Source organism: Kribbella sp. NPDC003505 (assembly GCF_040610875.1).
Classification (GTDB): domain Bacteria; phylum Actinomycetota; class Actinomycetes; order Propionibacteriales; family Kribbellaceae; genus Kribbella.
Genome location: NZ_JBEXNA010000004.1, coordinates 555,242 through 609,841, shown reverse-complemented (window position 1 = coordinate 609,841; position 54,600 = coordinate 555,242). Strand labels below are relative to the sequence as shown.

Sequence of the window (54,600 nt, the reverse complement as noted above, 5' to 3'; positions counted from 1 at the left end):
CGAGCGCGGTGCCGGTGCGCCGTGTTGTGTTCACCGTCACGTCAGATCCAACGGCGGACGCAGAGCCGAGGTCACGCCCGAATTCGGATTTTCTGGCCGCCCGGCAAACTTTTTCGGACCCGCCGGGCCCCAATTCTTTCGCCCGTCTGTTCGATTACCCGAACGGGCCGCGCACGGATACGCCGCCGTCCAGCACGAGCTGCTGCCCGGTGACGTACGACGCCGCGTCGGACGCCAGGTAGACCACCGCCCGGGCCACCTCCTCGGACCGCCCGAACCGGCCGGCCGGGATCTCCTCGACGACCTCGGCCGCGACGTTCGCGTTGGCGACCGCGGTCGCGATCGCGCCGGCCGCGGCGACGTTCATCCGGACCCCGTCCCGCGCGTACTCCGCGGCGACCGTGCGGGCCAGGCTCAGGATGCCGGCCTTCATCACGCCGTACGCCGCCTGCGCGGGCGCGGCCATGAAGCCGGTGACGGACCCGACGCTGACGATCGCGCCGCCGGTGCCCTGGTCGAGGAACACGCGGAGCGCGGCCCGGACCGCGCGGGCGACGTACCGGAGGTTGACCTCGTAGATCGTGTCCCAGTCCTCGTCGGCCATCTCGTGCAGCTTGACCGCGGGCACGAAGGCGACCTGCCCGCCGACGACCGTGACCAGGACGTCGAGCCCGCCGAGCTTGTCCACCGCACCTGCGACCATCGCCTCGAGGTCGGTCGCCGAGCGGACGTCACCGGAGATCGGGTAGGCCGTGCCGCCGTGCGCCCGGACCGCCTGCGCGGCTTCCTCGGCGCGGGCCGGATCGAGGTCGGCGACCAGCACCGCGGCGCCTTCGTTGCCGAGGGCCTCGGTCGTCGCCCGGCCGATCCCGCCACCGCCGCCACCGATCACCAGGACACGTTTCCCGTTCAGCTGCATGGCCGGAGCGTAGATCAGGAACGTCGTGAGATTCACAGGGTTTCCTCAGGAAAGACACGCCGAAGCTGTCGGAACGGCTCCGTACGCTGGGAGACGTGACCATCGAAGACGCTGGAATCCGACCGCTGTCGAGGGGATCCGAGGAGGAAGAGCCACTGCCGGCGAATGCCCTCGTGGTGCCCGAGCGGGTGATCGGCGGCGTCGTCCCGTCACCTGTGCATCCGGGGCCGGCCGGGATCGCGGCCGTCCAGACCGAGCAGCTGATCAGCGATGTCAGCACCGCGCTCCGGCTGCTCGACGCGTTGGAGCGCGTCCGCGGTCACGCCCACCCGTTGATCATGGGCCTGCAGGAAGCAACCGGCATCAAGATGCCCGCCGCGCTCGTGCTGAGCGCCATCGCGAACGGCTGCACGACGATCGCCGAAGTCGCACAGCAGGTCGGCATCACCGCCGGCGAGGCCGAGCTGGCGATCGCCGACCTCGAAGCGCTCGGCATGGCCCGGACCGCTCCCGCCCTCGGCGTCACCTCGCTGGGTCAGGCGCGGCTCTCGCAGCTCGACGGTCTCACGGTCCGCGTGCTCGACGTGGTCACCGGCATCCTCGGCCCGACCGACGCGGCGCACCTGGCCCGTCTCCTGCACACCGTGGCCGACGGCCTCGAGTCCGCGTCGGTAGCTGCCGCCGTCAATCCCCAGCGGGTCCTGCACAACTAGCGTGGGGTTGTGTCGAGAACGGGCAGTCGGTATCGACGTCCCTGGTGTCGAGTGAGTCAGGAGGCATCAGATGTTGCAGGACAGCAAGGCGTTCAGTGGGTTCTCGGTGGATGACGTGCCGCGGGCCAAGGAGTTCTACAGCCGGACGCTGGGGCTCGGCGTCGACGAGGAGAACGGGATGTTGCGCCTGCGGGTCGCGGGCGGGAACCCGGTCCTCGTGTACCCGAAGCCGAATCACGTACCGGCGGAGTACACGACGCTCAACTTCCCGGTCGACGACGTCGAGGCGACGGTGCGTGAACTGATCGCGCGCGGCGTGACGTTCGAGAAGTACGGCGACGACCAGGACGAGCTCGGGATCTACCGAGGTCAGGGGCCGTTGATCGCCTGGTTCAAGGACCCGGCCGGCAACGTGCTCTCGGTCATTCAGGCGTGAGGCACGGGGTCGTCGTACTGACCTGAGCGGCCTTTGTAGCGCCGGCCGCTCACGTAGGGCCAGGGGTACGCAGTGCAGCCGTGCAGGCCGAGAGTCTGTTGCTGCATGACCGGTGCCGGCTGGCCGGGGCCCGGGCAGAGCTCGTGGCCGCGGCCGAGCCGGTGGCCGGTCTCGTGGTTGATCATGTACTGCCGGTACGTCGTCAGCGAGGCGCCGTACTTCGGGACGCCGTGCACCCACCGCGCGACGTTGAGCACGACCCGGTTCCCGATCCGGCAGCTGGTGTACCGGTCCGGCGCCGCGCCGCAGATCAGGTCTCGCGTCCCGGGCGTCACCAGCATCACGGTGAAGTCGGGATTCGCGCCGGGCCCGACCTGCTGGAACCGCCACAGCCCGTGTGACGCCCAGCCCTGGGCTCCGCCGTACGTCGCCCGCACGAACCGCGCGAGCGCGCCGCGATCGATCCCGGTGATACCGCCCTCGACCGCGATCTGGAACCGCAGCAGCGGGCCGCCGCGGCCGATCACCGCGGGATCCCCGGGCAGGACGGCGTACGACCCCGTCCCCGCGGCCGGGTACGTGATTACCTCCGCGGGGCGTACCGGAGGTCGTTGCGAGACCACAGATCGGGCCGGCTCGCGCTCAGGTTGCGGCGACTGGGCGGACGCCGGCACGACTCCGCGCTCCGGATACCCGTGCCGGGCGAATGGGCCGGCGGGCAGCTGGCACAGCGCCCCGAGCCCGGCCGCGATCGCGACCGCGAACCCAATCGTCCTGACAACACTGCGGCGGCGCATCCGGTGAGCTCCTCCCACCACGCCCCGGGCGGGCGTGTCCTCACTCTCTTCTTGCCACTGTGCCCCGAAACCCTTCTCCGTCCACGGGTGGAGGCCGGATTTCCACCTGCTGTTTCTGATACACCCGTGTTATTTTCGATCGAAGAAGCACACCTGTATCAAATAAGGAGCCTTCGATGAGACGCTGGACCGCAGGCCTCGCAACCCTGGTGACCGCCGTGACTCCCGCACTCACCGCCTGGGGTACGGCGCCCTGGCCGCGGCTGACCGCCGACGTGAACCGCGACGGATTGCTGACCCGCGCGGACGACGCCGGCAAGTCGACCTGGACCGACACCCGCGGTGCGATCTTCCTGCCCAACCTGGACGACGACGAGCGCCGCTGCACGGTCGGTCCGGCGGACCTCGACGCACCCGGCCGGACGGTCGACGACAAGCTCGCCGCCTGCAACGATGCCGCCGACAACCGGATCAACGGTCCGCGCGACGCGGCCGACCTCGCACCGCTGATGATCGATGCCCAACGCAACCTTTCGCACGACGCGACCGGAACCGTCACGGTCACCCCGGCGGACAAGGCCCGCGTGTTCGCGAACGGACGGCCCGCAGGCACAGTGAGCGCGAAGGATCTCCGGAACGGCGTGCGACTGCAGCTGGAAGGTCGCGACGTCGTCCGTGATCCGAAGCGGTGGGACGGCCGGATCACGGTCACGCTGTCCGTGACGGATCGCGGCCGCACCAGCACCGACCAGGTCGAGCTGCGAGTCGCACCGCTGATGCTGCAGAACGATCTCCAGCGCGCACAGACCGTCCTGGCCGGTCGGCCCGGCGACGGCAACGGCTGGTGGGGCGGCACCGCGCCGTACCAGGACGGCGTTCCGGGCGAGTGGGAGAAGTTCGCCTCCACGTTGCGGAAGGCAACCACTGTGCGGTTCGTCGACGGGACGCCACACGGCTGGAAGGACATGTGGTTGCAGGACACGTTCGAGCCCGCGACCGCGAGCATGCCGGCCGTCGGCGGCCCGCAGACGCTGCGGATCCTGATCCGTTCGGGCAACGTCTGGGACTTCGACGGCGTCGCGACCCCGCGCCCGGCCGGCCGGCTGCTCTACCGCGACCTGCGCGGACCGGACATCGGCATCGTCCAGGAGCTCGCCGCCAAGCCCTCCCCCGGTCTCGACGACCTGCTGAACATGGGCGGCAACATCGAGTCGCTCCCGCCGTACGTCGGGTCTCCGCACGGGCGGATCGTGTACGGGTCGGGTGCGCGGCGTCCCGACGCCGAGTTCATCACGATGGTGACGGGTCAGGGCTACCAGCCGCCGGTCGTCGTCGACACGTCCTGGCTGATGGTCGGGCACGCGGACGAGACGACGCACGTGGTCCGCGCGGACAACGCCCGCGGCTGGACGCTCGCGGTCGCGGACCCGCGGCTCGCCGCCCGGCTGCTGCGTGACGTGCAACGCCACGGCGGCGGCGGTCAGCGACTGTTCGCGGACACCAACGCGCGCCGCAAGCCGACGGTCGACGAACTGCTGAGCACCGGGTCGCCGGCCAACGAAGCCGCGGCCCGGCACATCGATGACCAACTGAAGATCCTGCTGACGGCGACCGGTCTGCGTGCGGACGAACTGGTCCGGCTGCCGGTGTTCTTCGACAAGGCGCCCGGCTACGGCCTGTTCAAGGCACTGACCCCGGGTCTGGTGAACGGGCTCTCGATCACCGATCGCCAGTTCGCCGCACCCGACCCGCACGGGCCGCGGCTGCACGGCCGGGACGTCTTCCGGCAGGCGGCGGAGCGTGCGCTCGGCCGCAACGGCGTGCGGGTGCACTGGGTCGAGGACTTCTTCTGGGCGCACCTCGGCGGCGGCGAGGTGCACTGCGCGACCAACGCACTCCGCGTCACACCTAGGCCCTGGTGGTCCGGAAGCGGAGCGTCGGGAAGCGCGACTCGCTGAAGCCGAGTCCGCGGTAGAGGTCGACACCGTCGTCGGTGGCGTGCAGCTCGACCTGGCCGACGCCGGTCTCGTCCTGGAACCACTCCATCAGCGCCGCGACGCAGGCCCGCGCGAGACCGCGACGGCGGAAGTCCGGGTGGGTGCTGACGTTGTAGAGGTGGCCGCGGAGGGTGGTGAGGTCGCGCGGGCCGGGCGGGTGCGCGTGCACGTTTCCCGCGGCGCCCGCGACCACACCGGCGCCCGGGTCGTCGACGACGTACGCCGCGAACGTGTCCGGCGAAGCGAGCTGTTCGGCGAACCAGTCCCGCGCCGTACGCCGCCAGGGTGCGTCCGGTCCGCCGACGTCGTTGCCCATCGCGGCCAGCATCAATCCGCGTAAGTGGACCAGCGACTCCGCATCGTCCGCCCCCGCTCGTCGAACCAGCGCCCGTCGTACTTGAATGTCGCTCACTCGATCGATCATGCCAACTTTTTGCCGCGTCACTGAATCGTAGAGGGCATGGCCCCGAGCAGAGCGTCGCGCGCGCGCCGGACCACCTCGCGTCGGCGCTCCGCGTTCGCGGCGCTGACGATCGCCGTGCTCGGGCTGCTGCTCCCCGGGACGGCTTACCTCGCCGCCCGCCGGACCAAGCTCGGTTCGATGCTGATCGTGCTGAGCCTCGCGCTGTACGGCGGCGCGGCGTACGTCGGGCTGCGGAAGCGCGACGCGGTGATCGGGTGGGCGCTCGACCCGGCGCTGCTGCTCTGGATGATCGTCGGTCTGGTCGCGGTCGCACTCACCTGGATCGTCGTCCTGGTCACGTCGTACAAGATGCTCCGCCCGCTCACCGCCGGACCGGGGTCCCGGCTGCTCGGGGCGCTCGTCGTGGGCGCGGTCTGCTTCGCGCTGACGGTCAGCTCGGCCACCGGCGCCCAGACCCTGATGGCGCAACGGGGCCTGGTGAAGAAGGTGTTCGGCGAGACGAAGAGCCAGACGCGGCCGACCATCGTCGCGAAGAAGGACATCTGGCAGCAGTTGCCGCGGCTGAACATCCTGCTGCTCGGGGCCGACGACGGCCCTGGCCGGGACGACACCCGGACCGACACGGTGATGGTCGCGAGCATCGACACCAAGACCGGCACCACCTCGCTGATCTCGCTGACCCGGAACTTCATGCGGATGCCGTTCCCGGCCGGCTCGAAGCTGCACGAGAAGTTCCCGAGCGGGTTCTGGGACCCGAACGGCGAGAAGGAGCAGTCCGAGTACTACCTGGACGCGATGTACCGCAACGTCCCGAAGCTGTGTCCGGACTGCCTCGGCCCGTCGGACAACAAGGGCGCGGACGTGCTCAAGCTGTCGGTCGGCGAGGCACTCGGGCTGCGGATCCACTACTACGTGCAGGTCAACCTGGCGGGATTCGCGCAACTGGTCGAGGCGCTCGGCGGGATCACGGTGAACATCAACTACCCGGTCCCGGTCGGCGGCAACGACGACAAGAAGATCCCGCCCAGCCGGTACCTGCAGCCCGGGGCGAACCGGAAGCTGAACGGGCCCGACGCGCTGTGGTTCGCGCGCGGTCGGTACGGCGTGGCGACGGCCGACCTCGCCCGCCAGGCGCGGCAGCGCTGCACGGTCAAGGCGATCGTCGAGCGCGCCACCCCGCAGAACGTGCTCACCAACTATCAGGCGATCGCGGCGGCCGGCGAGCAGCTGATCCGCACCGACATCCCGCAGGACCTGCTGGAGCCGCTCGTCGCCCTCGGCCAGCGGGTCAAGACCGCGAAGATCGCCAACATCGACCTGGACAAGAAGAAGAACTTCCCGAACGGCCGGAACCCGAACTACGAGGCGATGCGCGAGATCGTGGCCAACGCGCTGAACCCGGTCCGCCGCCCGTCGACGCCGGCGACACCGGCGACACCGACGACACCGCGCAAACCCAGCACGACCAGTCCGTCGACCGCGACGCAGCCGCGGACCACGCCGAAGCCCGACACCGGGGACCTGGCCGCAGAGTGCGCGTACGATCCGGGACCGCCCGGGTGATCAGGCGTAGCGGACGCCGAGGCCGCCGTCGACGGCCCAGTTGGCGCCAGTGACGAAGGCGGCCGCTCCGGAGGCGAGGAAGCAGACCACCTCGGCGACGTTCTCCGGCGTACCGATCCGGCCGAGCGGGTGCACGCCGAGCGCCTTCTCGCGTTCGCCGGGGATGGTGTCGAAGAACTCCTCGAGCAGGTCGGTGGAGATGTAGCCGGGGCTGACCGCGTTCACCCGGACGTCGTACTGCGCGACGTCGAGGGCGAGCGACCGGGTCATCCCGACCAGGCCGGACTTCGCCGCGGCGTACGGGAACATGCCGGCCGTGGTCAGCTTCGAGTGGATCGAGGCGATGTTGACGATCGAGCCGTGCCGGGCTTCGATCATCGGCGGCAGGACCTCGCGCGACATCAGGAACGCGCCCTTCAGGTCGACGTCGAACACGTCGTCCCATTCGGACACGGACATCGTGGCGGGGTCGGCGTACGAGTTCTTGCCGGCGTTGTTGACCAGCACGGTGACCGGCTTGCCGAGGTCGTCGGTCAGCTTGCCGACCGCCTGCCGCACCGACAGCTCGTCGGTGATGTCGCCGACCGCGGCGGCCACCGTCGCGCCGGTCTCGGCCAACTCCGCGGTGGTCGCGGTCAGTGCGTCGGCCAGGATGTCGACGAGCGCGACCGCGGCACCTTCCTCCGCCGCCTTCACCGCGACGGCACGCCCGATCCCGCGCGCCGCCCCCGTCACCAGCACCACTTCGTTCGCCAACCGACCGGTCACCAACGCCTCCTCGACTAGGGCTCGGGGACGACCCTAGTCGGAGCCGGCGACTACCCCCGCGGAGTGGTCAGGATGCAGAACTCGTTGCCGTCCGGGTCGGCCATCGGGATCGCGTCCGGGCCGTCCTGGCCGCTCGCGAGCCGGGTCGCGCCGAGGGCGACCAGCCGCTCGACCTCGGCGTCGACGTCACCGTCGGCGGGCACGGTGAGGTCGAAGTGCATCCGGTTCTTCGGCGCCTTCGGGCTGACCGGCGGTCCGCCCCAGGCGATCTTCGGTCCGCCGGCCGGCGCCTGGATCGCGGTCTCCTCGTCCTGGTCCCAGACCAGCGGCCAGTCGAGCGCCTTGCTCCAGAAGTACCCGACCGCCTGGGTGCCGTCCGAGGCCAGCTCGCCGAGGAACGCGGTGTTCGCGAGGAAGTTGTTGCCCGCCTCGATCACACAGAACTCGTTGCCTTCGGGATCGGCGAGGACGATATGTCCTTCTTCCGGCTGCTGCCCGATGTCGATGTGCTTGCCACCGAGCTCGACGGCGTGCGCCACCGTCTCCTGCTGTTGCTCAGGGGTCTGGCTGGTCAGGTGGAAGTGGATCTGATTCGGACGATCCTTCTCGAGGTCGCTCTGCAGGAATCGCAGCCGGAACGGTGTCTTGGCGTCGGGGAGCAGTTCGGTCGCGCCTGCTTGCTCCCACCCGAGCAGTCCGGCCCAGAAGCGCGCCAGCACGGCGGGATCCTTCGCATCGACGGACAGCGCATGAAGGTTGATGCTCATCGGATCTCCTCATCGGCCATGGCGTTTCACCGTAGGGCGGGGTGGATCGGCGCCGCAAAGCAATTAGCGGACCGACGCGGCGGCGACCCGTGCGTGGTGATCTGCCTCGGCTCGGGTCATCGGCTGCCGGAGCAGAACCAATTGGTGGTACAGCGGCGCGGTCGCGGTGAGCAGGAGTTGGTGTGCGTCCACCTCCGCGGCGAGCTCGCCGCGCTCGACCGCGCGCCGGACGACCACGGCGGTGCGCGCATAGCGGTCTTCCCAGAAGCGGGTGAGTGCCTCGGCCGCTTCCGCCGTACGGAACGAGGCGGCGATCACCGCCTGGGTGACGGACGGCCGGGCGGTCAGCGCGGCGTGCACCTCGCGGTTGACCTCGATCAGGTCACCTTCCAGCGAGCCTGTGTCGGCCGGCTCCCACGCGTCGTCGGCGCCGGCCCCGAGCAGGTCGACCAGCAGACCGGGCACGCTCTTCCACCGCCGGTACAAGGTCGTGCGGTGGACACCGGAACGCGCCGCGACCGCGTCGATCGTGAGCCCGTCGTACCCGTGCTCGGCCAGCTCGGACTCCACCGCCGCGAGCACCTCCGACCGCACCCGGGCGGTCCGCCCTCCCGGCCTGCTTGCGCGACCCGCATCGATCATGGCATGATCCTAACGCAACATCCGTCGCATTAGGGAGCAGCCAGTGATCTTCTGACCCGTCATCGACCTGAAGGAGAACGCCTGTGTCAGTCAGTGAAATCCCGGTCGACGGCGCCCCGTACGGCGTGGTCGCGGCCGGCGGTGAGGTGTGGACGACTCTTGTCCACACCGGCCGGGTCGTGACCGTCTCGGGCCGGGTCTTCGACCTCGACGCGCCCGGGTCCCGCCCGAGCGTGATCGTCGACGGCCCCGACGACGCCGTCTGGTTCACCCGCAACGGCGACGACCGGATCGGGCGGATCGGGTACGACGGCGCGGTGTCGGCGTTCGAGCTCGCCGGCGCGCCGTACGGACTGTGCGTCGGTCCTGACGACGCGCTGTGGTGCACGTTGATGAGCACCGACACGATCGGGCGGATCACAGTCGACGGCACCGTGTCGACGTACCCGATCGGTACGACGGGCGCGTTCCCCGGCATGATCACGACCTCCGCGGGCGATCTGTGGTTCACGCTCAACCAGGCGAACGCGATCGGCCGGATGACCACGACCGGCGAGGTGACCACCTATCCCCTGCCGACCGCCGCTGCCGGACCGGTCGGGATCAGTGCGGGACCCGACGGCGTCTGGTTCACCGAACTGCTCGCGAGCCAGGCGGGACGGGTCGGCGCGGACGGAAAGCTCGAGGAGTTCCCGCTGCCGGCCGATTCCAAGCCGCATGCCGCCGCCGCGACAGCGGACGGTGGGTGCTGGCTCACGCTGTGGGCCGCGGCCGAGCTGGTCCACCTCGATGCCGAGGGCAACCTCACGGAGCGGGTGGCGTTCGGCGCGGGCGCGGAGCCGCACGGTCTGTACGCCGACGGCTCGGTGTGGGTCGCGCTGGAGAAGGGTTCCCTGGCTCACATCCCGCCGAACGGGTGAGCAGGTTCACTCGGTGGAGGGAGGACGCGAGCGCCGGCCGGGGAGCACAGTGGTGAGGTGAGCACGGACGTGCAGGTACGGGGACCGCGGGTTCGTGACGTGATCGCGGTGGGCCGCCCGGCGTTCTGGGTGGTGTCGATCGTGCCTTATTACACGGGGATCCTGCTCGCGACGCACCGGCTGATCCCGCCGGTGGACGAGTGGCCGCGGCTGATCGTCGGGGCGGTCGTGATGGGCCCGCTGGTCTGGCTGGCGGTGCTCGCGGTCAACGACGCGTACGACCTGCCGAGCGATCGGCTCAACCCGCGCAAGACCAAGTCGCCGTTGCTCGACGGGCGGATCACGCTCCGGGCAGTGAAGCGGCTGGCCTTCGCGGCGGCGGTCGCCGCGGTCGGGCTGAGCCTGCACGTGGGCGTCGTGTTCGCGCTCGGTGTTCTGCTCGCGGTCCTCCTCGGCTACGCGTACTCCGTCCCGCCGGTCCGCCTCAAGACCCGCGCCGGCTTCGACGTCGCCGTGAACGCCCTGGCGCTGGGCGCGTTCGGGCCACTGGCCGGTTGGGCCGCGATCAACCCGGACCTGAGCGACTTCCCGTGGCTGATGGGTCTCCAGGGAACGCTTGCCGCGATCGGCCTGTACCTGCCGACGACGCTCGCCGACCTCGACGCGGACCGCGCCGCCGGATACCAGACCATCGCGGTCCGTTTCGGCGCGCGCACGACGTACCTGCTCGGGTACGGCGCCTGGGTCGCGGCGGCGGCCCTGTCCGTCATCCTCGCCGCGACCGGCACGATCATCCCGCGCAGCATGCTGCTGCTCGAGGTGGTGATGGTCCCGGTGCTGGTCGCGGCGTACGGCAAACTCATTGGCCCGCGCCAGTCCTTCAAGGGCATCATCGTCCTCGCCTCACTGTTCCTCTTTCCCTGCGGAACGTTCGCCCTCACCTACACCGGAGTCCTTTAGATGTATCCGGAGATCGAGCCCTACGACCACGGCCTGCTCGACGTCGGCGACGGCAATCGCGTGTACTGGGAGCTCTGCGGCAACCCTGACGGCAAGCCCGCGCTCGTGATTCACGGCGGTCCCGGATCCGGCGCCGGTGCCGGATGGCGGCGGTACTTCGATCCCGCGAAGTACAAGGCCGTCCTTGTCGACCAGCGCAACTGCGGCCGCAGTACGCCGGACGCGGCCGAGCCGGACGTCGATCTCAGCACCAACACCACCTGGCATCTGATCGCCGACTTCGAACAGCTGCGCCGGGAGCTCGGGATCCAGAAATGGCTGCTGCTCGGCGCATCGCACGGCGCGACCCTCGGCCTCGCGTACGCCGAAAAGCACCCGGAGGCGATCTCCGAGATCGTCCTGTTCAGCGTCACCAACACCTCGCGGCGCGAGGTCGAGTGGATCACCCGGGACATGGGCCGGATCTTCCCGGCGGAATGGGCGCGCTTCCGCGACGGCGTACCGGAGGACCAGCGGGACGGCAACCTTCCGCTCGCCTACAGCCGGCTGCTGCACGACCCCGACCCGGCCGTTCGCGCGAAAGCCGCCCGCGACTGGTGCGACTGGGAGGACACCCATGTCCGCACACATCCCGGCTGGCGACCGGACACGGCGTACGACGATCCCGTCTTCCGGCTGCGGTTCGCACGGCTGGTGACGCACTACTGGGGTCACGCCGCCTGGCTCGAGGAAGGCGTCCTCGTCCGGGAGGCGAGCCGGCTCGCCGGGATCCCGGGAGTGCTGATCCACGGCAAGCTCGACATCAGCGGGCCGCCGGACATCGCCTGGCAGATGGCGCAGGCCTGGCCGGACGCGGAGCTGCACCTGGTCGAGCAGGAGGGCCACGGCGCCGGAGGTTCCCGGACCCAGGACTTGATCCTGGAGGCGCTGGACCGGTTCGCTTTACGGTCCTGACCGCTTTCTCCGCTGCCCCGCTCTGCTCTACCTCGCCGTGCACGTGCACGTGCACGGCGGGCAAAGATTTGATCACTGATCTTTACAGCGATGGAGCGTCCGGGAACCCTTAGGTCGCATGACTCTGACCCGCCCGGAGCTCGAGACCGACTACACCCTCGGCCGGTCCGACATCGCGCACTTCCGCGAGCACGGCTTCGTGAAGCTGAAGAACGTGCTCAGCGCCGACACGATCGCGGAGTACGAGCCGGAGATCACCGGCAAGGTGATCGAGCTGAACACCCAGGACGTACCGCTGGAGGAGCGCGACACCTACGGCAAGGCGTTCCTGCAGGTGACGAACCTGTGGCAGGACAGCGAACGGGTGCTGGAATTCGTGTCCTCGCCGCGACTGGCGCGGATCGCGTCGCAACTACTCGGCGTACAGTCCGTCCGGCTGTACCACGACCAGGCGCTGTACAAGGAGTCCGGCGGCGGCGTCACCCCGTGGCACGCGGACCAGTACTACTGGCCGTTCGCGTCGGATCGGTGCGTGACGATCTGGATCCCGTTGCAGGAAACGCCGATGGAGATGGGGCCGCTGTCGTTCGCGGCCGGCAGTCACACGTTCGAGCACGGCCGGGACCTGCCGATCAGCGACGAGTCCGAGCGGGTGCTGCAGGAGGCACTGGCCGCGCAGAACTTCCCCGAGGTGTCCGAGCCGTACGAGCTCGGCGAGGTCAGCTACCACCTCGGCTGGACCTTCCACCACGCGCCGCCGAACACCACCGACGTCCCGCGCCGGGTGATGACGATCATCTACATGGACGCCGACATGCGGATCGCCGCACCGGCGAACAAGAACCAGGAGATCGATCTCGCGCACTGGATGCCCGGCGCGCAGCCCGGCGATCCCGTCACCTCCCCGCTGAACCCGATCCTGTACTGACCGGCCCCGAGCAGGCACCGCCCCCAAGCTCACACGTGTCTGTACCTATTGGTATGTACGATGCTGCCATGAACTCATCGATCAGCCGTGTCGTCGTGCTCGACCAGCACCTGCCCGAGGAGCTCCCGGTGCAGCGCATCGAGGTCCGCCGGATCACCATCGACCCGCACACCGCCCTCGGCGCGCACGTCCACAACGGCCCTGTGTTCGGCAACATCGTGTCCGGTTCGGCCGTCTACCAGCAGGCCGTGGACAGCGAGCCGCAGGTCCTGGGGCCCGGCGACGTGTTCTACGAGCCGGCCGTCGAGACCATCGCCCGCTTCGACACCGAGGACGAAGGCGTGACGTTCCTCGCCTACTTCCCGCTCACCGCCGGCCAGGACGCGACGCTGGACCTGATCGAGCAGTAGCAGGCGTGCACGCTCGACAGGACGTCTGCCCGATGACGGATCGGCCGACGGCTGTTCGCCGCCTGCATCGGCGGCGAGTGCGCGGACACGTCCTGTCGAGCTTGCTCACAGCGTTCGCTTCTGCGGATAGATCGTCTCGCCGCGGGACAGTTGCTTGACGTACAGCGCGATGCGCTTCGCGCGGGTTTCGGGGCGCTTCGCGTCGTTCACCCGGAACACGACGGCGAACCGGTTCGCGCTGGTCAGGATCTCGAACATCGCCTGCGCCTTCGGCTCCGCGGCCAGCGCCGCCGCGAGGTCCGGCGGCACCTCCTGGGCCCGCGACCCGTCGTACGCCTTCTCCCAGCGGCCGTCGGCCTTCGCGAGCTCGACCTGGGCGCGGCCGGCCGGGCGCATCCGCCCCTCGGTCTCCATCCGCGCGACCAGGTCGACGTTCCGCTTCGACCACAGGCTCCGCGGGCGGCGCGGCGTGTACCGCTGGATGAACGTGTGCTCGTCGCGGCCGCGGCGCTGCCCGTCGATCCACCCGTGGCACAAGGCCTCCTCGAGCGCCTCGTCGTAGCTGAGGCTCGTCGGCGTCGTCACGTTCTTCTTCGCGAGCACCAGCCAGACCCCGTCCGACGCTTCGTGATGTTCACGAAGCCAGTTCAGCCAGGCGGTGGCATCCGCGACGATCAGTTCCGGGGTCATGAGGCAGCCTCCTGGTAGCGCGCGGCCAACTGGGTCGCCGCGTCCTTCAACTCCTGCGGTCCGACGAACTCCAGATCGCACTCGAACATCCCGAACGTCGCGGCCAGCCCGGTCCACGACCAGGCGGTCAGGACGAGCCGGCAACTCGTCGGGGTGACCTCTTCGACGATCGCCCCGCGCCCGGCGTACTGCGCGATCAGCGACGCGGGCGCCTGCAGGATCGCCTCGCCGCGGCACGGGTTCTGGTCCTGCCCGTGAAACTTGGCCGAGATGTAGGTCGCCACGTCCGGCGCCGGCAGTTCCCGCGGCGTGAACCGCGGGCCGGTCGGCGTCCGCGGCGTCATCCGGTCCACCCGGAACGTCCGCCAGTCGTTGCGATCCAGATCCCAGCCGACGAGGTACCACCGCCCGCCCCACGTCACCAGGTGATGCGGCTCGACCTTCCGCGGCGGCACCCACTCGTCGGTGGCGGTGCCAGGCGCCGCGTAGTCGAACCGCAGCACCTCGTGCGCGCGGACCGCCGTACCGATCGCGATCAACTGCTCGGAGTCGACCGTCGTACGCCGGTTGGCGTAGCGATCGACCGTGGTGACCTGCAGGGCGTCGACGCGCTGCCGCAGTCGCGCCGGCATCACCTGACGAACCGTGGCCAGCGCGCGCAGCGCCCCCTCCTCGATCCCGGTGACCGTCGTCGTCGCGGTCTGCAGCGCCACCGCGACCGCGATCGCCTGATCGTCGTCGAACAGCAGCGGTGGCAGATCCGCGCCCGCGTCGAGGCGGTAGCCGCCGTCGGGCCCCTTGGTCGCGCGGACCGGATACCCGAGGTCGCGCAGCCGGTCCACGTCCCGGCGGACGGTCCGCGGACTGACTTCGAGGCGCTCGGCCAGCAGTTGGCCGGGCCAGTCGCGGCGCGCCTGCAGCAAGGAGAGCAGCGCGAGCAAGCGGGCTGAGGTCTCGGACATGACCTCAGATTGCCACGAGTAGCGGCCAGAACCTGTCCTCTTCCACTGGAAATGTGGGGGCCAGAGACCCAGACCGAAGGAGAGATCGTGATCAGCACCCGAGCGCTCACCCGGGACTTCGCGGTGAGCCGGACCGAGACCGTGCACGCCGTCCGCGGGATCAGCCTGGACGTCGAACCCGGCGAACTGGTCGCCGTCCTCGGCCCGAACGGCGCCGGCAAGACCACCACCCTGCGGATGCTCACCACCTTGATCACGCCCACCTCGGGCACCGCGACGGTCGCCGGGTACGACGTGACCGCGGATCCCGGCCAGGTCCGGCGCCGGATCGGGTACGTCGGCCAGGGCAACGGCGCGGGCCACGCGCAACGGGCCGGCGACGAACTGGTCGGGCAGGGCGTGATCTACGGGCTCGACCGCCGCACCGCCAGGCGGCGGGCCGGCGAACTGCTCGAAGCGCTCGAGCTGACCGACCTGGCCCGGCGCAAGGTGTCGGAACTGTCCGGCGGTCAGCGCCGGCGGCTCGATGTCGCGATGGGCCTGGTGCACGCGCCGTCGCTGCTGTTCCTCGACGAGCCGTCGACGGGTCTCGACCCGCAGAACCGGGCGAACCTGTGGGAGCACATCCTGCGGATGCGCGAGCAGTACGCGATGACGATCGTGCTCACCACGCACTACCTGGACGAGGCCGACTCGATGGCCGAGCGCGTGGTCGTCGTGGACCACGGCGAGGTGATCGCCGACGACACGGCCGACGGACTGAAGGGAAAGCTGGCCGGCGACCGGATCGCGCTGACCGTTGCTCCTAGCAACGTCAACGAGTTGCTGCCGATCGCGGAGAAGGTGCCCGGGGCCCGGGAAGTGGTCGCCGTCGGCGACGAGCTGAGCGTCCGGGTCGCGGACGGTCCGGCGGCGCTGCCCGAGCTGGTGGCGGCCGCGCAGCGTGCCGGCGTACCGATCGCGGCGGCGCAGGTGCACCGCCCGACCCTCGACGACGTGTTCCTCAATCTCACCGGCCGCAGCCTGCGTGAGGACTCGAACGGAAAGGCAGCCTGATGACCACCCTCACCCTCCCGGTGACCACCGCGCCGACGGTCCAGCCCTCGCGGAACCTGTTGCGCGACATCCGCATCGTGATGACCCGCGAGCTCAAGCCGGTGCTGCGGGATCCGTTCAGTCTGTTGTTCGGGATGATCCAGCCGCTGGTGTTCCTGGCCTTGTTCGGCCCGCTGCTGTCGGGTTCGATGGGCGGCACGTTCGGCGACGGCGTCTGGCAGTGGTTCGTCCCGTCGATCCTGGTGATGACCACCCTGTTCGGTACGTCGACCACCGGGGCGAACCTGCTGTTCGAGTTCCAGACCGGCGCCCACGAGCGGATGCTGGTCACACCCCTGTCCCGCTCCTCTTTGCTGATCGGCCGGGCGCTGAAGGAGATGGTGCCGCTGTTCGGGCAGGCGGTGATCGTGATCGCGGTGATGACGCCGGTCGCGTTCGACCTGCACGTCGGCGGTGCGCTGGTCGGGCTGGCGCTGCTCGCGGTGTTCGGCGTCGGACTCGGTTCCTTCAGCTACGCGCTGGCGATCGCGGTCCGCAAGCAGGACTGGATGTTCTGGGTGGTGCAGCAGACGTTCCTCTTCCCGCTGATGATCCTGTCCGGGATGCTGCTGCCGCTCGAGACCGGTCCCGGCTGGATGCGGGTCGCGTCGAAGTTCAACCCGCTGTCGTACCTCGTCGACGCCGAGCGGACGCTGTTCTCGGGCGACGTACTGTCCGGCGCGGTGCTGTGGGGCTGGGTCGCGGCGATCGTCACCGCGGTCCTCGGACTGACCGTCGGCATCCGCACCATGCTCCGCTCGGCCGATTGACCCAAATGAGTCAGTGGCCCGGCTGGGCCGTCCCCATCGAGGGAAATCACCTACGGTAGCGCTCAGATCACCCACCGCCCCCGAAGGAGATCTGATGAGGCCCCGCCCCGCCTTGTTCGCCGTACTGACATCTCTGGCCGCCGCCGCGCTCGCCACGTCGAGCGCGGTGGCTGCGCCGGTCCCTGCCGCCGACACCGCGAGCTCGGTGGTGGCGGCGACGGACACCGACGGCGACTCGCTCCCGGACACCTGGGAGACGAACGGGTACGACGCGAACGGTGACGGCATCGTCGACGTGAATCTGCCCGCGATGGGCGCGAACCCGAAGAAGAAGGACCTGTTCGTCGAGATGGACTACATGTCCGGCCGGCTCGCGACCACCGCCGCTCTCGACCGGATCGTCCAGGTCTTCGCCTCCGCCCCGGTCAGCAACCCGGACGGCAGCACCGGCGTCAAGATCCACCTCGACGCCGGCTCGGCCCGTGGCACGACGTACAACCTCGGCGGTGGCAACGAGGTCACCTACGACGCCGACCTGAACCCCTCGGCCACCCAGACCAACGCGATCAAGGCGGCCAACTTCGCGTCCGCGCGCAAGGCGGTCTTCCACTACATGATCTGGGGCGACAGCTACGACGGCGGCTGCAGCAGCGGTCAGGCCTTCAACATCCCGAACGACACGTTCATCGTCACGGTCGGTCCGAAGTGCAACTGGAACGCGACCGACGACATCAACGTCGGCACGTTCATCCACGAGCTCGGCCACAACATCGGCCTCAAGCACGGCGGCACCGACAACCTGAACTACAAGCCGAACTACCTGAGCGTGATGAACTACTCGTTCCAGCTCGGCGGTGTGCTCAAGGCCGACGGCACCAAGTACTGGGGCTACTCCAGCGTCCAGCCGACGTCGATCAACGAGGCCCGGCCGGACGAGACCGTCGGCCTCGGCAGCCTCGGCGCCGCCTACCGGACCAGCTGGAAGTGTCCGAACGGCTCGACCCGGACCACGGCCGGCGCGGCGAACCGGCCGATCGACTGGAACTGCGACGGCGACACCACCGACACCACGACGGCCGCCGACATCAACGGCGACAAGACCACGTCGATCCTGATCGCGCAGAACAACTGGGCGAACATCGTCTTCGGCGGCGGTGCGGTCGGCGGCGGATCCGCGCCGCTCGCGAAGACCTCCGCGCCGGAGCTGCAGGAGCTCACCCACGACGAGTGGACGAGGATGCAGCACCGCTGACCGGCAGGTCCGCCTCCTCGCACTCAGGTGGGCGGGGAGGCGGACCTGCAGCACTCATCAACTGCCCTCAGCCCGCCCGGCTGAGCGTGCGACCACGGCCGAAGCCTCAGTTGCTGAGTGCTGGGCGTCCGCGGATCATCCGCCCCAGACCCCGGTCTTCGCGGTTTCCCGGGCCCAGTCGGTGAAGTCGCGGGGCTTGCGGCCGAGAACCTGCTCGACTCCATCGGAGACGTACTCGGAGCGGTGGTTGCGGATCACGGCGAACAGGTCGCGGACCGCGTCGGCATCCTCCGGTGTGAGGCCTTGCTCGATCAGTTCGGCGACGTGCGCTGCCGGGTCGAGGTCGACGTATGAGATCGGGCGGCCGGTTGCCGCGGTGAGTTCGGCGGCGATCTCGGTCATCGTGAGGACGCGCGGGCCGGAGATCGCGATCGTCCGGCCGGCATACGACTCGTCGAGCAGCGCCGCCGTCATCACGTCGCCGACGTCGTTGGTGTCGATCCACGCCTCGCCGCCGGTACCGGCCGACAGCCGGATCTCGCCGGCCAGGACGTGGTAGCGCAGGAAGTCCTCGCTGAAGCCCTGCGCGAACCAGGCCGGCTGCACGATGGTCCAGTCGAGACCGCTCGCCCTCACCACACTCTCCAGCTCGAGCGAACCGTCGTACACGGCGAAGTCGCGGCCCGGGCTGCCGACGCCACGGCCCGACAGCAGGACGAGTCGCCGAAGCCCGCGGGCCTGCTCGACGAACTTGCCGGCCTGCGCCAGTCCGGTCGGTCCGACCGGCGGTGCCAGGTACGCCGTGTCCGCGCCCGCGAGTGTGCCCGCCCAGGTGCTCTCGTCGTACCAGTCGAACGGTTGCGCGCTCGAGCGGGACGCCGGCCGATACGGGACGCCCCGCGCGTCGAGCTGCGCCGCGACGCGACGGCCGGTCTTGCCTTTGCCACTGAGGATCAGAATCGGGTTCATGGCTCCAGTCCACCGGAGCCCGGTGAGACAAACCATCGTCGTACGGCGCAATTCGATGTTCGAAACGCTCAGGCTGTCGTAGGCTCCTCGTATGGACGTGCTCGACGAACTGCTGGCCGGGACCCGCGCGCAGGACGGAGTGTTCAACCTGACGATCCTCGACCTGCCCTGGTCCCTGGAGATCCGGGACGAAGCGCCGCTGGCGCTCGCGACCCTGGTCCGCGGTGCCGGCTGGCTGGCGCGCGACGGCCTCGAACCGCTGCGGATGGAACAGGGCGACGTCGCGATCGTCACCGGCCCGGAGCCGTACGTCGTCAGCGACAGCCTGAGTACCGCGCCGCAGCTGCGGATCCATCCCGGCGGCATCTGCGAACCGTTGCCTGGAGCCCCGATCGACTACTCGGCCCGGCTCGGCGTGCGGACGTACGGCGGCCGCAAGTCCGGTGAGGTCATGGTTGCCAGCGGCACCTATCAGGTCGCGGGCGACGTCAGCCGGCGGCTTGTCACCGCACTCCCGCCGGCCCTCGTCGTGCCGGCGGCCGATGTCGCGGGGTCGGTGATGGAGATGATTGCCAGCGAGATCCAGCGGGACGCGCCGGGGCAGCAGAGCGTCCTGGACCGGTGGCTCGACCTCGCGCTGATCACCACGTTGCGGGCCTGGTTCGCACGGCCGGACTCGCATGCGCCCGGGTGGTACCAGGCGCAGACCGATCCGGTCGCGGGTACGGCGTTGCGGTTGCTGCACGAGGACCCGGCGTACCCGTGGAACGTCACCGAGCTCGCGGACCGGGTCGGGATCTCGCGGGCGTCGCTGGCCCGGCGCTTCACCGCGGTCGTCGGCGAGGCGCCGATGAGCTACCTGACCGGCTGGCGGATCACGCTCGCCGCCGATCAGCTCCGGTCGACCCGGGACACCGTCGAGACGATCGCCCGCCGGGTCGGGTACGCCAACGCGTTCGCATTGAGCGTTGCGTTCAAGCGGGTCCGGGGAGTCACGCCGACCGCACACCGCCGAGCCGCGTGAAAGTTTCAACCGACGGGTTTCAACGATACGATTGAGGCTGATGGGTCATGAAGACATCCCGCTGAGCCTGGACGAACTGCGGCAGCTGAGCCTGTGGACCGCCGACTGCGCCGAGCAGTCACTGCCGCTCTACGAAGCCGCGGCGCCGGACGATCGGCGACCACGTGACGCGATCGAGGCCGTCCGCCTGTTCGGCGCCGGAGGGAAGCGAACGAAGGCGATCCGGACCGCCGCGTTCGCAGCGCTGAAGGCAGCCGGCGAGACGAACGACCCGGCCGCGGAAGCGGCCGCCCGGGCTACGGTCGGCGCGGCCGGTTCGGCCTACCTGCATCCGTTCGCGGCGGCCACGCAGGTGAAGCACATCGTCGCGTCCGCGCAGTACGCCGCCTACGCGCAGGAGTTGGCGACCGCCGATCCGTCGGCGGCCGATGCCGTCGTCCGGTGGGCGATCGAACGCGTTCCACCCGCGGTCCGCGACGTTCTCGCGCGCTACCCGCCCTGCACTCCCGGCCGCGGCAGGCTCGGCGACTTGCACCGTCGTCTGGAGGACGGCCTTCGCCGATAGCTCAGCACTGCGTAGCCATTACGGCGAAGGGCTCTCGAAGCGGCGGCGCCACTGTCCTGGCGAGCTGCCACTGTGCCGCCGGAATGCTGTGGCGAAGGCGAATTCGTTGCTATAGCCAACGTTTCGTGCGATCGTCGCCAGCGGCGCGCCGGTCCTGGTCAGGGCGTCTTCGGCGCGACTCATCCGCAACTCGGTGAGGTAGCGACCGGGAGACACGCCCACCAGGTCGCGGAAGGTGGCGGCGAACGACGCCCGGGACCTGCCGGCAAGCTGCGCCATCGTCTCGAGGGTCCAATCCGCCGCGGGATTCGCGTGCAGACTCTCGAGCACCTGACGTACCTCCGGATGCGACAGGGCCCGGAACCAGCCGGGTGCTTGCACGCTGGACTGCTCCCACCACGCGCTCAGTGTGTAGATCAGGTTGAGATCCAGCAGCCGGTCCAGGAGCGCCTGGTGACCCGGTGCATCGCGCTGCACCTCCGCCGCCAGCAGGTCGATGGCGGCCGCATGCGACGAATCCTGGTCGGTGGCCCGAACCAGCACCAGGTCCGGGAGCCCGTTCAGCAGGGAGGCCGCGACACTGCCGTCGAGCACGTACGCTCCGCACAACAGCATCGATGCGGCGCCGGGTCCGTGATCGGAGCCCTGCCGGCGTGCCTCGTCGATCGGGATCGCCGCGGTCCCCGGTGCGCTGCCGACGACGTACGAACGACCGGCAGTGACGAGGGCGACGTCCCGCGCACCGAGGTGCACCGGCGGCTGCCCCTCCCGCTCGAGCCAGCCCTCACCCTCGAGCAGCAGATGCGCGGTGAGTGGCCGACGACCCGCGAACCGCACACCCCACGGCTCGACCCGACGGAGGATGGAGAAGACCGCCCCTTGGGCGCGCGCTCGAGCGAGTTGATCGCTCAAGATGTCCATCCTTGGACGATAGCGAATGGATCTGAGCAGATCACACATTTCTCGTCCACAGAATCGTCCCTACTTTGGCGGTATGACACATCTGATCCTTGGCGGCAGCGGCAAGGTCGGCCGCCGGCTGACCCGACTTCTCGACCTCGCCGACCGTCCCGCGCGTCCCGCGAGCCGCGCAGCGGCCACCGTCTTCGACTGGCATGACGAGTCCACCTGGACCCCTGCTCTGGACGGCGTCACCAGCATGTTCGTGGTGGGCCCGGGTTCGGCCACCGACTGGAGCCCCCAGCTGACCCGGTTGCTCGACCTCGCGCATGACCTGGGGACCGAGCATGCCGTCCTGCTGTCGGCGCGGGCCGTGGAGTTCCTTCCTGACGGCGCGGTCGGGCGTGCGGAACAGGCGCTCCGCCGGGGACCGATTCCGTGGACCATCCTGCGCCCGTCGCATTTCGCGCAGAACTTCACCGAAGCGATGTTCGCCCCGGTCGACGGCCGCATCATCGCCCCGGCCGGCACCGGAGCCGAGCCGTTCATCGACGTGGCGGACGTCGCCGCCGTGGCCGCCGCGGTGATGACCAAGCGGGAGTACGACGGACGCGTGCTGGCGCTCTCCGGCCCGGAAGCAGTCACCTTCGAGGAGGCGGCGGACCAGCTCGCGCAGACGACTGGTGTGAGTGTCCGGTTCGAGGACGAGAGCGACGGTGACCACGTCGATCGCCTGCGCGCCGCCGGTACGCCGGAGATGTACATCCGGTGGCGGATGGCGATGCTCAACGCAATCAGGTCAGGCGCCGACTCGTACGTCTCCACGGGCGTGACCGACGTACTCCACCGCCCCGCAACCACCTTCGCCACCTGGGCCCAGCGAGAAGCAGCCCCCGCCGCGTCCCACTGAACCCACAACCTCCAGCCTCACTCGACCCGCCGCAGCACGGCGGTCATCAACCAAGACACCTCAGAGGAGCACATAGCAGTGAGCACTTCGACACCTTCGAAGACCGTCCTGGTCACCGGCGCCAGCAGCGGGATCGGCGAAGCCACAGCCCGGCGGCTGGCGAGCCTGGGCCACTCGGTCCTCATCGGCGCCCGACGCACCGACCGGCTGGCGTCGCTCGCCGAAGAACTCCGCAACGGCGGGGCGTCCGTGGCGTACCGGGAGCTGGACGTGACGAACCTGCAGTCGGTCCAGGCGTTCGCCGCCGCGGCAGTGGAGGAGTTCGGCCGGATCGACGTACTGGTCAACAACGCGGGGGTGATGCCGCTGTCACCACTTGCGGACCTGCGGGTCGCCGAGTGGGAGCAGATGATCGACGTCAACCTGCGCGGCGTCCTGTACGGAATCGCCGCGGTCCTGCCTCAGATGCGGCAGCAGGGTGGCGGGCACATCGTCAACGTGTCGTCGGTGTCCGGCCATCGCGTGGATCCGACGGCCGCCGTGTACAGCGCGACCAAGTTCGCCGTGGCAGCTCTGTCCGAGGGTCTCCGGCAGGAGAGCCGGGACATCCGTGTGACCGTCGTCAGCCCTGGCTTCACGCAGAGCGAGTTGACCGACCGAGGCGGGTCGGCCGAGGCCCAAGGTGCGTCTCGAGAGGCGGCAGCACAATTGGCCATCCCGGCGTCCGCGATCGCGGATGCTATTGCCTTCGCCGTAGACCAGCCGGCCGCCGTGGATGTCAACGAGCTGATCGTGCGGCCGACTGCGCAAGGCTGAGGTCAGGCGATCGTCGACTTCATGAACGCGAGCGCCTGCGGCCACGCCAGCCGGAACGCGTCCGCGTTCACGTCCTTGTCGTGCCGGGACTTGTCCGAGAACCCGTGGTCGGCGCCCGGGAAGTACTGCGTGAACGTCGCGCCGGCGGTTCGCGCCTGCAAGACGGTCTGCAGGGTCTCGAAGTCCGCGTTGGGTACGGCGGCGTCCGCGCTCGGGTAGCTCACCAGCACCGGCGCGGTGATCCCGGCCGACTCGGCGATCGCGTCGTACGTGTGGTGCGGCGGCCGGTCCGACGGCACCGTCGGGTGGAAGGCGACGACATTCGCCACCCGCTGGTCGCGCGCCGCGAGCAGGAAGGCGAAACGGCCGCCCAGACACCACCCGATCACGCCGACCTTGCTGCACCCGAGCTCGTCGAACAGGTAGTCCAGCAACGCGCTCTGCTCGCCGAGGGCGGTGTCGTCGTCCATCTCCCGCAGCATCCCGGAGAGCTCTTCCCGGGTGGCGTTGTCGGTGCTGCGCCCCTTGAACGGATCCCACGCCAGCGCCGTGATCCCTTCCCCGGCGAGCTCGTCGGCCCACGCCCGGACCTGTTCACCGATCCCGGTGATCATCGGCAGCAGCACCATGCCGACCCGGCCGACCCGCGCGAGATACGCGTCCTGCTCTCCTACCGTCACCGTCACACCCATGCGGGAATCGTCTCAGGTCAGCTCACGCCGACCGTCTGGTGGTCTACCTCGATGACGCCGACCACCCGGTCGACGTCGCGGCCGTACGGCTGGCCGATGTACTTCTGGGCGATCTGGTCGACGAGCTGCCAACCGGCGTCGCCGTCGATCCACTCGACGACGCGGCCGCGGACGATGACCGGCTCGTACGGGTTGTCGACCGGGGCGAGGGACAGCGCGACGCGCGGATCGTTGCGGAGGTTGCGCGCCTTCTGCGAGCCCGGACCGGTCAGGAAGATGATCTTCTCGCCGAGCGTGCTCACCCACAGCGGGATGGAATGCGGTGACCCGTCCGGCAGGACCGTGGCCAGGTGGGCGATGGACGTGCTCTCGACGGCGTTGCGTACGGCGGGCTTCAACATGGTTCTGCTCCTTCAGCGGACGATCTCGTAGTGGAGGTGGGTGACGCCGGGGGCCGGGACTGCCTCGATCAGGTTGAGCCGCACGTGCTCCGGCAGCTCCTGGAAGAACGGCCGGCCGCCGCCGAGCAGGACCGGCACCTGGTGCAGGACGATCTCGTCGACGAGCCCGGCCCGCAGCGCCGCGGTCGCGGCTCCGCCGCCCATCAGCCCGACATCCTTCCCGCCGGCCAGCTCACGGGCTGCGGCGATCGCGTCGTCGATGCTGTTCGCGAGGGTCTGCCGTTCGCTGATCTCCGCCACCGGACCGTGGCTCAGCACGACCAGCGAGGCCTTCGGATGCGGGCTGCCGCCGCCGAAGTGACCCGAGTCGTCGTACGTCTTGTGGCCGGCCACGACCGCGCCGACCCGGCCGGCGAGCGCGTCGAACACCCGGGCGCTCGGCGCGCTCAGTTTGAAGCCGTCGAACACCTGGCTCGGGGTGTCGCCGTCGAAGTACCAGTCGAACAGCATGGGCGCATCGCCGAGCCCGTGGTCCGGACCGGAGCCGCGTCCGGTGATGTAGCCGTCGACCGAGACCGCGAGAGCGCAGATCACCTTGCTCATCGTTTTCACCTTCCCTCTGGGTTCCTTGAAGGAACGCTAACATGCTGGCGTTCCTTTAGGGAACCCCAAACGCTAGACTGCTGTCATGCAGCGGACAGACTTCAGTGAGATGGCGTGCTCGATCGCGCGCACGCTGGACGTGATCGGCGAACCGTGGTCGCCGTTGATCCTGCGCGACATCTGGGTCGGGTTCTCCCGGTTCGAGCAGCTCCAGGCGGATCTCGGGATCTCCCGCAAGGTGCTGACCGAGCGGCTGAACCACCTGGTCGACCGCGGAGTGATCGAACGCCGGCCGTACGACCAGCGCCCGCGGTACGAGTACGTGCTGACCGGCAAGGGCCGGGAGCTGGTCGACGTCCTGATGGTGATGGTTGCCTGGGGCGACAAATGGCTCGCCGGCACGGCCGGGCCGCCGGTCCTCTACCGCCACCACGCGTGCGGCGAGATCAGCCACGTGGACCTCGTCTGCGCCCACTGCGGCAAGCCGATGCACGCGGACGACATCGACGTCCTGCCCGGGCCGGGCGCGGCGGCCTAGCCGCGACCCGAAATCTCGAGGCTAACCGCAGTACTGCCGGAACACCTCGAGGTTGTCGTCCACGCGGTTGATCCGCTCGAAACCCCAGGTGTCGACGCCGGGGCGGTCGACCTCGTGCACCACCCTGGCGGACAGGTCCCGGAGGCCGCGGGCGAGTAATGCGAACTCCAGGTGGTCGGGGTCGAGATCGTCCGCGCCGTACTCGTCGAGGAACTCCACGAGATGATCCCCGTCGGCCGCGACCCACACGTCGTACTCCCGCGGCCCGATGACGGCGTTCTCCCAGTCGAGGATCGCGGCCACCTCGCCCTGGTCGTCGATCAAGACATTCAACCCGTGGAAGTCCGTGTGGCAGACGACGTCGCGCACCGGCTCCAGCCGCGCCCGTACGTCGTCGAGCCGCGCGATCGCCGCCGCGACCTCGTCCGCGCGATCCGCGATCCACGGGTGCTGCAGGTATCCCGTCAGATCGCGGATGTGCGGCTCGGTGACGTCCGCGGCCGGCAGCGTCAGCCGCACCGGCGATTCGTGGACCTGCCGCAACGCACGAGCCACCACGCGCCAGTCGCCCCAGTCCGCCGTCCGCCCTTCGACATAAGGAAAGACCGCGTACGCCCGGTCATCGCTCGTCGCGAACAACTCCCCCTGCAGCGTCCGCAGCGGCTCGACCACAGGAAGCCCGAGAGCCTTCAACTGCTCGAGCCTCTCCAGCCCGACGGCGGGCTCACCAGGCTCCCATGCCTTCACGAACCATCGGCGGTCCGCCACCCACCCGTCGGTGGCGAACCCGCCGGCATGAGGCACCAACTCGGTGACGGTCAGCCCGTAGTCGCGTTCGAGATCCACCCCGGCATCAGATCACCTTTGCTGGGCGGCCAGCATCCGTAATACGGCGGCGTTCACCAGGATCAGGATCAGCGCGGAGAAGAGCAGCAGGGCGACCTCGGCCGGGAGGAGAGCGATGCCCAGGCCGATCGCGAGGACAGGGATCGCGAGTCCTGCGTACGCGATCAGGAAGAGGGCGGCCAGCACCTCGCCGCGGGACGACGGGTCGGCGAGTGCGGCGGCGGTCGCGACCGCGCCGCGGAAGACCAGCCCGACACCGGCACCGGCGACGACACCGCCGATGACGAACAGGTAGAGGTTCGGGATGAGCCCGCCCACCGCCACGCCGACCAGACCGGCCGACATGGCGACCAGGCCGAGGCGCAGCTGGGCCGGGCGAGGGAGACGCACGAAGACGACCTGGCTGGCGGCGCCCGCGATGAACACGGCGAACGTCACCACGCCGGCGAGCAGCCTCGACGTGTGGTGCAGGACGCCGGCCAGGAAGGTCGGCGCGAGCGACGTGAAGAGGCCGAAGATCGCGAACGCCGCGAAGGCTCCGATCGCGGACGCGAAGAAGAGCGGACGCGCCGACGAGGGCAGCGCCACCCGCTGCGGCCGGTACGCCGGACGCTCCTCCAGGCGCTCGACCGTCTCCGGCACCAGCGCGATCCCCACGGCGCTGATCAGCAGCAGCACCAGGAAGACCTCGTACGGACGCTGCAACGGCGACGACACGTACTGCGCCAGCAGACCACCGATGAGCGGCCCGAACGCCAGCCCGCCGAGGTTCACCATGCTCGAGATCAGCGCGGACCGGCTCGGGTCCTCACCGGGACGCGCGACCTGCCGCAGCTCGGACAGGTGCGCGGTCGCGGTCGCCGTCAGTACGCCGACCCCCACGCCGCAGACGAACCGCGCCACCAACAGACCGGGGACCTCCGGCCAGAGCAGGAAGATCGCCGCCGCCAACGCCTCCGCGAGAACCGCGAGCAGGGCGACCCGCCGCCGCCCGAGCCAGTCGCTCACGTGCCCGGCCAGATACAGCGACGCCATCACGCCGACCGCGTAGCTGGCGAAGATCACCGTGATCACGTACGTCGGGAAGCCGTCGCGCTGCTGGTAGATCGCGTAGAGCGGTGTCGGGATCGTCGAGAAGGCCATCGTGGTGAGGAAGGCCGCCGCGATCACCCAGAACCCTGGTGCGTGGGCGAACCGGATCCGTACGCCGGTCCGCGAAGACGTCATGGTGGACATGCTTCCAGCGTGCTCCGCGGCATCTATCGAGTCCAACGAAAGTTCTTGCACGCTCTTATCGCCAGCTCCGATAATTCGATGCTGTGGACAGTCGCCAGCTGGAGTACTTCGTCGCCGTCGCCGAGGAGCTGAGCTTCACTCGCGCCGCGCAGCGGTTGTTCACCGTGCAGTCCACGGTCTCCGCCGCCGTCCGGGCGCTCGAGACGGACCTGAGGACGACCTTGTTCGACCGCTCGACCCGGCGGGTGGTGCTCTCGACCGCGGGTCAGGCGTTGCTGCCCGAGGCAAAGGCCGCTCTGGAAGCGCTGGACCGGGCGCGGGCCGCCGTCGAGGAGGCGTCGTCGGGGCTCCGCGGCAGCATCCGGATCGGGACACTGGCCCGCTTGAGCCTGGTGAACATGGCCGAGCTGCTCGGCGCGTTCCACCGCAAGTATCCGCTGGTCGAGGTGCAGGTGGCGACGTCGCCGAGCGGGTCGACCGGCCTCGCCGACGACGTCCGGCACGGCCGGCTGGACGTCGCCCTGCTCGGCCTCCCGAAGCCCGAGCTCAGCGGCCTCGACGTCCGCGACATCGCGACGGTGCCGTTCGTGGCACTGGTGCCGTCGGCGCATCCGCTCGCCGGACGCACCGGCGTACGGCTGCCGGAGCTGGCCCAGGAGCGGTTCGTCGACATGCCGGCCGGGTTCGGGAACCGGAAGATGGTGGACCGGGCCTTCGACGCGATCGGGATGCCGCGCCGGATCCAGGTCGAGGTGCCGGAGCTGACCACGATCCCCGACTACGTCCGGGTCGGGCTCGGCGTCGGCGTCGTCCCCGACCTGGAACTGCCCGCCGCGCACGGCGTCGCCAAGCTCCCGATCGAGGGCACCGAGCTGACCTGGACCCTGTCCGTGGTCACGGCGGCCGGACGGCGGCCGAGCCGAGCAGTGACCGCCCTGCTCGAGCTGATCGGCGACTCGACCCGTCCCGAGGGTTCGTACTTCTAGGCGAGATTTACATCACTCGGGAATGTAAGGACGTCGGCGTCCGTTGCCACCAGTGCTTGGTGATGTATCACCAAGCAGACACCCAGGACCTGGGGGCCTTTGCTACGGATCGTCCGGCACGTTCCTGCCGGCGAAGGAGAGGAAGCGCGACATGGCAACTGTCTCGTTCAAGGGAGCCACCCGGGTCTACCCGGGCACCGACATCGCCGCGGTCGACAAGCTCGACCTGGACATCGAAGACGGCGAGTTCGTGGTGCTGGTCGGGCCGTCCGGCTCGGGGAAGTCGACGGCGCTGCGGATGCTGGCCGGGCTCGAAGAGGTGAACGAGGGAGCGATCTTCATCGGCGACCGCGACGTCACGAACGCCCCGCCGAAGGAACGCGACATCGCGATGGTGTTCCAGAACTATGCGCTGTACCCGCACATGTCGGTGGCCGACAACATGGGCTTCGCGCTGAAGATGCAGGGCGTCCACAAGGACGAGCGCGCCCGGCGCGTGCAGGAGGCCGCCAAGCTGCTCGGTCTGGAGGAGTACCTCGACCGCAAGCCGAAGGCGCTGTCCGGGGGCCAGCGGCAGCGGGTCGCGATGGGCCGCGCGATCGTCCGTAACCCGCAGGTCTTCCTGATGGACGAGCCGCTGTCGAACCTGGACGCCAAACTGCGGGTGCAGACCCGCACACAGATCGCGGAGCTGCAGCACCGGCTCGGGGTCACCACCGTCTACGTCACCCACGACCAGGTCGAGGCGATGACCATGGGCGACCGCGTCGCGGTCCTTCGCGATGGCGTGCTGCAGCAGGTGGACACCCCGCTGAATCTCTACGACCGGCCGCGGAACAAGTTCGTGGCCGGCTTCATCGGGTCGCCGGCGATGAACCTGATCACCGCCGAGATCACCGACGGCGGCGCCAGGATCGGCGACTACGTCGTACCGATCGCCCGCGACGTGCTGGCCAAGGCCGGCGACGACACGACGCTGACGCTCGGCATCCGGCCCGAGGCGTTCCACCTCGCCGACGACGGCCTGCCGGTGAAGGTCTCGGTGATCGAGGAACTCGGCTCGGACGCGTACCTGTACGGGACCGCCGAGCACACCAGCGACCAGATCATCGCCCGGATCGGCACCCGCCTGCACAACGACAAGGGCACCGTCGTCCACCTGGCGCCGGACCCCGACAAGCTGCACCTGTTCTCGACCTCCACGGAGGACCGCCTTGTAGTTTGACCCTGTGGGTCACTGGGAGAAGGACACACCAGGTGTGATGGAGCTGCCGTCGGGTCGGCTCGTCCGTGGACGCGGTCTGCGGCACGGCCCGGCGGCAGAGCCCTTCCCGACGTACGGCGTGTACCTGCTCGGCAAGGAACCGCCGGACGTGCCGTGGGAGACGCGGTGGATCAAGTGGCCGGACTTCCGGCTGCCCGTCGACCGCGCGCAGGCGCTGACGATCTTCCGCGAGGCGCTGGAGCGGTCCGGGACCGGCCGAGTGGAGTTCGCGTGCGGCGGCGGGCGCGGACGGACCGGAACGGCGCTCGCGTGTCTCGCCGTGCTCGACGGCGTGCCCGCTGACCAGGCCGTCGGCTACGTACGACAGCGCTTCGACAAGCACGCGGTCGAGACGCCGTGGCAGCGCAGGTACGTGCTAAATCTGTTGACCCGGAGCTGACCCATCGCGTTGGGTCGAGGCGTGACGATCGAGCGGAGCAACCCGGACGGACTCCATGCCACGCCTGGGTACCACCACGTGACGCGCGTCCAGGCGGACACGCTGGTCTACCTGGCCGGGCAGTGTCCCTTGCAGCCGTCCGGCGAACTGGCCGCGGGCGGGCTCGAAGGTCAGACCGCGCAGGTGATCACGAACATCCTCACCGCCCTGAAGTCCGCGGGCGCCACGCCCGAGGATGTCGTACGCACGGTGATCTACGTGGCCAGCCCGGAGCGCGAACAGCTGAGCGCCGTCTGGACCCAGCTCAACGCGTCACCGCTCGCGCCGGCCTTCACGACGGCAAGCACCCTGCTGGGCGTCGCCCAGCTCGGCTTCCCAGGACAGCTCGTCGAGATCGACGTGACCGCGGCGCTGTGATCGTTCCCGCCGGGGTCGTCGACTACGATCCCCGCTGGCCGCTCTGGTTCGACGAGATCCGCGCGCGGCTCGCGCCGTATGCCGACGGCTTCGTGGTCGAGCACGTCGGCAGCACCGCCGTACCCGGTCTGGCCGCGAAGCCGATCATCGACGTCGACGTCGTCGTCCCGTCCGCCGAGCTGGTGCCGAAGGCGATCGCCCGGCTGGAGGCGGCCGGCTACCGGCACGAGGGCGACCTGGGCATCGCCGGCCGAGAGGCCTTCGCGCTGCCGCCGGACGCTGTGCGCTACCACCACCTGTACGTCGTTGTCGACGGCAACGAGGCGCACCAGGATCACGTGCTGCTCCGCGACCACCTGCGGGCGAACGCGGCGGATCGGGAGCGGTACGCCGCGCGCAAGCGCGAGCTGGCACATCTGCTCATGACCGACCGCACCGCGTACGTCTCCGGCAAGGGCGCGCTGGTCGAGGAGCTGATTGCTAGAGCGTGTGGTTCGGGTGCAGGCGGCGGTACGGGTCGTAGCGGCGCCTGAGCTTGGCGAGGCGGCTGTAGTCGTCGTACGCCTCGGCGACCTCCGCTGCTGTCAGGTTCTCAAAGGTGAAGTTGAGGGCTCGGCCGACCGTGGACGCGCGCCAGGGTTCGAGGACTTCCCGGCCTGCGTCACCGGTGCCCGGCGTGAGCACGGTCAGCGAGTACGCCGCGTCGCGATGACCGACCGCGTTCGGGATCTTCGGTTGCCGCGCGAGAGCGCCGCCGAGGTGCCGGATGCCGATCACGTGCATCCGTGATGCCCCCGGCCCAGCGAGCCCGGGCAAGGTGTCGAGCGCGTCGAGGTCCTTGAGCAGCACGTTGCTGGAGCTGTAGCTGTCGGGGCGCTCCGGCTCGGCGAAGATCCGCCCGGAGTCGACGTACGGCAGCTCCCCCACGGTGTCCAGCAGCGGTTCGCCGACGGCCCGCAGCGGTTCGATCAGGTGCTCGCCGGCATCGCCGAGGATCGCGAGCTGCACCTGCCCGACGTACTTGCCGCGCAACGGCGCCGGCACCTGCGGGATGTCCGGCATCGGCAGGATCGCGATCGCCGACGTCACGTCCTCCGGTACGGTGCGGGTCCACTCCCGCCACACCTCCGGCACGATCGGGTGCTCGGCGAGGTCGAAGTACAAGCTGCCGCCGTACAGCGCCGGCACGTCGAAGAGGTCGATCTCGATCCCGGTCACGATCCCGAAGTTCCCGCCGCCGCCGCGCAACGCCCAGAACAGGTCGGGATCCTCCTCGGCGTCGCGCCGTACGCCGTCCGCGGTCACCACCTCGATCCGCCGGACATGATCCGCGGCGTACCCGAAGCGGCGGGCCATCAGCCCGAGCCCGCCGCCGAGCGTGTACGAGATCGCGCCGACGCCCGGCGCGCTGCCCGACAGCGGCGCGAGCCCGTACGGAGCGGTCGCGTCGAGCACGTCCCGCCAGGTCGCACCCGCCTCGATCCACGCGGTCCTGGCCTGCGCGTCGACCGTGACGCCGCTGAACCCACGGGTCGCGATCAGCAGACCGCCGTCGATCCCCCGGGTCAGACCGTGCCCGGACGCCTGCACGGCGATCCGCAGGTCGTGGTCGATCGCATACCGCACCGCCTCCTCGACCTCGGCCGCGCCTGTCACCGTGAACACCACGGCCGGTCGATGCGGGTCCCGCCGCTGGAAGCCGAGCCGCGCCTCGTCGTACCCCTTGCTCGTCGTCGTCACCATCATGCAGATCACGCTAGAAGGCCTTGCGGACACATCTTGTCCGCAAGGCATGATTTGTCGATGAGCGCTCGCAAGGAGATGCCCGGCCGGATGCTGCGGCTGCTGTCGCTGCTGCAGAGCCGTCGCGAGTGGTCCGGTCACGAGCTCGCCGACCGCCTCGGCGTCACCGAGCGAACGGTACGGCGCGACGTCGAGCGGCTGCGTGCCCTCGACTACCCCGTGACCGGCACGACCGGAACCGCGGGCGGCTACCGACTCGGCTCCGGGACGCACCTGCCGCCGCTGCAACTCGACGACGACGAGGCGATCGCGGTCGCGCTCGGGCTGGTCGGCGCGGCCGGCGGCGGTGTCAGCGGGATGGCGGAGAGCTCGATGAGCGCGCTGGCCAAGCTCGAACAGGTCCTGCCCGCGCGCCTCCGGCCAGAGCTCGCGGCGGTGAGCTCGGCCGCGGAGGCGATCCCGCGCCCCGGCGTACCGCAGGTCGATCCGGGCGTGCTCGCCGTCCTGGCGCGCTGCTGCCGCAACCACGAGATCGTCGCCTTCGACTACCACGGCCGGCAACGCGGTACGACGCGGCGTCGGGTGGAGCCGCATCAACTGCTGACGCTGTCGTGGCGCTGGTACCTGCTCGCGTTCGACCCTGCGCGTGACGACTGGCGGATCTTCCGCGCCGACCGGATCAGTTCGGTCACTCCGGCATTGCACCGCTTCACACCACGGGTGCTGGACGGACCGTCCTACCTGCTCGAGTCCTTCGTGTCGGCGCAGTACGAGCACACGGTCGAGCTGACGGTCGAGGCGCCGGCCGACGCGGTCACCTCGACCTTCGAAGGAGTCGTCCGCGGCATCGTCGAGCCGCTCGGCCCCTCGTCCTGCACGGTCCGCTTCAGCGCCGATACCCCGGCGCTGCTGCTGACCCAGGTCGCCGCGATCGCCGTGCTCGGCCCGTTCACGGTCGACCGGGCGACCCCGGAGACGTCCGCCCTGATCGCGTCGGCCGGCGAACGCCTCGTCCGGGCATTTGCGCTAGGCAACAATCAGGCCGATGCCGAGGGTGAGGACCCCGACGGCGAGTGACGCCGCGCCGAGCCACAGCACCCAGAGGAACTGGTTCGGTTCGGTGCGGTCCTTGCCGGCCGACGAGGCGAAGAAGCCGCCGGACATCAGGATCGCCGCGATCGGGATCGCCAGCCGCGCGACCCACAGCCAGAAGCCGCTCAGCCCGGTCTGGTCGACGTACAGCAGGCCGACCAGGCTGAGGATGACGAGCACGCCGGCGTGTGCGTGACCGGCCCGGGCGAACGACTTCTGGAATCCCGTCATCGGCACCTGGCCGCGGACGATCTTGGTCATGAAGTAGCCGCCGAACTGGATCGTCACGATCGTGAGCAGGATGACACCGGCGATGACGCGGGATGCGTCGGTCATGCGTAGACCTCTTCTCGGACAGGCGCGGTTGCGCGGGAGCTGCGCGCCACCCAGAGGGCGACGGCGAGATACAGGATCTGTTCGGGGATGCGCTGCCACAGCGGAGTCGCGGCGCCGCCGGCGAACGGCACATCGGCGATCGCGGCGTGGATGTTGGCGGGCAGCAGGCCGACGAACAGCGCGGCCAGCGCATAGCCGGCGGCCTTGCGGGTGGATGCGATCAGCAGGCCCACGGCGCCGAGCAGCTCGAGGACGCCGGTGAGGTAGACGAGCGCACCGGCGTACGGCAGGAACGGCGGGACCATCCGCACCATGTCGGCGTGGTTGGGCATCACCGTCACGCTCGCCGGGACGGAATGCGCACTGGCGGTCAGCACGAGCATCACCGCCAGCGCGTGCGCGGCGGCGACCGGCCAGGTGCTGAACCGCCGGACGCCGAGCGCGCCCAGGGCCCGGAACCCGAGGGTGCCCAGGATCAGTACGAGCGGGATCATCCGGCTCGCCTCCTTATGGATAGTGGAAGTATCCGCTTATGGATACTGATACTATCCATCACAGACAACAGGAAGGCAAGCGATGCGAATCGGGGAACTGAGCAAGGCCACCGGCGTCCCGGTGCCGACGATCAAGTACTACCTGCGCGAAGGCCTGCTGCCCGCCGGCGAACTCAGCAGCCCGAACCAGGCGTCGTACGGCGACGCGCACGCGCGCCGGCTCCGGCTGATCCGCGCGCTGATCGAGCTCGCACAGGTCCCGGTCGCCACCGTGAAGGAGATCCTGGAGTCACTCGACTCCGACACCGAGCCGTTGCACGAGCAGATCGGTCGCGCGCATCGCGCGCTCACCCCCACCCGCCGGCTGTCCGCCACCGACGAGGCACGGGCCGCCGCGACGACCCAGGTCAGCGAGCTGATCGCCGCCCGCGGCTGGTCCGTCGAGGCGGACGCCCCCGCACTGGCCACACTCGTCGATACCGTCGCGGCCCTCCGCACACTCGGTCAGGAGGGGCTGGTCGCGCACCTCGACGACTACGCGGACGCGGTCGAGCGCTTCACCCGGATCGAGATCGAGGGCGTCACCAAGAACCCGACCCGCGACCAGCTCGCCGAATCGGTGGTGATCGGCACCATCCTCGGCGAGACCTTGATCGCATCCCTCCGCCTACTCGCACAGGAGTCCATCTCGGCGGACCTCTGGAAGAACCGCTAACAGTCGCCGAGCAGCCCCGGGAGCAGCTTGGTCAGCGCCTTCTGGAGCGCGCGGCGGTCGGTCTCGGTCAGCGGGTCGAAGACCAGCTGGCGAACCAGTTCGACGTGTCCCGGCGCGGCCTTCACGAGCTCCGCGTAGCCCTCGGGCGTGAGGATCGCGTTGGTGAAGCGGCCGTCCCCCGGATCGGGCTCGCGCCGCACCAGGCCGCGGTTCTCCAGCCGGCGCATCAGGTGCGACAGCCGGGAGAGCTCGGAGTTGGCGAGGATCGCGAGCTGACTGAGGCGCATGGTGTGGTCGGGCTGGTCGGACAGTCCGGCCAGGACGTAGTACTCCAGGAAGCTCAGGTTCGAGTCGCGCTGCAGTTGCTCGCCGAGCGCACCCGTGAGCAGCGCCATCATCAGCTGCAGCGTCTTCCAGGTCTCGAGCTCGTCGGCCGTCAGCCAGCGAGGCTCGGTCGCTTCGCTCCCCATGGGTGCAGCATAACCACCGACGCAATGACTTGAACGTTCATGCCAACCGGCCTATCGTGGGAGATGACATGAACATTCAAGTCAACCCTGTGAAGGAATCATGAGCGACCTGAAGATCGCGGTCATCCTCGGCAGCACTCGGCCCGGACGCAACGGCAAGGCGGTGGCCGACTGGGTGATGACCCAGGCCGAGCGCCGCAGCGGCGCGTCGTACGAGCTGATCGATCTGCTCGACTACCCGCTGCCGCACCTCGACGAGGCGATGCCGCCGTCGGCCGGGCAGTACGCCGGCGCGCACACGAAGGCGTGGGCCGAGAAGATCGCGGCGTACGACGGTTTCGTGTTCGTCACGCCGGAGTACAACCACTCCACGTCCGGCGTGCTGAAGAACGCGATCGACTACCTGTACGCCGAGTGGAACAACAAGGCCGCCGGCTTCGTGTCGTACGGCTCGCTCGGTGGGGCGCGGGCGATCGAGCACCTGCGCGCGATCAGCGCGGAGCTTCAGCTCGCCGACGTCCGGCAGCAGCTGTCGTTCTCGCTGTTCACCGACTTCGAGAATTTCTCGGTCTTCCGCCCGGGCCCGCAGTACGCCGACCAGGCCACCGTCCTGTTCGACCAGGTCGAGTCGTGGGCCGGCGCCCTCAAGCAGCTCCGCGCCGCCGAGCCGGTCGCCGCATGAACCTCACCGTCTGGATCGTCTCCGGGCTGCTGGCCGCGATGTTCCTGCTGTCCGGCGTGATGAAGGTGCCGGCCACCAAGGAGTCGCTGGCCGGCAATCCCCGGATGGGCTGGGCGGCCCCCTTCCCGATCGAGCTGATCAAGGTGATCGGCATCGCGGAGATCGCCGGCGCCGCAGGGCTCATCCTCCCGCGCGCGTTCGACACCGCCACCTGGCTCGTGCCCGCGGCGGCCATCGGCCTGGTCGTCGTCATGGCCGGCGCCATCATCACCCACGCCCGCCGCACCGAATGGTCCAGCGCGGCCGTGAACGCCGTGCTCCTCGCCCTCGCGCTGTTCGTCGCGATCGAACGCTTCTGAACCACTCAGCCGTCGTGGGCCATGTCCACGAAGCGTGAGTAGTGCCCCTGGAACGCCACCACCACGTCCGCGGTCGGCCCGTTCCGGTGCTTGGCGACGATGAAGTCCGCCTCACCGGGCCGGGTCGACTCAAGTTCGTAGGCATCTTCTGAAACCGGGGTCACGGGATCGCGGCTCCCTCCCCGGGTGTTTCGGGTAGGACCATAGCCCGCAGGTAGTCGCGGGTTGTGTCACTCATGCGCCCGTAGATGAATTGATCGGCCTGCCCATATACGAGACCCAGAGCCTGTCGCAGGTCCGGTACAGCGATTGGCCTTTGGAACGATGGATTCACGAGCATGAGTACGTACCGAGGAGAGATAGGCATGTACAGACACGACATCTCGTCGATCGACGCGTCTGTCCATCCCCGCACTGCGAGATCGGGATGGAACACGACGATCCCCTGATCAGGAACGAGAATGCCGTCGTCATCATCGCCCGACACACTCAACAATTGGAGGTTCCACCAAGCACAGCCCAGTAGGTGCCATCCACGGAGGAACGACCTGACGACGCGGAGTTGACTGTCCTGCGTTAGATCGCCACGGACGTCAAATTCCAGGCCACCAATTCGATCAGGTCGGCGGACGATCGTGTCATGCTCGTATTTACTCGCCGTTGCCGTGTGCCTCTGGCTAACTGCACCACCATGAGCCGACGGAGTGCTACCACTTCATCTTGCTGCAACTCCGTGGGCGATTGTCCTTCGACAAGCTTCTTCACCACTGCTGCAGCAGGAGTCTCCACCTCGCGCCCGAGCAATCTCTCGACAGTTTCGTCACCAAGGGAGTCTTTGTTGCAGTCCGCGCCTTGGGCTGCGGTACGGACTCCGACGTAGCTGAACCGGCGTGTTGTCTTATCGAACGAACCGACCTTGCCGGTGGCGTCATCTGCGAATCTCCGCAAGATGAACTGCGGCACGTAGTGATGCCGCGCTGGACGGGCGCTCGAGCTCACCCGTCGTGGGCCATGTCGACGAAGCGAGAGTAGTGGCCCTGGAAGGCCACGACCACGTCAGCGGTCGGCCCGTTCCGGTGCTTGGCCACAATGAAGTCAGCCTCGCCCGGGCGGGTCGACTCACGTTCGTAGGCGTCCTCGCGGTGCAACAGGATAACGACGTCGGCGTCCTGCTCCAGCGAGTTGTGGGTGGCAATACCTTCTGCGACGAAGTTGTGGGTGCCTAGGACCGTTGCGTCGTACACCTCTTGGTCACCGAGACTCTCGATCGAGGTGATGGTGTCCCAGAAGATGTCATTTGTGGCGAGGACTTCGAGGTCGGCGTCGTCGAGGATGTCGGCGACCTTGGCGAGGCGCTGCCGGCTGGGGGCGTGCTTCCACATCGTCGAGCCGGAGAACTTGGTACCCATGGCCGCCGCGAACTCGCGATGGGTGACCTGACGGTCGGCAAGCACCTGACGAACCTGCGACCAGACCTCCTGCGGAACAGTGTCGAGGTTCGTGTTCGCCTTGACGTGGCGGAGCGCCGACGCGACCTCCAACACCTTCAGCCCGCGAAGACCGTGTACGCCGATGCCGTCGCAGAACCGCAACTGGTTCTCGGCGCCGTAGATGTACAGGTGGTAACCGTCGCGGTAGCCCGCCTTCTTGACCGTCTTGATGCGGCTGAAGATGTTGTGGCGGAGGAGGAGGCGGGCCAGGTCATCGACGAGGCGGCGGCTGGTGCTGGCGTAGTAGATGCGCGCCTGGCCGACCTTCTCGTCCCAGCGAACCGATCCATCGGTCGCCCAGAGATGGCGGATGAAGTGGGCTACCTGCTCCTTCGGCAGGCCGAAGACACCGTCCGGGACGAACTTCTCGTGACTGCGCAATCCGAACAGTCCGAGGCCGTCGAGCCAGGCGGCGATCGGGTTCCGCTTGCCGCGTGCGAGTCGGTACGGCGCCGGCAGGCGGAGCGTGGTGACCCGGGCGGCGGCATACTCGTCGCGGACTGCCTTGATGCCGAAGCGCCGCTCAGCCGCCTCGGCAACCGCCGTCAGGTTGGCTTCGTCGATGCTCGCGTAGCGGATCGGCTGGCGCTTGACGAACGAGCCATCGCCGAGCAGGTGAGCGAGCAGCGTGAGCTCGTCCGCGTCCCACGGCTTGACGTCGAGCGGTGCGGGAACGTGTCTGAGCGAGCCCAGCCGGGCGCCCGGCGACAGCTCACCCAGCGGCTTCCATCCGTCGTACGTCAGGAACGGATGGTTCGCCGTGGCCTTGATCTCCCGGCCGGACGCCAGCTTCAACCGGAAGACCTCCTTCACCCCGCTCGGGAAGGCATGCGTCAACGTCCGCGGGACCAACTTGAGCCGGTCGTCGAGCGACCAGACCGGGATCTCACGGGCATTCGTCGCGAGCAGTTCGCCGAGCGAGATCTCCGCGCCGGTATCGGCCCGCATCAGCCGGGTGTCCGCGGTCAAGCAACCCGACTCGCGGAGGTCGGAGGCCATGGGGCGTTTGTCGGAGCGTTGTTCGGAGCCTCGGTTCAGCTGGCAGATGGCGACGACCGGGAGCTCGAGCTCCTTGGCGAGGAGTTTGATCGAGCGGGAGAACTCGGAGACCTCGAGCTGGCGGGACTCGACCTTCTTGCCCGACGTCATCAGCTGGAGGTAGTCGATGACGATCAGTTTGAGGTCGTGGCGCTGCTTGAGGCGGCGGGCCTTGGCGCGGATCTCCATCATCGTCAGGTTCGGCGAGTCGTCGATGAACAGCGGGGCCTCGGAGACCTCGCCCATCTTGCGGGCCAGCCGGGCCCAGTCCTCGTCGGTCATCTTGCCGTTGCGCATGTGGTGCAGCGGGACCTTCGCCTCCGCCGACAGCAGTCGCATGGTGATCTCGTTGCGGCTCATCTCCAGCGAGAAGATGCACGAGGTCAGGCCGTGCTTGATCGAGCAGGACCGGGCGAAGTCCAGGCCCAGGGTGGAGTTGTGGGTCGGGATCATCGTCTTGCCGGCCAGGTACAGATGGTCGGCGTTGTCGACCTCGACGCAGCGCACCGGCACGCTGTCGACCGGTTCCACCCACTCGAGCCGCCGCTCCCCCTCGCCGTGCAGCGCGGCCGGGAAGCCGTGGCCGGTGATCTGCCGCGGCGCCGACCCGGGAATCGGCGGTGTCAGCCCGGGACTCGCCGACATCGCCGTGAACAGGTCGGCGGTCGTGCAGACCACCGGGCGGCCGCCGTCCTCGACGCGCCACTGGTGCTCGGCGTCGGCGACGATCGTGCTGCCGTCGGAGAACGACAGCCGGAAACAGGGGCGGTCCACCATCACCTCGGTCGCCGCGACGACCGTGGTCGGCAGGCCGTTAGCGTCGAGCAACTGATCGCCCACCGCGACCTCGGCCATCGTCGTCCAGCCGGTCGGCGTCGGCAGCGGGGTGTCGAGCGCGAGCGCCTTCCCCATCGCGGGACGCGCGGCGACGATGATCATCTGGCCGGGGTGCAGGCCGTTGGTCAGCTCGTCCAGGTCGGTGAACCCGGTCGGCACGCCGACCATCGCGTCACCGCGGGAGTCGATCGCCTCGATCTCGTCGAGCGCGCCCTCCATGATGTCCTTCAGCGGGGCGTAGTCCTCGGCGGTCCGCTTCTCGGTGACCGAGTAGATCTCCGCCTGCGCCTCGTCGACGACGTCGTCGACCTCGCCCTCACCCGCATACCCGAGCTGGACGATCTTGGTGCCGGCCTCGACGAGGCGGCGCAGGATCGCCTTCTCCCGGACGATGTGCGCGTAGTAGCTGGCGTTGGCCGCGAGCGGGACGGACGCGACCAGGGTGTGCACATACGGCGCGCCGCCGATCCGGGTCATTTCACCGCGCTTGGTGAGCTCGGCCGCGACCGTGATCGCGTCGGCCGGCTCGCCCCGGGCATACAGATCGGTGATCGCGTCGAAGACGACCTCGTGCGCCGGCCGGTAGAAGTCCGTGCCGCGCAGGTTCTCGATCACGTCGGCGATCGCATCCTTGCTCAGCATCATCGCGCCGAGCACGCACTGCTCGGCCGCGAGATCCTGGGGAGGGGTGCGGTCGAAGCCCATCTCCGGCCGGCGCTCTTCGTGGCCGCCGTCCTGGCCCCCGCGGAACTCCGCCACGCTCACTTCGTCCGACCTCCTCGTCCCGCCGCTGCCCCAGCCGCCACCGGGCCGGGTTCGAACACCTGATCGAACCATAGCCACGGCCCACCGACAGTTTCCGGAGCTCCTCCTGACAGCGGCCTCGCGACCGTACGCCGGTCGTGTCGCCGATGGCCACTCGGTCGTCCACACCCCCTGTGGACGAATCGTGGATAACCCGGCTAGATGCTGTGCACAGGTTGGGCACAACCCTGTGGATATCTGCGGACAGGAACTCACAAGCAGCGCCTGACCTGCGGTTTCACCAGTGCACAACTGTGGAGGAGAAAAAGTCTGAGACGAATTTCCACAACCCCCGGCACGCCTGGGTACTCTCGCTGCGGTGAGACGTCGACGATGGGTGGGGGCACAGGACCGGGAGATCCTCCGGCTGGCCGTCCCGGCGTTCTTCGCGCTCGTCTCGGAGCCGCTGATGCTGCTCGCGGACTCCGCGATCGTCGGCCATCTCGGCACGCCGCAGCTGGCCGCACTGGGGGTCGCGGGCACGATCCTGCAGACGCTCGTCGGAATCTGCGTGTTCCTTGCCTACGGCACCACGTCCGCCGTCGCCCGGCGGATCGGGGCCGGCGACCACAAGGGCGCACTTGCCCAAGGCATCGACGGGCTCTGGCTGGCCTTGCTGCTCGGCGTCGTCCTCGCCCTCCTCGGGCTGGCGCTGGCCCCGCAGGCGGTCGGCGCCTTCGACCCGTCGCCTGAAGTGGCCGACCACGCCGTCACGTACCTGCGGATCTCCTGCTTCGGCATCCCCTCGATGCTGCTCCTGCTCGCCGCCACCGGCGTCCTGCGCGGGCTGCAGGACACCAAGACGCCGATGGTCGTCGCGATCACCGCCAACCTCGCCAACATCGGGCTGAACGTCCTGCTCGTCTACGGCCTGCGGCTGGACATCGCCGGCTCCGCCCTCGGTACGGCGCTCGCACAGACCGGAGCCGGAGTGGCACTGGTCGTGGTCGTGGTTCGCGGCGCGCGCCGCGACGGCGCCAAGCTCCGCCCGGACCGTCCTGGCATCCTGGCCTCCGCGCAGATGGGTGTACCGCTCATCGTCCGCAGGTTGACGCTCCGGGCGGCGATCATCCTGCTCACGTTCGTCGCCACGGCCCTCGGGACGACGTCCGTCGCGGCCCACCAGGTCGCGTTCACGCTGTGGTCGTTCCTCGCGCTCGCCCTGGACGCGATCGCGATCGCCGCGCAGGCGCTCACCGGCCGCGCGCTCGGCGCCGGTGACGTGGCGGGGACCCGCGCGATCACACGCCGGATGATGTGGTGGGGCCTGTTCTCAGGGCTGGTCGGCGGCCTCGCGCTGTGGGGGCTGCGCGATGTCTACGTCCCGTGGTTCACCAGCGACCCCGACGTACGCCGTACGCTCGCCGCCGTCCTGATCGTCTCCGCGGTGTGGCAGCCGATCAACGGCGTCGTGTTCGTCCTGGACGGCGTCCTGATCGGCGCCGGCGACGGCCGTTATCTCGCGCTGGCCGGGATCGTCGCGCTCGCGCTGTACGTCCCGCTCGCGCTCGCGGTGCTCTGGCTGGACGGCGGGATCGTCGCGCTGTGGTGGGCGTTCGGCGGGTACATGCTGCTGCGGTTCCTCACCCTGACCCTGCGCGAGCGGCGCGACGCCTGGCTGGTCACCGGAGCTACTCGCTGACCCTGCGGTGCGGCATCGTGGAAGCGGAGGAAAGGACCGGCATGCCAGACACTGACGACGACCAGTCCGTCGAGCTCGAACCCGATCAGCGGGTGCAGGGCGACGACGACACCGAGGCCGCGCGTGAGCGGCGTGCCGCCCAGGCCCGCACCGAGGCCGGCAGGCAGCCGACCCACGACCTCGCCGAGGAGGAAGCCGCGCGCGAGGACGAGGAGGACCTCCGCGAGCGTCGCGACCAGGAGGACGCGGAAGCGCGCGCCGAGCGGCTCGAGGAGCGCGCGGCCGCCGACGAGCGGACGCTGGAGGAGCGGCGCGACCGCGACGAGCTGCTCGACGAGGAGGCCGCCCGGGCCTTCCAGCTCGCCTACGCCGACGAGGACGCCCGCGACCGGTACCAGCAGTACGCCGCGAACGACGTACAGCGTGGCCTCAGCGACCGGGCACACGGCCGGCACCTGCTGGACGAGGCCGCCGTCCAGCGCGGCGAGATCGGGTCCGCGGAGCTCAGCGCGCAAGGACGCCGGTACCAGAACGCGGCGACCATCGAGGAACGCAAGGCCGTCCGCGACGACGGCATCGCCGACGCGTACGACGCCTCCGCGCGCGAGCGTCGCCGCGAAGCGCAGCCCAGCGCGAGCGAGGCCGTCCGCAAGCCGCCGGAGGACGCACCCGAGGCGCGGCTCCCCCAGGCCCGCCGCCACGTGCGCGGCCGCGGCAAGGTCCGCAACCAGCAGGGCAAGGTCGTGAAGCCGAACCGCGCGAGCGAGCCCGATCTCGAGATCTAGCTCCTCAGGCGGGTTTCGAGGGTTCCAGCTTCTGGGTGTGGATGATCAGCAGGTTCACCGCGACCACCACGACGAACCCGACGCCGAGCAGCGGGTGGCCAAGGCTCCACAGCGCGGCACCTGCGAGGCCGAACACGAGGACCTTCACGGTCCAGCGCGCAGCCGGCGTCGTCCGGGTCGCGGTCGGCGCCGCGAAGCGCCCCCAGCCGATCGCCGTCACGAGCGGTGACCCGACCGCGAGCAGCCAGCGGACGAGCGTCGTACCGCCGGCCTCCCAGCCCCACCAGGCGAAGAGGCCGAGGGCAACCAGCTCGGCGAGGAACGCCAACAGCAGGTTGCCCCACCTCCACATCGCCCTAAATCCCGCGAATGTTCGGCTGGCGCTGGTCGAAGAACAGGCCGGCCGGCGGCTCCTGGACCGGGAGCGGCGGGATCGGGTAGTCGGTGTGCGTGTTGTTCCGGCAGGCGGCGAACGGGCCGTCCGGGTCCAGCAGCGCCATCATGTGCGGGTCCGCGTGGTCACGCCACCAGACCGACATCCCGGTCGCCGGGTCCAGGCGCAGGTGTTCCCAGGCCCGCCAGATCGAGTCGAGCCGGCTGAGCGCCTCCGCGTGCCGGTACCACTCGGGGCACCAGACGAACTGCTGCCCGAGCCGGCGGGTGTAGAGGTAGATCAGCCTGTCCTCGACGAAGGCCGCGACGTGCGGGTAGAAGAGCTCCTGTTCACCATCCACCGCGGTTGTCCCCTTCGTTCTGCTCCCAGACCGGCCGCTCAGGACCGCGCTGCGGCAGAGATGCCTGCTGAGACGCCACCCAGGGGTTGTTGCTCACCGGGACGTTCGCTGCCGCTCCGGGATCGTACTTCGCCAGCGACGCCTTCACCGCACCGGCGTCCGGCCGGGTGAACCACGGGACGGTCTTCACCAGCGTGGCCGGGATCCCGGACGGGAACACGACCGCGCGGCCGGGCGGCATCGAGGCGAGGTCGGAGACCTCCATGATGTTGTGCCGCTGGACCTGCTGGCTGGTGCCGCGCTTGCCCTCGTTGTACGACACCGAGCTCGAGCTGATGTCGTAGTCGCCGATCATCTTGCTCAGATTCTCGAGGAAGGTCGCGTCCGCGGCGCCGCCGCCGTACACCCGGATGTTGGCCGAGCCCCACAGCTTCTGCATGCCGTGATCGCCCCAGCACTCCTGGCCCTGCGCCCAGGACTGCAGGATCGTCATCAGCACGATGCCGCGGGAGCCGAAGTGCGAGTACAGGTCGGGGAGGTTCTTCCACCGGCACACGTTCGCGGCCTCGTCGAGGACGCCGACCAGCGGGCTGGGCATCCGGCCCATCGGGCAGCCGCGGGCGTACTGCTCGGCGGCCTCCACGACGGCGACGGTCAGCGCGGTGACCAGCGGGCCCGCCGTACCGGCGCCTTCCTTGGACAGGCTGTACAGCGTGCCGCCGTTGCGGACGAACTCGTGCGGGTTGAACTGCGGGCGGTTGTCGTTCGGGCCGTTCGGGATGACCCAGCGGGTGACCTTGCGGTTCACCAGGAACTGGGCGCTCTGCTGGGCCGTGCCGTAGACACCCGCGCGCTGCTTGTCCGGCGCGTTGATGACACCGGACAGGGCGTCCGCGGACAACTGCAGACCCGGGGTGTTACGCAGGATCCGCTCGGGCTCGTCGTTCCGCTGGTCGGCCAGCCAGGTGTACACCTGGGTGATCGGCCGCTTGGCGACCGCGGCCGCGAGCAGCAGACCGGCCAGCAGGTCGGTGCCGGCGGCGTCGAAGAAGGCGTCGGTCTGCGCGCCCTGCTGGCGCTGCGAGGCGACGAAGTGCTCGGCGAGCTCACGCGCCTTGGTCTCGTCGGTGATGTAGGTCAGCGGGTTCCACCACCAGTTCGGCGGCTCCTCGCAGACCTCCTGCGGGTCGAACACCCACAGCGGGCCCTTCTCCGAGCGCGGCCCGCGGGTCGCGTCGACGATGTCCCGCTTGTTGGAGGTGGCGACGACGCAGCCGGGCGCGTCCAGGATCGCCGGCACCGCGCGCGACGTGGTCTTACCGGTTCGGGGACCCCAGATGTCGACGTGCATGTCTTCCCAGTTGCCGAACACCTCCAGGTTGTCCCGGACCGTCCGGCCGATCAGGATCCCGGGGCCCGCGTGCCCGGCGCCGAGCTGGTTCGCCTTCTCCTGGGCGCCTTCGCGGGTGAGCTTGTAGATCTCCGAGCGCTTCGACATCAGCTGCGCCTGGCGGTCCACCCGGCCGATCGAACGCTCCCGGTTGCGGAAGACCATCCAGCCGCCGGCGGCCAGGCCGAGCAGCACCACGACCTCGACGACCAGGATGCCGGTGGCCGCGCCGGACCACTCCAGGTTGCCCTTCGACAGGTCGACGATCGCGTCGAACGGGTTCCCCGGCGTCCGCGAGCCGTTGATCGCGGACGCGACCTTGAGCGCGATCCACATCGAGAAGACCACCAGCGCGACCACGCCGATGATCACGAAGATGAAGACGGCCTCGGGTGAGATGCCACCCGGACCGGTGCTCTTCCTGCCCTGCGCCATGACTCGTCAGCTCCCCACGCGGGTGGTCGGGTCGGGCGGCGGCAGCAGCATCGGGTCGTCCAGGCTGTACTCGCCGACGACCTCCTGGGTGCCGTCCGCTGCGACCTCCACCTTCTGCGGCTTACCGTCGTTGCCGGTCGTCCACAGCTTGTTGGTGTCGTTGATCTCGCGCTCGACGGAGGTGAGCCCGACGTGCACCGGGATCCCGGGCCGGCCACCGACCTTGATCAGGAAGTTGCCTCGGCCGGGCGGTGCGGCCTCCTTGCCGGTGGACGGGTCCCACGCGGGCGGGTCCTGCCAGCCGACGAGCATGTTCTGCTCCTCCATGGACATCGACACGACCTCGGTCAGGTTCTCCATCTCGGCGCGCGGCAGGCCGCCGCAGATGACCATGCCGGAACGTTCGACGAAACCCTTCGCCTTCATCCGGTCCTCGGGGTTCGGCAGCGCCAGCAGGTCGGACATGGTGTGCGAGATCATCGCCATGCCGACACCGCGCTGCCGGTTCAGCCGAGTCAGCGCGTCGACCCGGTCGACCAGGCCGCTGCCGGCCCGCAGCACCCGCCACAGCTCGTCGAGGATGACGAAGTAGTGCCGCCGCGGCTCCAGGCCGGCGTCGGCCAGCGCCTGCGACACCGCGACCGCGCCGAACCCGTACGACCAGCAGGCCAGCAGTACGGCGGCCTGCAGGCTGGTCTCGGAGTCGTCGACGTTGGACACGTCGAACACCACCGGACGGTCCATCTGCATCGGGTTGTCGGTCGGCGCGGAGAAGATCTCACCCAGCCGGCCACCGCCGACCAGACCGATCAGCGACGCCTCCAGGCCCTCGGTGATCTGCCGGTACCGGTCCAGGCTGCCGCGGTCCAGGGCGACGTTGCGGACCCGGTCCGGGGCGTCCTGGATGACCTGCAGCAGGTCCTTGAGCACGGGGGTGCCCTGGAACCGCTCGTCGAGCACCTTGAGCGCCTCGTCGAGGATGGTCTCCTCGCGGTCGTTCGGGTTCTGGTTGCGCATGATCGCGATCAGCGCCGAGACCATCGTCTGCCGGCGGCCGTGCGCGTCGGCCTGGATCGCCTCCCGGGCCTTGCCGGTGAGCCGGAGCGCGGCCTCCCGGGACTCGCCCGGGTCGAGCACGTTCAGGTGCCCGCGGCCGCGGCCGAGCTGGATGACCTGGCCGCCGAGGGCCTCGATCAGGTCCTTGTAGTCGGGCTTCAGGTCGCCGAGGACCAGCGGCATCACGCCGTACCCGGCCATGCCGAGCGCCATCCGCCGGGTGATCGTCGACTTGCCCAGACCCGGCTTGCCGAGGACGAACATCGACGGGTTCGAGATCAGCTTGGCCCGCATGAACCAGCTGATCGGGTCGCAGCACATGGTCGCGCCGGAGAGGATGTTCCGGCCGATCGGTACGCCGACCATCGGGCTGCCGGTGCCGGCCGAGAACGGCCACATCCCGCAGACCTGGACCGTCGTACCGCGCCATTCCTGCGGGGCCTGCAGGTAGGTCGAGTAGCCGGCCCCCATACCGGGCCAGCCACGGGGCATCGGCCGCCGCCCGCGGCGGCTCGGGTCGACCGGCTTCTTCTGCTTCTTGCTCACTGTGACCCCCCAGGTGTCACTGTGCGAAGTCTCATCATAGGGATTCCCGCAGCCCCGCCGGTACCGCGAGGTGGTTCTGGACGACGATGCCGAGCGGCAGCGCGGCGACGAACGCGGAGTCCTGCGAGCCGTACACCGGCCGGAGCAGAACGCGCGCGGTGGCGCCGAGGTTGTCGATCGCGGCGATCATGTCCGGGATCTGCTCGGCGGTCATCACGGTGCCGGTGACGGCCATGCCGAAGTTGACCAGGCCGGCGCCCCGCGCCTCTTCCTGCGCGGACCGTTCGGCGGCCCGCGCCTCGGCCAGGTTGCGTGCGGACGGACGGGCCGAGGCCGTGGCGCGGAACGACGCGTTGCGCTTGTCGGCCTCCACCATCCGGGCCGCCGTACCGGCGTCGAGCGGGCGGTAGAGCATCGTCACGCGCTTGCGGTCGATGTCGGGGTGCGGCGCGACCAGCTGCGACAGCACCGACGAGAACACCTCGCCGCGCGGAGCCTGCGACATCTGCCAGGTCACGGACCAGGCCGAGTCGTGCCGGTACTTGTCCCAGTACGACTGGGTGGCGGCCGGGCCGACGTCGGTCCACTGCAGCTCCGGCGGCATGCCCTGGGCACGCGCCTCGTCGATCAGGGCGGCGGACGCCGGGTCGTAGGCGATCCGGATCGCCTCGCACAGCTCCTGGGCGCTGACCGGCCGGGCAGCGCCCGCACCGGTCGCGTTCAGGCTCTGGGTCAGCGCGGGCAGCCGGGCCGCGAGCTCGCGGCCCATGTCGTCTTCCTTGCGCCGCTTGCCGCTCCGGTCGGTGCCCTTGAAGGTCAGCGCGACGCGGGCCGAGACCAGCGCCGAGCCCTCCGGGTAGGTCTGGACGACCTCGGTCAGCATGGCCCGGGCGATCGCCGGGGTGCCGTCCACCATGTTGTTGCCGACCTCGCGGCGCAGCCGGATGCCGGTGTCGGGCGCGCTCTCCACCGTCACCGACGCGGCGACGATGCCCGGCTCGTGGCCGAGGGAGGCCAGCCACTGGCCCCAGTGCGCCACCCAGACGTCGACCTGCTCCTCGTCGACGAGGGACGCGCCGTCGGGCTCGGCGTTGATGACGACCGTGAAATGCCGGGTGCTCGGGTAGTAGAGCAGGGCGAACGGACGTCCGTACGAATCCTGGTACTCGCTCAACTGGGAGGCGGCGGCCAGCCCGGGGAGCTGGAACTTGCCCCAGGCAGTCCGGCCGAGCGGTCCGGAGCGGTAAATGTTGTGCTTAGCCATCTTTGCTCGTTGCCATCCAATGTGCGTCGAGAGCCGTTGCAGCGTGGAGTACCCGTGCTTGTCCTTCGTGACCAGCAGGCCGAGCGCCGCACCCACGATCAGCAAGCTGATGAGGGCGGCCTTGAGGCCGCCCGCCATCGTGGCGATCACGACGAGCAGCAAGCCGCCCATCATGATGCCGGTGCCGAGCATGCCCAGGCCGGCGATACCCGCCGAGGCGGGCTTGCGCCAGTTGCCGTAGGTGCGAGGAGCGCGTCGTACGTTCTCAGCTGCTGCCACTTGGTCCGTCCGGTGGTGGTTGGTAGTTGTTGCGGTCGTCGTCGCGATAGTCGCGCGGTGCGCGGTCGCGCTCGCGGCTCAGGTCGCCGCCCCGGCCGCTGCCGGTGGGACCGCCGCCGTCACCACCGCCGCCGCCCCCGCCCTGGGAGCCTTGGGAGCCCTGGTCCATCTCGTCGTTGCCCATCGTCTCGGACGCGGCCGTCTGGGCGACCGCCTTGGTCGCGTCGACGCCGGCCTTGACCGCGACGACCGCGACCGCAGCCGGTCCGGCAGCAGCCGCCGCTCCACCACCGGCAGCCGCAGCTCCACCGCCGGCCGCCGCGCCGCCACCACCGGCTGCCGCGCCACCGGCCGCTCCGCCGCCGGCTCCACCGGCGGCACCTGCAGCACCGCCCTCGCCGCCGGCCGCCGCGCCTTGGGCACCGCCGCCTCCGCCGCCACCGCCGCCGCTCGGGGCCTGCTGTGACGCCCGTCCGACGTTCTGCGCACCGCTCGGGCCGTCACCGCCACCGCCACCGCCGTCGGCACCTTGGTCGGCCCCCTTGCTCACCATGTCGCCGACCTTGTCGGCACCGACCATCTTGGCCGCGATCATGCCGGCGCCGGCCGACCCCGCGGTCGCCCCGACCATCGGCACGATGAACCGCATCAGCGCCGGCATCGCGAACAGCGCGAGCACCAGCATCGTGAGGCCGGTGACCACGTTCATCACCATGCTGCCGATCTCTTCCGGGTTGCTGGCGTCGTAGTGCAGTGGGGCGCCGTTGTCCGAGACCAGCCGGATCGCCGTCGCGTAGACGATGGCCGCTACCGGCTTGTAGAGGATGAAGGCGAGCAGCCAGGAGATGATGCGTTTGAACCAGTTGCGGCCCATCTCGGTGTTCGTCGCGGCGGCCGCGATCGGCAGCACGCCGAGCAGCAGGACCAGCATGGCGCTGCGGACGACCATCAGCACGATCTGGATCAGGCTGGCGATCACGCACAGGATGCCGACCGCGATCATGATCCCGATCAGCACCGGCGAGCCGGCGATGCCGACGATCGCGGCGAATCCCAGGACCGCGCCCATCTTCTCGCCGAAGGCCTGCGAGTCGCCGGAGCCGATGTTCTGGCAGCCGTCGACCCAACCGGCGGTCTTCGAGTCGAGCGCGCTGCTGATGATGCAGCTGGAGAAGATGTCGCCGACGGTGATCAGCGCCTGGGCGACGGCGATCGAGAACGCCGCGGCGACGGCGAGCGTGATCAGCGAGCGGAGCAGCTCGCGGGCCGACTCGCCGCGCTGCGTCCAGGCCATCTGGATGGCGCCGACGATCAGCCCGATCGCGGCGATGAAGAGCGCGATGAACTGCGTGTGCTGCCAGATCCAGTCCACCGTGTCGTTGGCCGGCCTGCCCTGATCGTTGCCGACAGCAATGGTCGGTACGTAGACCCAGAAGGTGGCGATCGTGCTCATCAGGGTTCCGACCGCTGCGCCGATGGCTTTGAGAATTGGCTCGAACACGAACTTCATCACCAGTTCCATGACAGGGGCGAAGACGACCTCGAGGGCTTTCTTCATGAGGTCGATCGCCCAGTCGATCACATCGAGCGGAATCACGTCAGGATGTCCTCGGTGAGACGAATCGAAGAATGGCCGGCAGTGCGACGACTGCCACGATCATCAGCGTCACGCCCATGATGATCTTGAGGATGTGCGATGCGCCTTCGGAACCCATCAGACTGAACGCGGTGGCATAGATGATCGCGGCCACCGGTTTATAGATTATGAAGGAGGCCAGCCAGGCCAGGGCGCGCTTGAACCACATCATGCCCATCTCGGTGTTGGTCGCCGCCGCGGTCAGCGGAAGCACGCCGACCAGCAGCACGAGCATCCCGTACCGGACGATCATCAGCGCCAGCTGGATGATCGCCGTGATGACCATCAGGATGCCGACGAAGATGACCAGCAACCAGCCGAACGGCTCGTCCATCATGTCGATCAGGTTCTTCGCGTAGTTGTGGTCGTCCTTCTTCAGCGCCGCGTTGATGATCCACGACGAGAACCCGTCCGCGGCCGAGATCAGCGTGCCGGCGAACACCGTCGCCGACCCGGTCACCACGACCAGGGTGACCAGCGACTTCAGGATGTCCCTGGCCGGCTCGCCACGGTGTGAGATCGCCATCTGGACCGCGCCGACGATCACCGCCAGCGAGGCGATGAAGACCATGATGAAATTCGTGTGCTGCTGGATCCACACGGCCGGGGTGTTCTCGGCGATGTTCGGGGTCGGGATGTAGACCCAGAGCAGGCCGACGGCCTTCATGACCGCTTCGACGGCGTGGATGACAACCCTGGCGATCGCCTCCCAGATGAAGTCGAAGAACTTGCCGAAGGCCCATTCCAGCGCGGTCTTCAGGCCGTCCTTGAAGCAGTCGTCCCAGTCCCAGGGCCAGCCCGAGCATCCGAGGGTGATCATGCCGCACCACTGAACCTGACGTAGCCGCTGAGACTGGTCAGGATGTCCGGCTCGACCGAGCCGTTGAAGCTGCCGTCGGTCTGCAGCTCGACGTACCAGTCGCCGCGGTACCAGCGCATCGTGATCGGCATCGCGCCGTACGCCTTGCCGTTGAGATCGGCAACGATCTGGATGAGGGCGCGGGTCGCGTTCTGCGGGTAGTCGAGCACCTTGAAGCCGGCGAACTGGACGTCACCGGCGACCGTCGACGGCGTCTTGGCCGTCAGCTTGGCCTGCGCGATGGCCGCGTCCCGGCCCGGCCCCGGGTACACCCGGTTGTGCAGTGCGGCGACGCTGACCTCCGGGTTCTGGATCTGGCCGAGCAGGACCATCGCCGCGAGCACCGCACCCGTCGGCGAATGCGCGAAGCAGGAGCGCACGCCGTTCGGGCTGGTGGTCGCCGGCCCGCTCGCCGCCTGGATGGGGATCAGCATCTTCCCCTCGAACTGCCACGAGACCGAGAGCGGCGCGGCGACCCGGGGGATCTCCTGGCTCGGGTTCTTGGCGTGGCAGCCGCCGGTGGTGCTGGTGGGCGGTGGCGGAGTGTTCCGGGTGGTGCTCGGTACTTCGGTCGGCGACGCGGTCGGCGGCTCGGTGGGCTGTTCCTCGGTGGGCTGTCCGGTAGGAGCGAGCGTGCTCGGTGACTGGGTCGGGTCGGCCGACGGAGTCTCCGACCGGCCTCCCGCCAGGAACCACACCACCAGGCAGATCAGCACCGCTCCGATGACGATCGCGGACGCGATGAAGCCACGCTCCTCGAGGAAGCTGGTCTTTTCGCCGTCGGAATCGTCACCGGAGTCTGGGTTCCTACTGAACAGTCCCACCTACGATCAGCCTCCGAGCCACTCTCCGCGCGCCCGCGTCACTTCAGGGCGTCGACGAGGGCGGTCGCCGCACCGATGACGATGCAGGCCGCGAGGACCCAGCCGAGCCGGGCAGCGTGCTCGCCGCCCTCACCGCGACGCTGACCGATGGCCATCATGCCGCCGGCGATGATGATGCCGAGGGCACAGATCAGGTACGCGATCCACTTGACCCAGCCGAGGACCTTGTTCAGGCCGTCCGTGACCTCCGAAGGCGGCGGCTCGAGCGGCAGCGTGTTCGGGAGCTCGGTAACCAGGTGGAGCAACATCATTGTCTTGGTGCCTTTCAGTACGGGGCGGGATAGTCCGCTGGGTTTGACGCGCGAAGTGCGTAGATGGATTCAAGTACTTCGAAAACCTCGTCCGGCGTGTTGTCAGGCGTGGGAGCCTCCCCTCTGCGCCACTCCTCGATCCACGGGATGTCCCAGACTCTCGGAACCCCTCCGCCGACGATGTCGGCGAAGTCGTCGAGCACCCGGGGCAACCGGCCGGGGGCGTCCGCGATCAGCACCAGGCCGAGCACCGCGACCCCCTGGACGACCCCCGAGGCCCACTCGATCGCGGCTCGCTGCGCGGCGCGCAGGCCGGACCCGTGGGTCCGGGCAACCAGGATGACTGGTGTCGGCACCGGCGGCGGCGGGATCGGCCAGCGATGGTTGGCCGCCCGGGTGCCGGGGAGCAGGATCGACATCGTGGTCTCGCCGGCGCCGCCGTGGACTCCCACCCACCACAGCGTGTCGGCCGCCGGAATCGCGAACTTGGGCAGGCGCTGGTCCTCCGCGGGCGCCGGCACCCCGTGCTGGGGCGCGGACGGCCCCCGCGGGGTGATGTCCGGCTGAGGAGTCGGGCCCGGCGACGGCTGCTGCGGACCCGGAGACTGCTCTCGTGTCCACGGGTTCTGCGTCATGGCCCCTCCTCTCGCGGTGCGTCACAGGCTGTCGCCCACAGTATTCTCTCGCTTTCCGGGTGTACTTTCGTGACCCATCCACAGGCGAGGATGTTTCTACCCCCTTGTCGGGGTCAGTCGAGCCGCCGGGCTCGCGTGGTTTCTGCCTGCCCGGAATCCCTGGCATGCCTCGTGCGGGGGACATGCTAGAACGAGGACGACGTAACCGGTGGAGCGAGGGAGATCTGTGGCGGGAATGAGAGGTCATCGTGGCTGAGAAGATCCCGTCCTGGCCGAAGGTCACGATCCGGCTGTACGACGACCACAACGCCGAGGTGAAGATCGCCGGTCGCAGCCACCCGATCAACCACCACGATCCGCGGCAGGCGGCGCTCCAGCTCGTCAGCGAGCAGGCCGCCCAGCTCGGCCGCGCCGTGAAGGCGACCGCGGTCGAGGCCGACGGCGCCTCCTGGCCGCTGATCATCCACCCGGACGGCCAGGTGGAGGCGATCGAGACCGACCCCCGCAAGGGCAAGAAGCCGATCTGGCCGATCATCGTCGCGATGGCCGTGGCGGTCGTCCTGATCGCCGGTACGACGCTGTACATCACGGTCTTCAGCAAGCTCGGCGACGGCAAGCCGCAGGTGACCGAGTCGCCCAAGCTGCCCGAGCTGCCCGCACCGCCCGTGCACGCCGACGAGTTCCCCCCGAGGACCCAGCCGCTCGGCTACTCGACACACGCCGGCTGGACGGTCGACATCGCCAAGGACAGCACGCCGGCGATCAAGCCCGACGGCACCGAGGTCGCGATCCTGACCACCGACCAGAAGGTCGCCGTGTTCGACAGCAACGGCAAGGTGCTGTGGCAGGACAAGGTGCCGAAGGACGCCGAGAGCCCGACCTACACCACGATCGACGGCAAGCTCGTGCTGGCGCTCACCACGCCGACCACCCTGTACTACTGGGCGGGCGGCGGCGCCGAGGCGAAGACGATCGAGCTGCCGGACAGCGCCAAGGTGCAGTTCTTCGGCAAGTCGCCGCTGGTCATGCTGTCCGACGAGTCCGGGGCGATGGTGGTCTCGGGCGGCGTCCTCAAGACGGTTCCGGAGAAGCCGCGGAGCTCCACCATCCTGCTCGCCGAGGGCGACCGCACGCTGATGGCGCAGTACTACGGCCCGCTCTTCTGGGCCCAGCCGGACAAGGAGACGGTGGAGGTGAAGCTGCAGCCGCCGGGCGGCGCGGGCGCCATCATCCAGGTGGTCTCGGCCAGCCCCGACTACGTCCAGGCCCTGTGGACCAACGCCAAGAACCCGGAAGAGGTCATCCCGTCGGTGCACTCGTCGGCGAGCGGCAAGATGGTCGCGAGCTGCGGGTCGATCCGCAACGGCGACACCGACGGCTGGGACTGGGTGCCCGACCCGAACCGGAAGTTCGCCGCCTGGGGTGAGTGCCTCGTCAACTTCACGCTGACCAAGAACAACACCCGGATCCTGCCCGGCTTCCAGCCGCTGTCGGTCAGCGGGTCGATGCTCTTCGGCACGATCAGCAGCAAGCTGACCGCCGTGTCGCCGAACTGGAACACCTACCCGCAGAACGACGGCACCACGCGGCCGTGGGGTGTGGCCGGCAAG

General features: G+C 69.4%; 61 protein-coding genes (1 of these 61 running past the window's edge). 29 read left to right on the top strand and 32 right to left on the bottom strand.

Going from position 1 to position 54,600, the window contains the following annotated elements:
* Positions 1-154 precede the first annotated feature (154 nt).
* Positions 155-955 (bottom strand): SDR family oxidoreductase, encoded by an 801-nt coding sequence (locus tag ABZX12_RS16770; protein WP_355693958.1) that lies wholly within the window; start codon positions 953-955, stop codon positions 155-157.
* Between the two features lie 59 nt (positions 956-1,014).
* Between ABZX12_RS16770 and ABZX12_RS16765 the strand changes: the two genes are divergently transcribed.
* Both ABZX12_RS16765 and ABZX12_RS16760 read left to right on the top strand, forming a co-directional pair.
* Positions 1,015-1,632 carry a MarR family transcriptional regulator gene (locus ABZX12_RS16765; protein WP_355693956.1) on the top strand — a complete coding sequence of 206 codons (618 nt, stop codon included), beginning with the start codon at positions 1,015-1,017 and terminating at the stop codon, positions 1,630-1,632.
* A 70-nt stretch (positions 1,633-1,702) separates the two neighbouring features.
* A complete protein-coding gene (locus ABZX12_RS16760) occupies positions 1,703-2,068 on the top strand; it encodes a VOC family protein (protein ID WP_355693955.1) in 366 nt (121 codons plus the stop codon).
* Here the strand turns inward: ABZX12_RS16760 and ABZX12_RS16755 are convergent.
* On the bottom strand, positions 2,059-2,865 hold the full coding sequence (locus ABZX12_RS16755; RefSeq protein WP_355693954.1) for a DUF3152 domain-containing protein: 807 nt from the start codon (positions 2,863-2,865) through the stop codon (positions 2,059-2,061). The genes ABZX12_RS16760 and ABZX12_RS16755 overlap by 10 nt on opposite strands.
* Before the next feature lie 176 nt (positions 2,866-3,041).
* Here ABZX12_RS16755 and ABZX12_RS16750 point away from each other — a divergent pair, with 176 nt between their 5' ends.
* Positions 3,042-4,823, top strand: coding sequence for a protein-arginine deiminase family protein (locus tag ABZX12_RS16750; protein ID WP_355693952.1), 1,782 nt, complete (start codon positions 3,042-3,044; stop codon positions 4,821-4,823).
* Here the strand turns inward: ABZX12_RS16750 and ABZX12_RS16745 are convergent.
* The gene (locus ABZX12_RS16745) at positions 4,774-5,274 is read right to left on the bottom strand and encodes a GNAT family N-acetyltransferase (RefSeq protein WP_355693950.1); all 501 of its coding nucleotides are present in this window, start codon (positions 5,272-5,274) and stop codon (positions 4,774-4,776) included. The genes ABZX12_RS16750 and ABZX12_RS16745 overlap by 50 nt on opposite strands.
* Before the next feature lie 48 nt (positions 5,275-5,322).
* Between ABZX12_RS16745 and ABZX12_RS16740 the strand changes: the two genes are divergently transcribed.
* Positions 5,323-6,849, top strand: a complete 1,527-nt coding sequence (locus ABZX12_RS16740) for an LCP family protein (protein WP_355693949.1) — start codon at positions 5,323-5,325, stop codon at positions 6,847-6,849.
* Here ABZX12_RS16740 and ABZX12_RS16735 read toward each other — a convergent pair whose 3' ends face one another.
* The 3 genes from ABZX12_RS16735 to ABZX12_RS16725 all read right to left on the bottom strand — a co-directional run bounded on the left by ABZX12_RS16735 (position 6,850) and on the right by ABZX12_RS16725 (position 9,026).
* Entirely contained in the window at positions 6,850-7,617 is a 768-nt protein-coding gene (locus tag ABZX12_RS16735; protein ID WP_355693948.1) for an SDR family oxidoreductase, read from the bottom strand.
* A 50-nt stretch (positions 7,618-7,667) separates the two neighbouring features.
* Positions 7,668-8,384 (bottom strand): VOC family protein, encoded by a 717-nt coding sequence (locus ABZX12_RS16730; RefSeq protein ID WP_355693947.1) that lies wholly within the window; start codon positions 8,382-8,384, stop codon positions 7,668-7,670.
* Between the two features lie 63 nt (positions 8,385-8,447).
* Positions 8,448-9,026 (bottom strand): TetR/AcrR family transcriptional regulator, encoded by a 579-nt coding sequence (locus ABZX12_RS16725; protein WP_355693946.1) that lies wholly within the window; start codon positions 9,024-9,026, stop codon positions 8,448-8,450.
* A gap of 83 nt (positions 9,027-9,109) precedes the next feature.
* On the opposite strand from ABZX12_RS16725, the gene ABZX12_RS16720 reads away from it, so the two are divergent.
* From ABZX12_RS16720 to ABZX12_RS16700, 5 genes are all read left to right on the top strand, one after another.
* On the top strand, positions 9,110-9,946 hold the full coding sequence (locus ABZX12_RS16720) for a virginiamycin B lyase (RefSeq protein WP_355693944.1): 837 nt from the start codon (positions 9,110-9,112) through the stop codon (positions 9,944-9,946).
* A 57-nt stretch (positions 9,947-10,003) separates the two neighbouring features.
* Positions 10,004-10,906, top strand: coding sequence for a UbiA prenyltransferase family protein (locus tag ABZX12_RS16715; protein WP_355693943.1), 903 nt, complete (start codon positions 10,004-10,006; stop codon positions 10,904-10,906).
* The gene (gene pip / locus ABZX12_RS16710; RefSeq protein WP_355693942.1) at positions 10,907-11,860 is read left to right on the top strand and encodes a prolyl aminopeptidase; all 954 of its coding nucleotides are present in this window, start codon (positions 10,907-10,909) and stop codon (positions 11,858-11,860) included.
* Between the two features lie 118 nt (positions 11,861-11,978).
* Entirely contained in the window at positions 11,979-12,788 is an 810-nt protein-coding gene (locus ABZX12_RS16705) for a phytanoyl-CoA dioxygenase family protein (RefSeq protein ID WP_355693941.1), read from the top strand.
* A gap of 68 nt (positions 12,789-12,856) precedes the next feature.
* Positions 12,857-13,198: a cupin domain-containing protein gene (locus ABZX12_RS16700; RefSeq protein WP_355693939.1), complete on the top strand. Its 342-nt coding sequence runs from the start codon at positions 12,857-12,859 to the stop codon at positions 13,196-13,198.
* Between the two features lie 105 nt (positions 13,199-13,303).
* Here ABZX12_RS16700 and ABZX12_RS16695 read toward each other — a convergent pair whose 3' ends face one another.
* Both ABZX12_RS16695 and ABZX12_RS16690 read right to left on the bottom strand, forming a co-directional pair.
* Positions 13,304-13,888 (bottom strand): YdeI/OmpD-associated family protein, encoded by a 585-nt coding sequence (locus ABZX12_RS16695; RefSeq protein ID WP_355693938.1) that lies wholly within the window; start codon positions 13,886-13,888, stop codon positions 13,304-13,306.
* Positions 13,885-14,850: a YafY family protein gene (locus ABZX12_RS16690; RefSeq protein WP_355693936.1), complete on the bottom strand. Its 966-nt coding sequence runs from the start codon at positions 14,848-14,850 to the stop codon at positions 13,885-13,887. Before ABZX12_RS16690 ends, ABZX12_RS16695 begins: the two co-directional genes overlap by 4 nt.
* An 87-nt stretch (positions 14,851-14,937) precedes the next feature.
* On the opposite strand from ABZX12_RS16690, the gene ABZX12_RS16685 reads away from it, so the two are divergent.
* From ABZX12_RS16685 to ABZX12_RS16675, 3 genes are all read left to right on the top strand, one after another.
* Positions 14,938-15,906: an ATP-binding cassette domain-containing protein gene (locus ABZX12_RS16685; RefSeq protein WP_355693935.1), complete on the top strand. Its 969-nt coding sequence runs from the start codon at positions 14,938-14,940 to the stop codon at positions 15,904-15,906.
* A complete protein-coding gene (locus ABZX12_RS16680) occupies positions 15,906-16,715 on the top strand; it encodes an ABC transporter permease (protein ID WP_355693933.1) in 810 nt (269 codons plus the stop codon). The genes ABZX12_RS16685 and ABZX12_RS16680 overlap by 1 nt, the downstream gene beginning before the upstream one ends.
* 94 nt (positions 16,716-16,809) lie before the next feature.
* A complete protein-coding gene (locus ABZX12_RS16675) occupies positions 16,810-17,967 on the top strand; it encodes a hypothetical protein (protein ID WP_355693931.1) in 1,158 nt (385 codons plus the stop codon).
* Positions 17,968-18,102: 135 nt separating this feature from the next.
* Here the strand turns inward: ABZX12_RS16675 and ABZX12_RS16670 are convergent, their stop codons facing one another.
* Entirely contained in the window at positions 18,103-18,936 is an 834-nt protein-coding gene (locus ABZX12_RS16670; RefSeq protein WP_355693929.1) for an NAD(P)H-binding protein, read from the bottom strand.
* 91 nt (positions 18,937-19,027) lie between these two features.
* Here ABZX12_RS16670 and ABZX12_RS16665 point away from each other — a divergent pair, with 91 nt between their 5' ends.
* Together ABZX12_RS16665 and ABZX12_RS16660 are read left to right on the top strand one after the other, a co-directional pair.
* The gene (locus ABZX12_RS16665) at positions 19,028-19,960 is read left to right on the top strand and encodes an AraC family transcriptional regulator (protein ID WP_355693927.1); all 933 of its coding nucleotides are present in this window, start codon (positions 19,028-19,030) and stop codon (positions 19,958-19,960) included.
* A gap of 40 nt (positions 19,961-20,000) precedes the next feature.
* Positions 20,001-20,525 carry a putative immunity protein gene (locus ABZX12_RS16660; RefSeq protein WP_355693925.1) on the top strand — a complete coding sequence of 175 codons (525 nt, stop codon included), beginning with the start codon at positions 20,001-20,003 and terminating at the stop codon, positions 20,523-20,525.
* Positions 20,526-20,543: 18 nt separating this feature from the next.
* On the opposite strand, the gene ABZX12_RS16655 is transcribed toward ABZX12_RS16660, so the two are convergent.
* Positions 20,544-21,446, bottom strand: a complete 903-nt coding sequence (locus tag ABZX12_RS16655) for an AraC family transcriptional regulator (RefSeq protein WP_355693924.1) — start codon at positions 21,444-21,446, stop codon at positions 20,544-20,546.
* 73 nt (positions 21,447-21,519) lie between these two features.
* Between ABZX12_RS16655 and ABZX12_RS16650 the strand changes: the two genes are divergently transcribed.
* A complete protein-coding gene (locus tag ABZX12_RS16650; protein WP_355693922.1) occupies positions 21,520-22,335 on the top strand; it encodes an NAD(P)H-binding protein in 816 nt (271 codons plus the stop codon).
* A 78-nt stretch (positions 22,336-22,413) separates the two neighbouring features.
* A complete protein-coding gene (locus ABZX12_RS16645) occupies positions 22,414-23,151 on the top strand; it encodes an SDR family oxidoreductase (RefSeq protein ID WP_355693920.1) in 738 nt (245 codons plus the stop codon).
* 2 nt (positions 23,152-23,153) lie between these two features.
* On the opposite strand, the gene ABZX12_RS16640 is transcribed toward ABZX12_RS16645, so the two are convergent.
* Genes ABZX12_RS16640 through ABZX12_RS16630 form a run of 3 tightly spaced genes read right to left on the bottom strand, consistent with a single transcriptional unit; the run spans position 23,154 to position 24,847 of the window.
* Positions 23,154-23,843 carry an alpha/beta fold hydrolase gene (locus tag ABZX12_RS16640; RefSeq protein WP_355693918.1) on the bottom strand — a complete coding sequence of 230 codons (690 nt, stop codon included), beginning with the start codon at positions 23,841-23,843 and terminating at the stop codon, positions 23,154-23,156.
* Between the two features lie 17 nt (positions 23,844-23,860).
* Positions 23,861-24,244, bottom strand: coding sequence for a TIGR03618 family F420-dependent PPOX class oxidoreductase (locus ABZX12_RS16635; protein ID WP_355693916.1), 384 nt, complete (start codon positions 24,242-24,244; stop codon positions 23,861-23,863).
* A gap of 12 nt (positions 24,245-24,256) precedes the next feature.
* The gene (locus ABZX12_RS16630; protein ID WP_355693914.1) at positions 24,257-24,847 is read right to left on the bottom strand and encodes a dihydrofolate reductase family protein; all 591 of its coding nucleotides are present in this window, start codon (positions 24,845-24,847) and stop codon (positions 24,257-24,259) included.
* A gap of 85 nt (positions 24,848-24,932) precedes the next feature.
* On the opposite strand from ABZX12_RS16630, the gene ABZX12_RS16625 reads away from it, so the two are divergent.
* Positions 24,933-25,385: a helix-turn-helix domain-containing protein gene (locus ABZX12_RS16625; protein WP_355693912.1), complete on the top strand. Its 453-nt coding sequence runs from the start codon at positions 24,933-24,935 to the stop codon at positions 25,383-25,385.
* Between the two features lie 21 nt (positions 25,386-25,406).
* On the opposite strand, the gene ABZX12_RS16620 is transcribed toward ABZX12_RS16625, so the two are convergent.
* Positions 25,407-26,231: a phosphotransferase gene (locus ABZX12_RS16620; RefSeq protein ID WP_355693910.1), complete on the bottom strand. Its 825-nt coding sequence runs from the start codon at positions 26,229-26,231 to the stop codon at positions 25,407-25,409.
* Between the two features lie 12 nt (positions 26,232-26,243).
* A complete protein-coding gene (locus tag ABZX12_RS16615; protein ID WP_355693909.1) occupies positions 26,244-27,458 on the bottom strand; it encodes an MFS transporter in 1,215 nt (404 codons plus the stop codon).
* A gap of 92 nt (positions 27,459-27,550) precedes the next feature.
* Between ABZX12_RS16615 and ABZX12_RS16610 the strand changes: the two genes are divergently transcribed.
* The 5 genes from ABZX12_RS16610 (at position 27,551) to ABZX12_RS16590 (ending at position 31,067) form a co-directional block, all read left to right on the top strand.
* Positions 27,551-28,453: a LysR family transcriptional regulator gene (locus tag ABZX12_RS16610; RefSeq protein WP_355693907.1), complete on the top strand. Its 903-nt coding sequence runs from the start codon at positions 27,551-27,553 to the stop codon at positions 28,451-28,453.
* 151 nt (positions 28,454-28,604) lie between these two features.
* Positions 28,605-29,678, top strand: coding sequence for a sn-glycerol-3-phosphate ABC transporter ATP-binding protein UgpC (gene ugpC / locus ABZX12_RS16605; protein WP_355693905.1), 1,074 nt, complete (start codon positions 28,605-28,607; stop codon positions 29,676-29,678).
* A gap of 4 nt (positions 29,679-29,682) precedes the next feature.
* Positions 29,683-30,117 (top strand): protein-tyrosine phosphatase family protein, encoded by a 435-nt coding sequence (locus ABZX12_RS16600; protein WP_355693903.1) that lies wholly within the window; start codon positions 29,683-29,685, stop codon positions 30,115-30,117.
* A 21-nt stretch (positions 30,118-30,138) separates the two neighbouring features.
* The gene (locus ABZX12_RS16595; protein WP_355693901.1) at positions 30,139-30,534 is read left to right on the top strand and encodes a RidA family protein; all 396 of its coding nucleotides are present in this window, start codon (positions 30,139-30,141) and stop codon (positions 30,532-30,534) included.
* Positions 30,531-31,067: a GrpB family protein gene (locus ABZX12_RS16590; protein ID WP_355693899.1), complete on the top strand. Its 537-nt coding sequence runs from the start codon at positions 30,531-30,533 to the stop codon at positions 31,065-31,067. Before ABZX12_RS16595 ends, ABZX12_RS16590 begins: the two co-directional genes overlap by 4 nt.
* On the opposite strand, the gene ABZX12_RS16585 is transcribed toward ABZX12_RS16590, so the two are convergent.
* Positions 31,015-32,280: an FAD-binding oxidoreductase gene (locus ABZX12_RS16585; RefSeq protein ID WP_355693898.1), complete on the bottom strand. Its 1,266-nt coding sequence runs from the start codon at positions 32,278-32,280 to the stop codon at positions 31,015-31,017. The genes ABZX12_RS16590 and ABZX12_RS16585 overlap by 53 nt on opposite strands.
* A 57-nt stretch (positions 32,281-32,337) precedes the next feature.
* On the opposite strand from ABZX12_RS16585, the gene ABZX12_RS16580 reads away from it, so the two are divergent.
* Positions 32,338-33,354, top strand: a complete 1,017-nt coding sequence (locus tag ABZX12_RS16580) for a WYL domain-containing protein (protein ID WP_355693896.1) — start codon at positions 32,338-32,340, stop codon at positions 33,352-33,354.
* Here the strand turns inward: ABZX12_RS16580 and ABZX12_RS16575 are convergent.
* A complete protein-coding gene (locus ABZX12_RS16575; RefSeq protein ID WP_355693894.1) occupies positions 33,304-33,705 on the bottom strand; it encodes a hypothetical protein in 402 nt (133 codons plus the stop codon). The two genes, ABZX12_RS16580 and ABZX12_RS16575, sit on opposite strands and share 51 nt — an antisense overlap.
* Positions 33,702-34,199: a hypothetical protein gene (locus tag ABZX12_RS16570; RefSeq protein ID WP_355693892.1), complete on the bottom strand. Its 498-nt coding sequence runs from the start codon at positions 34,197-34,199 to the stop codon at positions 33,702-33,704. The genes ABZX12_RS16575 and ABZX12_RS16570 overlap by 4 nt, the downstream gene beginning before the upstream one ends.
* 82 nt (positions 34,200-34,281) lie before the next feature.
* Here ABZX12_RS16570 and ABZX12_RS16565 point away from each other — a divergent pair, with 82 nt between their 5' ends.
* On the top strand, positions 34,282-34,914 hold the full coding sequence (locus ABZX12_RS16565; protein WP_355693891.1) for a MerR family transcriptional regulator: 633 nt from the start codon (positions 34,282-34,284) through the stop codon (positions 34,912-34,914).
* Here ABZX12_RS16565 and ABZX12_RS16560 read toward each other — a convergent pair.
* Positions 34,911-35,384 (bottom strand): MarR family transcriptional regulator, encoded by a 474-nt coding sequence (locus ABZX12_RS16560; protein ID WP_355693889.1) that lies wholly within the window; start codon positions 35,382-35,384, stop codon positions 34,911-34,913. The genes ABZX12_RS16565 and ABZX12_RS16560 overlap by 4 nt on opposite strands.
* Positions 35,385-35,484: 100 nt before the next feature.
* Here ABZX12_RS16560 and ABZX12_RS16555 point away from each other — a divergent pair, with 100 nt between their 5' ends.
* On the top strand, positions 35,485-36,066 hold the full coding sequence (locus tag ABZX12_RS16555) for an NAD(P)H-dependent oxidoreductase (protein WP_355693888.1): 582 nt from the start codon (positions 35,485-35,487) through the stop codon (positions 36,064-36,066).
* Positions 36,063-36,425 (top strand): DoxX family protein, encoded by a 363-nt coding sequence (locus tag ABZX12_RS16550; protein WP_355693886.1) that lies wholly within the window; start codon positions 36,063-36,065, stop codon positions 36,423-36,425. The genes ABZX12_RS16555 and ABZX12_RS16550 overlap by 4 nt, the downstream gene beginning before the upstream one ends.
* Positions 36,426-36,430: 5 nt before the next feature.
* Here ABZX12_RS16550 and ABZX12_RS16545 read toward each other — a convergent pair whose 3' ends face one another.
* The 3 genes from ABZX12_RS16545 to ABZX12_RS16535 all read right to left on the bottom strand — a co-directional run bounded on the left by ABZX12_RS16545 (position 36,431) and on the right by ABZX12_RS16535 (position 40,495).
* Positions 36,431-36,589, bottom strand: coding sequence for a DnaB-like helicase C-terminal domain-containing protein (locus ABZX12_RS16545; protein ID WP_355693884.1), 159 nt, complete (start codon positions 36,587-36,589; stop codon positions 36,431-36,433).
* A gap of 412 nt (positions 36,590-37,001) precedes the next feature.
* Positions 37,002-37,388, bottom strand: a complete 387-nt coding sequence (locus ABZX12_RS16540) for a DUF4238 domain-containing protein (RefSeq protein ID WP_355693882.1) — start codon at positions 37,386-37,388, stop codon at positions 37,002-37,004.
* A gap of 32 nt (positions 37,389-37,420) precedes the next feature.
* Positions 37,421-40,495, bottom strand: coding sequence for a replicative DNA helicase (locus ABZX12_RS16535; RefSeq protein ID WP_355694300.1), 3,075 nt, complete (start codon positions 40,493-40,495; stop codon positions 37,421-37,423).
* Between the two features lie 418 nt (positions 40,496-40,913).
* On the opposite strand from ABZX12_RS16535, the gene ABZX12_RS16530 reads away from it, so the two are divergent.
* Entirely contained in the window at positions 40,914-42,236 is a 1,323-nt protein-coding gene (locus ABZX12_RS16530) for an MATE family efflux transporter (RefSeq protein WP_355693880.1), read from the top strand.
* A gap of 41 nt (positions 42,237-42,277) precedes the next feature.
* Entirely contained in the window at positions 42,278-43,021 is a 744-nt protein-coding gene (locus ABZX12_RS16525; protein WP_355693879.1) for a hypothetical protein, read from the top strand.
* A gap of 4 nt (positions 43,022-43,025) precedes the next feature.
* On the opposite strand, the gene ABZX12_RS16520 is transcribed toward ABZX12_RS16525, so the two are convergent.
* Genes ABZX12_RS16520 through ABZX12_RS16475 form a run of 10 tightly spaced genes read right to left on the bottom strand, consistent with a single transcriptional unit; the run spans position 43,026 to position 52,990 of the window.
* On the bottom strand, positions 43,026-43,373 hold the full coding sequence (locus tag ABZX12_RS16520) for a YrdB family protein (protein ID WP_355693877.1): 348 nt from the start codon (positions 43,371-43,373) through the stop codon (positions 43,026-43,028).
* 4 nt (positions 43,374-43,377) lie between these two features.
* Entirely contained in the window at positions 43,378-43,755 is a 378-nt protein-coding gene (locus tag ABZX12_RS16515; protein ID WP_355693875.1) for a DUF4913 domain-containing protein, read from the bottom strand.
* Complete coding sequence (locus ABZX12_RS16510) at positions 43,745-45,580, bottom strand: TraM recognition domain-containing protein (RefSeq protein WP_355693873.1); 1,836 nt, start codon at positions 45,578-45,580, stop codon at positions 43,745-43,747. Before ABZX12_RS16510 ends, ABZX12_RS16515 begins: the two co-directional genes overlap by 11 nt.
* A 6-nt stretch (positions 45,581-45,586) precedes the next feature.
* Entirely contained in the window at positions 45,587-47,182 is a 1,596-nt protein-coding gene (locus ABZX12_RS16505) for an ATP/GTP-binding protein (protein ID WP_355693871.1), read from the bottom strand.
* A 34-nt stretch (positions 47,183-47,216) separates the two neighbouring features.
* A complete protein-coding gene (locus ABZX12_RS16500; protein ID WP_355693870.1) occupies positions 47,217-48,725 on the bottom strand; it encodes an SCO6880 family protein in 1,509 nt (502 codons plus the stop codon).
* A complete protein-coding gene (locus ABZX12_RS16495; RefSeq protein ID WP_355693869.1) occupies positions 48,712-50,322 on the bottom strand; it encodes a type IV secretion system protein in 1,611 nt (536 codons plus the stop codon). The genes ABZX12_RS16500 and ABZX12_RS16495 overlap by 14 nt, the downstream gene beginning before the upstream one ends.
* A gap of 1 nt (position 50,323) precedes the next feature.
* Positions 50,324-51,181, bottom strand: coding sequence for a hypothetical protein (locus ABZX12_RS16490; RefSeq protein WP_355693867.1), 858 nt, complete (start codon positions 51,179-51,181; stop codon positions 50,324-50,326).
* The gene (locus ABZX12_RS16485; protein ID WP_355693865.1) at positions 51,178-52,044 is read right to left on the bottom strand and encodes a hypothetical protein; all 867 of its coding nucleotides are present in this window, start codon (positions 52,042-52,044) and stop codon (positions 51,178-51,180) included. Before ABZX12_RS16485 ends, ABZX12_RS16490 begins: the two co-directional genes overlap by 4 nt.
* A 38-nt stretch (positions 52,045-52,082) precedes the next feature.
* On the bottom strand, positions 52,083-52,352 hold the full coding sequence (locus tag ABZX12_RS16480) for a TrbC/VirB2 family protein (protein WP_355693863.1): 270 nt from the start codon (positions 52,350-52,352) through the stop codon (positions 52,083-52,085).
* 17 nt (positions 52,353-52,369) lie between these two features.
* Positions 52,370-52,990, bottom strand: a complete 621-nt coding sequence (locus ABZX12_RS16475) for a DUF6668 family protein (protein WP_355693861.1) — start codon at positions 52,988-52,990, stop codon at positions 52,370-52,372.
* A 248-nt stretch (positions 52,991-53,238) separates the two neighbouring features.
* Here ABZX12_RS16475 and ABZX12_RS16470 point away from each other — a divergent pair, with 248 nt between their 5' ends.
* Positions 53,239-54,600, top strand: the 5' portion of a protein-coding gene (locus tag ABZX12_RS16470) for a hypothetical protein (protein ID WP_355693859.1). 54 nt of this gene lie beyond the right edge of the window; 1,362 of the gene's 1,416 nt are visible here — the first part of the coding sequence; the start codon lies at positions 53,239-53,241; the stop codon falls past the right edge of the window.

Bases quoted from the DNA above. Each gene is read 5' to 3' on its own strand.
- ABZX12_RS16680 (WP_355693933.1), top strand. From the start codon at position 15,906: ATGACCACCCTCACCCTCCCGGTGACCACCGCGCCGACGGTCCAGCCC.
- ABZX12_RS16730 (WP_355693947.1), bottom strand. From the start codon at position 8,384: ATGAGCATCAACCTTCATGCGCTGTCCGTCGATGCGAAGGATCCCGCC.
- ABZX12_RS16700 (WP_355693939.1), top strand. From the start codon at position 12,857: ATGAACTCATCGATCAGCCGTGTCGTCGTGCTCGACCAGCACCTGCCC.
- ABZX12_RS16740 (WP_355693949.1), top strand. From the start codon at position 5,323: ATGGCCCCGAGCAGAGCGTCGCGCGCGCGCCGGACCACCTCGCGTCGG.
- ABZX12_RS16510 (WP_355693873.1), bottom strand. From the start codon at position 45,580: ATGGCGCAGGGCAGGAAGAGCACCGGTCCGGGTGGCATCTCACCCGAG.
- ABZX12_RS16660 (WP_355693925.1), top strand. From the start codon at position 20,001: ATGGGTCATGAAGACATCCCGCTGAGCCTGGACGAACTGCGGCAGCTG.
- ABZX12_RS16525 (WP_355693879.1), top strand. From the start codon at position 42,278: ATGCCAGACACTGACGACGACCAGTCCGTCGAGCTCGAACCCGATCAG.
- ABZX12_RS16665 (WP_355693927.1), top strand. From the start codon at position 19,028: ATGGACGTGCTCGACGAACTGCTGGCCGGGACCCGCGCGCAGGACGGA.
- ABZX12_RS16560 (WP_355693889.1), bottom strand. From the start codon at position 35,384: ATGGGGAGCGAAGCGACCGAGCCTCGCTGGCTGACGGCCGACGAGCTC.
- ABZX12_RS16760 (WP_355693955.1), top strand. From the start codon at position 1,703: ATGTTGCAGGACAGCAAGGCGTTCAGTGGGTTCTCGGTGGATGACGTG.
- ABZX12_RS16535 (WP_355694300.1), bottom strand. From the start codon at position 40,495: ATGGGCTTCGACCGCACCCCTCCCCAGGATCTCGCGGCCGAGCAGTGC.
- ABZX12_RS16675 (WP_355693931.1), top strand. From the start codon at position 16,810: ATGAGGCCCCGCCCCGCCTTGTTCGCCGTACTGACATCTCTGGCCGCC.
- ABZX12_RS16705 (WP_355693941.1), top strand. From the start codon at position 11,979: ATGACTCTGACCCGCCCGGAGCTCGAGACCGACTACACCCTCGGCCGG.
- ABZX12_RS16695 (WP_355693938.1), bottom strand. From the start codon at position 13,888: ATGACCCCGGAACTGATCGTCGCGGATGCCACCGCCTGGCTGAACTGG.
- ABZX12_RS16750 (WP_355693952.1), top strand. From the start codon at position 3,042: ATGAGACGCTGGACCGCAGGCCTCGCAACCCTGGTGACCGCCGTGACT.
- ABZX12_RS16585 (WP_355693898.1), bottom strand. From the start codon at position 32,280: ATGATGGTGACGACGACGAGCAAGGGGTACGACGAGGCGCGGCTCGGC.
- ABZX12_RS16475 (WP_355693861.1), bottom strand. From the start codon at position 52,990: ATGACGCAGAACCCGTGGACACGAGAGCAGTCTCCGGGTCCGCAGCAG.
- ABZX12_RS16755 (WP_355693954.1), bottom strand. From the start codon at position 2,865: ATGCGCCGCCGCAGTGTTGTCAGGACGATTGGGTTCGCGGTCGCGATC.
- ABZX12_RS16580 (WP_355693896.1), top strand. From the start codon at position 32,338: ATGAGCGCTCGCAAGGAGATGCCCGGCCGGATGCTGCGGCTGCTGTCG.
- ABZX12_RS16570 (WP_355693892.1), bottom strand. From the start codon at position 34,199: ATGATCCCGCTCGTACTGATCCTGGGCACCCTCGGGTTCCGGGCCCTG.
- ABZX12_RS16555 (WP_355693888.1), top strand. From the start codon at position 35,485: ATGAGCGACCTGAAGATCGCGGTCATCCTCGGCAGCACTCGGCCCGGA.
- ugpC (WP_355693905.1), top strand. From the start codon at position 28,605: ATGGCAACTGTCTCGTTCAAGGGAGCCACCCGGGTCTACCCGGGCACC.
- ABZX12_RS16615 (WP_355693909.1), bottom strand. From the start codon at position 27,458: ATGACGTCTTCGCGGACCGGCGTACGGATCCGGTTCGCCCACGCACCA.
- ABZX12_RS16565 (WP_355693891.1), top strand. From the start codon at position 34,282: ATGCGAATCGGGGAACTGAGCAAGGCCACCGGCGTCCCGGTGCCGACG.
- ABZX12_RS16635 (WP_355693916.1), bottom strand. From the start codon at position 24,244: ATGTTGAAGCCCGCCGTACGCAACGCCGTCGAGAGCACGTCCATCGCC.
- ABZX12_RS16490 (WP_355693867.1), bottom strand. From the start codon at position 51,181: ATGATCACCCTCGGATGCTCGGGCTGGCCCTGGGACTGGGACGACTGC.
- ABZX12_RS16625 (WP_355693912.1), top strand. From the start codon at position 24,933: ATGCAGCGGACAGACTTCAGTGAGATGGCGTGCTCGATCGCGCGCACG.
- pip (WP_355693942.1), top strand. From the start codon at position 10,907: ATGTATCCGGAGATCGAGCCCTACGACCACGGCCTGCTCGACGTCGGC.
- ABZX12_RS16690 (WP_355693936.1), bottom strand. From the start codon at position 14,850: ATGTCCGAGACCTCAGCCCGCTTGCTCGCGCTGCTCTCCTTGCTGCAG.
- ABZX12_RS16550 (WP_355693886.1), top strand. From the start codon at position 36,063: ATGAACCTCACCGTCTGGATCGTCTCCGGGCTGCTGGCCGCGATGTTC.
- ABZX12_RS16725 (WP_355693946.1), bottom strand. From the start codon at position 9,026: ATGATCGATGCGGGTCGCGCAAGCAGGCCGGGAGGGCGGACCGCCCGG.
- ABZX12_RS16630 (WP_355693914.1), bottom strand. From the start codon at position 24,847: ATGAGCAAGGTGATCTGCGCTCTCGCGGTCTCGGTCGACGGCTACATC.
- ABZX12_RS16520 (WP_355693877.1), bottom strand. From the start codon at position 43,373: ATGTGGAGGTGGGGCAACCTGCTGTTGGCGTTCCTCGCCGAGCTGGTT.
- ABZX12_RS16655 (WP_355693924.1), bottom strand. From the start codon at position 21,446: ATGGACATCTTGAGCGATCAACTCGCTCGAGCGCGCGCCCAAGGGGCG.
- ABZX12_RS16575 (WP_355693894.1), bottom strand. From the start codon at position 33,705: ATGACCGACGCATCCCGCGTCATCGCCGGTGTCATCCTGCTCACGATC.
- ABZX12_RS16670 (WP_355693929.1), bottom strand. From the start codon at position 18,936: ATGAACCCGATTCTGATCCTCAGTGGCAAAGGCAAGACCGGCCGTCGC.
- ABZX12_RS16640 (WP_355693918.1), bottom strand. From the start codon at position 23,843: ATGGGTGTGACGGTGACGGTAGGAGAGCAGGACGCGTATCTCGCGCGG.
- ABZX12_RS16480 (WP_355693863.1), bottom strand. From the start codon at position 52,352: ATGTTGCTCCACCTGGTTACCGAGCTCCCGAACACGCTGCCGCTCGAG.
- ABZX12_RS16650 (WP_355693922.1), top strand. From the start codon at position 21,520: ATGACACATCTGATCCTTGGCGGCAGCGGCAAGGTCGGCCGCCGGCTG.